This window comes from Streptomyces sp. NK08204, from assembly GCF_020400585.1.
GTDB lineage: Bacteria > Actinomycetota > Actinomycetes > Streptomycetales > Streptomycetaceae > Streptomyces.
Map to the genome: position 1 here is coordinate 1 of NZ_JAINVF010000004.1, position 57,671 is coordinate 57,671.

Here is a 57,671-nt window from a genome sequence, read left to right on the forward strand (position 1 = left end):
CGCATCTTCGGATGCGGGGGCTTTCTGCGTTTAGGGCTCTTTTCGGGGCGGCGGGCCCCCGAGGATCAGAGTCGGCCCGCCGCTTTCAGAGCCAGATACGCATCAGCCACCGCAGGCGCCAGTTTTTCCGGAGTCGCGTCCACCACCGTCACCCCATGACGACGAAGCTGTTCCGCTGTGCGCTCCCGCTCGTTCTCGGCCTGCGCTGCCGCTGCGGCTTCGTACACCGCCTCCGTCGTACCCCGCGCTGCCGCCATGCGGGCGATATGCGGATCGGCCACCGAGGCGACGAGCACGGTGTGGCGCTTGGTCAGCTGCGGCAGCGCAGGAAGCAGGCCCTGCTCCACCGGTGCCGCGTCGAGCGTCGTGAACAGGACGACCAGGGAACGCCGAGGGGCCGTACGCACAGCGGTCGCGGTCAGGCCACGGGCGTCGGTCTCGACGAGTTCCGGTTCGAGGGTGGCCATCGCGTCGACCAGGGACGGCAGAACATCGCCGGCGGAGCGGCCCTGGACCAAGGCGCGGACCCGGCGGTCGTAGGCGAGCAGGGCCACACGGTCCCCCGCGCGAGAGGCAAGAGCAGCGAGAAGCAGGGCCGCGTCCATGGAGGCGTCCAGGCGGGGGGCGTCGCCCACACGGCCCGCCGACGTGCGGCCGGTGTCCAGGACCAGCAGGATGTGCCGGTCGCGTTCGGGGCGCCAGGTGCGGACGGCCACCGCGGAATGGCGGGCGGTGGCACGCCAGTCGATCGAACGCGTGTCGTCGCCGGGAATGTACTCCCGCAGGCTGTCGAACTCCGTCCCCTCACCGCGGATGAGCACACTGGTACGGCCGTCGAGTTCACGCAGTCGAGCGAGTTTCGACGGAAGGTGCTTGCGGCTGGTGAACGGCGGCAGGACCCGTACCGACCAGGGCACTCTGTGGCTGCCTTGCCGGGAGAAGAGGCCGAGCGGGCCGTAGGAGCGGACGGTCACACGGTCGGCCTGCCGGTCGCCGCGGCGGGTGGGGCGCAGCCGCGTCGTCAGGCGCCGCCGCTCGCCCGCAGGCACGGTCACCCGGTGGCGGGAGGCCTCCACCTCGCTGCCGGGCTGCCAGCTGCTGGGCGGCCAGGCGTCCCGCACATCGGCACGCAGAGGGCGCCCCGTCGGATTGGTGATCGTGAGTGTGACGTCGGCGGTCTCGCCCAGACGCGTCGAGGTGTCACCGGAGCGGGACAGCACCAGGCGGCGTACCGGAGCTGCCAGCGCGAAGTCGCAGGCACAGGCCAGGGCCAACGGGCCGTTGACCGCGAGGATGCCGGTCCAGCCGGGATCCAGGATGCCGACCGGGATCGAGCCGAGGGCCGTCAGGAGGGCGGCGCGTCCGGTGAGCGCCATCAGCGAGGGACCGGGACATGGGCGAGGACGGCGTTGATGACGGAGTCCGCCGTCACGCCTTCCATCTCGGCTTCGGGGCGCAGCTGGATGCGGTGGCGCAAGGTGGGCAGAGCGAGGGCCTTCACGTCGTCGGGGGTGACGTAGTCGCGGCCCGTCAGCCACGCCCAGGCGCGTGAGGTGGCCAGGAGGGCGGTGGCGCCGCGAGGGGAGACGCCCAGGGTGAGCGAGGGCGATTCGCGGGTGGCGCGGCAGATGTCCACCACGTAGGCGGTGATCTCGGGCGAGACGGTCGTCCTGGCGACCGCGGCGCGGGCCGCTTCCAGCTCGGCGGGGCCGGCGACGGGGCGTACGCCGGCGGCGTCCAGGTCGCGCGGGTCGAAGCCCTGGGCGTGGCGGGTGAGGACGTCGATCTCGTCCTGCCGGGAGGGCAGCGGGATCGTCAGTTTCAGCAGGAACCGGTCCAGCTGGGCCTCGGGGAGGGGATACGTGCCCTCGTACTCGACCGGGTTCTGGGTTGCCGCGACCAGGAACGGCTCGGGCAGCGGCCGAGGGGTGCCGTCGACCGTGACCTGGCGTTCCTCCATGGCCTCCAGGAGGGAGGACTGCGTCTTGGGTGGGGTGCGGTTGATCTCGTCCGCCAGGAGGAGGTTGGTGAAGACCGGGCCGGGCTGGAAGGAGAACTCGGCGGTGCGGGTGTCGTAGACGAGGGAGCCGGTGACATCGCTCGGCATCAGGTCCGGCGTGAACTGGACCCGCTTCGTGTCGAGTTCGAGCGCGGATGCGAGTGTTCGCACGAGCAGCGTCTTGGCGACCCCGGGCACTCCTTCCAGCAGCACGTGTCCGCGGCACAGAAGGGCGACGACGAGGCCGGTCACGGCGGGGTCCTGGCCGACCACGGCTTTGGCGATCTCGGCGCGCAGGGCTTCCAGGGACGCTCGGGCATCGCCCGCGTTCCCAGAGGGCCCGGCGTTGTCAGTGGTCGGGTCCATCATGAACGGCGTACCTCTCTTTCGAGGGCGTCGAGTTGGTCGGTGAGGGCGATGAGGGCCGCGTCGTCGCCGGGCGGCGGCCCGAAGAGGAGCGCGTGCAGGCTCTGTCCGTCGCCGTGGACGTGGGCGGACAGGGCGGGGACCAGGGCCTCGGGCGTGTGCGCCTGGGCGACGGGCACGCCGGCCAGGGCAGCCAGGCGCGTGCGCGTGGCGGAACGAAGAGCGGCTGCGGCGCGGTCGCGGGCGTTGGCCTTGCGGTAGAGGCGGGCGCGGCCTTCGGCGGTTTCGGAGGCGCGGATCGCGACCGGAAGTTTTTCGGGCACGAGGGGGCCGAACCGGCGTGCCCGCCAGAAGGCGGCGAGGACAGCGGCGATGAAGAGCTGCAGGGCGCCCCAGAGCCAGCCTGAAGGCAGCAGGTCCAGGAAGCTCTTCCGCTCACCCGTGTCCCCGGTCGAGGTGTCCGAGAGCGACGGGAGGTACCAGACCAGATGGGAACGGGAGCCGAGGAGCTGAAGTGCGAGCGAGGCGTTGCCCTGCTTGCCGAGGCGCTTGTTGTACAGGATGTCCGGCGCGCCGAGGAGGACGGTGTCGCCCCCGGAGACCGCCGGAAGGCGCAGCAGGGTGGCGAGGCCCTGGCTGGGGTAGCAGGAGTCGGCGTGAAGCCGGCTGGTGGTGTAGCGGATGCCGCCGGTTTCGGCGCTGCCCGCGCGCCGGGCCTCGGGCAGGGTGCAGCCGGGGTCGAGGGTGGAGCCCGTGGCGGTCGAGGGGGCCGCGGTGACCCCGGGGGCGAGGCGTCCGACGGACCAGCTGCCCGCGGCGACGAGGACCGTGCGTCCGCCCGATGCCGCCGTCGCCCTGCGCAGCCAGTCCTGTTGACGGTGCGTCAACAGGTCCGGTACGGCGACCAGAAGAGTGGTGTCGGGGCCGGCAGCGGCGCGGGCCGCGCCGAGCGTGGTGACCACGCGCGTGGACACGCCCCGATCGGCGAGGAGTTCGGCGACGGCACGGCTGCCGTAGGGATCGGCCGAGCGGGGGTCGAGTTCGCCGTGTCGTTCGGTGGAGTGGACGGTGGCGATGGCCAACGCCGCGGCCAGGATGAGAACGACGGCGAGGGCGATGCCACGCGAACGGCTCCACACGTGCCGGGCGGTGGGCGCGGTCGAAGTGGTGGGCGCGGTGGAAGTGGCGGGCGGGGAAGCCTCGGTGGTCATTCGGCGGCCCCCCGCCGGTCGCGGGCCGTGTCGGCCGTACTGTCGGTGAGGACGGGCCTGGTGCGTTCCAGGTCCCGGTCGAGTTCGGCGACGCGGTGGTACGACTGCTCGCTCGCCCTGCGGCCACCGTAGGTGACGTCGTCGAAGACCCGTGCCGCGGACCGCAGTCGGTCCCTGTGCGCGGGGAGGGAGCGGCCGGCGTCGGCGGCGGCCTCGTCGGCGGTGCGGCCGGGGCGGACGTCGAGCAGGGCCCGCTCCTCCAGGGAGCGGACGATGGCCCGCACACGCTCCTGCACGGCCTGGTTCCAGTGGCCCTGGGCGGCGTGCGCCTCGCTGGCCGCCCGGTGTTCGGCGGCGCTGCGGGGCCGGTCGTCGAACACTGCCGCGGCGGAGGTCGGCGTACGCCGCGGGGTGCCCAGGCGCCACCACAGTGCGGCCAGCACGGCGACGACGAAGAGGACCACGACGACCAGACCGACGGTGCCGCCGGGCGTGGCCGAGGCGGCCGTGTCGAGCAGCCTGCCGAGCCGGTCCCAGAAGGCGTTCAGGGCGCGCTGGAACAGGCTGGGATCGTTCTCGTGGTACATCCGCTTGGACAGCTCCCGCCGGGCCGCCTCCCGAGCGGGATCGCGCGGCGTGGTGACGGGCGGCTCGTCACCGGAGCCGGTGAGCGCCAGGATGCCCGTGTCCGCCGTGCGCAGCAGGCGTCCCAGGCCCCTGCCGGCCGCGCCCGGCAGGGCCGGGGCCGCCGTGAGAACTCCCCCCGTCAGGCTCACCGCATCAGCTCCCCGGGACCGGTCCGGGAGCCGCCGCGCCCCCGACTCCGGCAGCGCGGGCCAGTTCCAGGTCGAGGGCCTCGCGGCGGATGCGCTGGTCGATGTAGAGGAGCACGGTGACGCCCGCGTTGATCGGGAACGTGATCATCGAGCCGATGACCGAGCCGATCCCGCTGAGGATCAGGAAGGTCCAGCCGACGTGTCCGGTGCTGGTGCCGAACAGGCTGGTCATGCCGTCGTCGCTCACGGCGGCCCCGATGAACATGAAGGGGATCGTGACGAGCGAGGTGACGATGTTCGCGATGAGCGCGGCGAGCAGCTGGATGCCGAGGACACGCCACCAGGAGCCGCGGACGAGCTTCGCGGAGCGGCTCATCGACTTCACGATGCCCTGCCGCTCCAGCATCAGCGCGGGCGAGGCCAGCGAGAAGCGGACCACCAGCCACAAGAGGACGCCGGCGGCGGCAAGAAGGCCCAGGACGAGCAGGGCGGCGCCTGTGCCGCCGCTGCCGCCGACAGCGAGGACGACGATGCCGGGCAGCGCGCCGCACAGCAGGACACCGGCCGAGATCAGGCCGAGCAGGAAGAGCAGGCCGAACAGCCTCGGGACCTGCGGGCGGGCGTCACGCCAGGCCTCCCGGGTGCTCACCGGCCTGCCGAGGACCGCTCGGCTGGTGACGGTCGTCAGGAGGGCGGTGGCGACGATGGTGCCGACCACGGAGATCAGCGCGACGACGCCGGCGCCCAGCATGGCCACGCCCAGCGAGCGGAAGGCGTCGCCGAGGCTGGTCTGGTCGTTGAACGAGGCGTCGGTGGCGGTGTCGTCGAGGACGAAGCCCTGCAGGAGGATCACGGCGATCTGCGAGATGACCGCGACGGTCAGCGAGACGCCGAGGACCGTGCGCCAGTACGTGCGCATGGTGGAGACGGCTCCGTCCAGGATCTCGCCGACGCCCAGCGGACGCAGCGGGATCACACCGGGTTTGGCCGCGGGCGGCGGGCCGCCCCAGCCGCCGCCCCACGGGACGTAGCCGGGGGCGCCGTGTCCGCCCGGGCCGCTGCCGGGCGCAGTGCCGTAACCGCCGGAAGGAGCGCCGTGTCCGCCGGGGCCCCCGCTGTGCGGGCCGCCCCAGCCGGTGCCGGGCGCCGGCGGCGGTGGGGCCTGGCCCGGAGCCGGGGCGCCCGTGGGCGCCGACCACTGGCCGGGCGGCGGTTGCTCCTTGGACCACTTCGTGCCTTGGCCCTGCCAATCCGTGCCCGGCTGTGCGGCGGGGTCGGCGGGGCCAGGACGGTCGGCGGCCCCGGCGGGGCCGGACGCGCCGGGCTCCCGCCCGTCGGACGACGGGTCGGATCCGGGCGAGGCCCAGCCCGGAGTGTCGTTCATCGAAGCTCCTTCACGGTGCCCGTCCGCGGACGCGGCGGCAGGTTGGCAGCCATCGTGCCATGGGCTGGTCAACCGTTGACCGGCCGCCGTGGGGGCCGGACACCTTCAATTGTCCGCCGGATACCGGGCAGACTGACGGCATGGCTGATCAGCAGGCGCAGACGGACGGCGACGAACGGCCGGTGGGGATACCGGTGATCCGATGGGAGGAACCACCCGAAGGTCCCGTGCTCGTCCTTCTCGACCAGACGCGGCTCCCGGCCGAGGAGGTCGAGCTGGTGTGCACCGACGCGCCGGCGCTGGTGGAGGCGATCCGCTCGCTGGCCGTGCGCGGGGCACCGCTGCTCGGGATCGCGGGGGCGTACGGGGTCGCGCTCGCCGCCGCGCGGGGATTCGACGTGCTCGAGGCCGCCGCGGCACTGGAAGGCGCCCGCCCGACAGCGGTGAACCTGTCCGTCGGGGTACGCCGAGCCGAGGCCGCCTACCGCACCGCGCTCGCCCGGAGCGGCGACGAGACCGAGGCCGCAGCGGCGGCGCTGGCTGCGGCGCGGGCCCTGCACCGGGAGGACGCCGAGGCCAGCGCCCGGATGGCCGCCCACGGGCTGGCGCTGCTGGACGAGCTGCTGCCCGGCGGCGGGCACCGGATCCTCACCCACTGCAACAGCGGTTCGCTGGTCTCCGGCGGGGAGGGCACGGCGTTCGCGGTGGCCCTCGAGGCGCACCGGGCCGGGCGACTTCGGCGCCTGTGGGTGGACGAAACGCGTCCTTTGCTGCAAGGTGCTCGCCTGACGGCGTACGAGGCGGCCCGCAACGGCATGGCGTACACCTTGCTCACCGACAACGCAGCGGGTTCGCTGTTCGCGGCGGGGGAGGTGGACGCGGTGCTGATCGGGGCGGACCGGATCGCGGCCGACGGTGCGGTGGCGAACAAGGTGGGGAGCTATCCGCTCGCCGTGCTCGCGCGGTACCACCATGTGCCCTTCATCGTCGTGGCGCCCGTGACGACGGTCGATCCGGACACGCCCGACGGGGCGTCCATCGAGGTCGAGCAGCGCCCCGGCTTTGAAGTGACCGAGATCACACCGCCCCAGGTGGCGGTGTCAGGAGCAGGAGGCGGGATTGCGGTGGCACCCCTGGGGACCCAGGCGTACAACCCGGCGTTCGATGTGACGCCGCCCGAGCTGGTGACGGCCATCGTCACCGAGGCGGGAGCCGCCTCACCCGTGACGGCCGGGGCTCTTGCCGAGCTGTGTGCCAGGTCACGACAGGTAACGATTTAGTTAATGGGATGATGTCGTTTATGAAGGGACGAGTCCTTGTCGTCGACGACGACAGCGCACTGGCCGAGATGCTCGGCATCGTGCTGCGTGGTGAAGGTTTTGAGCCGTCTTTCGTAGCCGACGGCGACAAGGCGCTGGCCGCTTTCCGTGAGAGCAAGCCCGATCTGGTGCTGCTCGACCTGATGCTGCCCGGCCGGGACGGCATCGAGGTGTGCCGGCTGATCCGGGCGGAGTCCGGGGTGCCGATCGTGATGCTCACGGCCAAGAGCGACACCGTCGACGTGGTCGTGGGCCTGGAGTCCGGTGCCGACGACTACATCGTCAAGCCGTTCAAACCAAAGGAGCTGGTGGCCCGGATCCGGGCGCGGCTTCGCAGGTCCGAGGAGCCGGCGCCGGAGCAGCTCACCATCGGTGACCTGGTCATCGACGTGGCCGGGCACTCGGTGAAGCGGGACGGTCAGTCGATCGCGCTGACCCCGCTGGAGTTCGACCTGCTGGTCGCGCTCGCGCGCAAGCCGTGGCAGGTGTTCACGCGCGAGGTGCTGCTGGAGCAGGTGTGGGGTTACCGCCACGCGGCTGACACGCGGCTCGTCAACGTGCACGTCCAGCGGCTGCGCTCCAAGGTCGAGAAGGACCCGGAGCGGCCGGAGATCGTGGTGACCGTCCGTGGCGTCGGTTACAAGGCCGGGCCGAGCTGACATGTCCGGGGACAGCGCCGCTTCGGCTCCCGGCCGCTCCGGGGACCGTCCGGGGCGGCCTGTCGGCCCGGGGCCGGCCGGTTCGCGCTGGGGACGGCTCCTGCAGGGCGGTCTGCTGCAGGGCAGGGTCCAGGGCAGCCCGGTCCTTCGGCTGTTGCTGCGCTGGGTGCGGCGCCCGCTGCTGCCGGTGATGCGGCTGTGGCGCCGCAACATCCAGCTCAGGGTCGTCGCCACGACCCTGCTGATGTCGCTCGGAGTCGTCCTGCTGCTCGGCTTCGTCGTCATCGGGCAGGTGCGCAACGGCCTGCTCGACGCGAAGGTGCGGGCATCGCAGAGCCAGGCCACCGGCGGCTTCGCCGTGGCCAAGCAGAAGGCCGACGAGGCGGTCGGCGGATCCGTCACCGTCCCACCTGACGGCACCACCGGCACCGACACACGGCAGTCGCAGAACGTCATCCAGTGGATGAGCGACCTCGTGGAGTCGCTCTCCAGCGGTGGTGCCGGCGCCTTCGACGTGGTCACGCTGCCCGGAGACCACAACGGCGGCGGGCGCAGCCCGCGCGGTTCCGGGTACGTCGACCCGTCCGCCAGCGTGCCCGAGGACCTGCGCGACCGCGTCAACAGCAGTCCGACGGCCGCCCAGAGCTACACGCGCATCATCTACAGCAACGGCAAGGAGCCCCAGCCCGCGCTGGTCATCGGCAAGCAGGTCAACGACCCCAACGGCAACCCCTACGAGCTGTACTACCTCTTCCCGCTCACGCAGGAGGAGAAGTCCCTCAGCCTGGTCAAGGGCACACTCGCGACCGCCGGGCTCTTCGTCGTCGTACTCCTCGGGGCCATCGCCTGGCTCGTGGTGCGGCAGGTCGTCACGCCGGTGCGGATGGCGGCCGGGATCGCCGAGCGCCTGTCCGCCGGGCGGCTGCAGGAGCGGATGAAGGTCACCGGCGAGGACGACATCGCGCGCCTGGGCGAGGCCTTCAACAAGATGGCGCAGAACCTCCAGCTGAAGATCCAGCAGCTGGAGGAGCTGTCGCGGATGCAGCGGCGGTTCGTCTCCGACGTCTCGCACGAGCTGCGCACCCCGCTCACGACGGTCCGCATGGCCGCCGACGTCATCCACGAGGCCCGCGAGGACTTCGACCCGGTGACCGCCCGGTCGGCCGAGCTGCTCGCCGACCAGCTGGACCGCTTCGAGTCGCTGCTCGCGGACCTGCTGGAGATCAGCCGGTTCGACGCGGGAGCGGCGGCCCTGGAGGCCGAGCCGATAGACCTGCGGGAGGTCGTGCGGCGGGTGGTCAGCGGGGCCGAGCCGCTCGCGGAGCGCAAGGGCACACACATACGCGTGGTCGGTGACCAGCAGCCCGTCGTCGCCGAGGCGGACGCCCGGCGGGTGGAGCGCGTGCTGCGCAACCTCGTCGTCAACGCCGTCGAGCACGGTGAGGGCAAGGACGTCGTGGTCAAGCTCGCCGCGGCGGGCGGCGCCGTCGCCATCGCGGTGCGCGACTACGGCGTCGGCCTCAAGCCGGGCGAGGCGACCCGGGTCTTCAGCCGCTTCTGGCGGGCGGACCCGGCACGCGCGCGTACCACCGGCGGTACGGGCCTCGGACTGTCGATCGCCCTGGAGGACGCCCGGCTGCACGGTGGCTGGCTGCAGGCCTGGGGTGAGCCCGGCGGCGGATCGCAGTTCCGGCTGACCCTGCCGAGGACCGCCGACGAGCCGCTGCGGGGCTCGCCGATCCCGCTGGAGCCCAAGGACTCGCGCCGCAAGCGCGGGGTGGGCGACTCCGGCCAGCCCCGCGCGGGCGGGGAGAAGCGGGCGACGCTCCCGGTGCAGCCGGGCGGCGGTCAGATGCCGCCGCTGGCGCCGGGCGCCCCGATGGCGGCACGCCGGACCGCCGTCACGCCCACCGCCGACCCGACCGCCCTGCCCGGCAGCGGCAACGGTGCGCGCGTGGTGCCCCGGCCCGTCGGCGGCGCACGACGCACCGACGACACGCCGCAGCCCGCGGCCGACCAGGACTGCGCCGATCACGCCCAAGAGGCGCACACGGCTCGTCCCGCGCCGGACGCGGACCCGCGACGCCCGGCGGACGACACGCACACGTTCCGGCCGGCACCCGGTGCATGCGCGGGCCGTTCGGAGGCGGGCGAGCCGGAGAACTCGAACGAGCCAGGGGAGGCATTTCGTGGGCGCTGAGCGCGAGGGGGGCGCGCGGCGCCGACCGGGGCGTGCGATGGCGTGTATGGCCTGTGGGGTCGTGCTGCTGGCGGGATGCGCCTCGATGCCCGACAACGGAGACCTGCGGTCGGTCGAGTCCACGCCGCGCCAGGACACCGGGGTGCGCGTGTTCGCCATGCCGCCCGCCGAGGGCGCTCAGCCCGGCGAGATCGTGCAGGGCTTCCTGGAGGCGCTGACCAGCGACGATCCGAACTACGACACGGCCCGCAAGTACCTGAGCGCCGACGCCGCGCGGCACTGGCGCCCGAAGCGGTCGACCGTCGTGCTCGCGAACGGGCCGAGCAGCGTGCAGGCAACCAACACGGGCGGCCGGGAGGGCGGCACCGGCGGTCTGACCTACGTGCTGGCGGGCACCAGGGTGGCCAAGGTCGACGCGCAGCAGGCGTACGCGCCGGCCAGTGGGCCGTACAGCAGGACGGTGCACCTGTCGAAGGACTCCAAGAGCGGGCAGTGGCGCATCGACGAGCTGGACGACGGCGTGGTCATGGGCAAGTCGGACTTCCAGCGCAACTACACGTCGGTCGACAAGTACTACTTCGCCTCCAACACGGCCGTCGGGGCGACCGGGCAGCCGGTGGCGGTCGCCGACCCGGTGTTCGTGCGCAGCAAGGTCGACCCGATGACCCAGATGGTGCGTTCGCTCCTGAAGGGGCCCACCAGATGGCTCCGTCCGGTGGTCAGGTCCAGCTTCCCGACCGGTACGGGCCTGCAGCCGGGGGTGTCGGGGCTGGCGCCGGACGATCAGAACAAGCTGACGGTGCCGCTGAAACTCAAGGCCTCCCGCGTGGCGGCGGGCACGTGCACCGAGATGGCCACCCAGGTGCTGTTCACGCTCCGGAACCTGACGCCGACGCTGCAGTCCGTCGAACTGCAGGGGACCGGCGGCGAACCATTGTGCGAGCTGTCCGAGGAGCGCGCCGAGGCCGAGGCCTGGCACGGATCGGCCAAGCGGCACGAGTACCTGTACTACCTCGACGGCAGGCACCGGCTGGTGCGGCTGCTGTCGGAGGCGAGCGGCACCAGCGCCGTCCCCGTGCCCGGCGTGCTGGGCGAGGGCGCCAGGGCCGTGCAGTCGGTGGCGGTGTCCCGGGACGAGCGCAGCGCCGCCGTCGTCGGCGGGAACGGCAGGCGCCTGTTCGTGACATCGCTGGCGTCGGGCGGGTCGCTCGGGAATCCGGTGCTGACCAGCCAGGGCCTGGCGCCGGCCGACGGGCTGACCACGCCGAGCTGGGACGCCCGCGGTGACCTGTGGGTGGCCGACCGCGCCACTGACCGGCAGCGGTTGTACGTCCTGGAGCCGGGCGTCGCCAAACCGGAAGAGGTCACCGTCCCGGACCTGCCGGGCCGCCTCGTGGACGTACGGGTGGCCGCCGACGGGGTACGGGTCGCGCTGGTCGTGGAGAAGGACGGCAAGCAGTCCCTGCTGATCGGCCGGGTCGAGCGCGGGGACAGGACTGGGCAGGGTCTCGCGGTGGGCGGACTGCGTTCGGCCGCGCCCGATCTGGAGCAGGTCAGCGCCCTGTCGTGGGCCGGCGACAGCCGACTGGTCGTCTTCGGCCGGGAGCAGGGCGGCCTGCAACAGCTGCGGTACGTGCAGATCGACGGCTCCACGCTGGACGGGCCGGCGCCGGGCGCCCTCACAGGCGTCAAGACGCTCGCCGCGTCCGAGGAGGAGAGGCTGCCGCTGGTGGCCTACTCGAAGGAGGACGGGATCGTGCGACTGCTGTCCGGGGCGCAGTGGCAGAAGGTCGACAAGGACGGGCAGGCGCCGGCCTACCCGGGCTGAACACACGGTGCGCACCCGTACGGGTGTACGGCGTCGACGGGCGCCGCCGCTTTTCCACAGGGGTTTTCCACAGGGGTGGCCGCTTGTCGGCGCCCTTGGCACAGTGGTGGCCATGCGGGGGTGGTGGCAGGACCTCACCGACCTGGTGCTGCCGACGGAGTGCGCGGGCTGCGGGGCACCTCGTACGGCCCTCTGTGCGCGGTGCCGGTCCGTGCTGGAACGGGCCGTGCCGCGCCGGGTGCGGCCGGTGCCCGAGCCGTCCGGGCTGCCGGTGGTGCACGCAGTCGCTCCGTACGAGCAGCAGGTACGGCAGCTGCTGCTCGCCCACAAGGAGCGGGGCGCGCTGCCGCTGGCGCGCGTTCTGGGCACGGCTCTGGCGGGGGCCGTACGAGCGGGGCTCGACGCGGACGGTGCGGGCGACGGTGCGGGCCGCACGCCGGGGGCCGGTCCGGTGCTGCTGGTCCCCGTGCCCTCCGCACGCCGGGCGGTGCGGGCGCGGGGGCACGATCCGGTACGGCGGACGGCGCTCGCGGCATCCGGCGCACTGCGGCGCACCGGGACACCGGCGCGGGTGGCATCGGTGCTGCGGCAGCGGCGGGCCGTGGCGGACCAGGCGCGGCTGGACGCCCGGCGGCGGCTGGAGAACGTCTCGGGTGCGCTGGAGGTGACGGCGGGCGGTGCCCGGGTGCTCGCCGGGGGCCAGGTCGTGCTCGTCGACGACCTGATCACCACCGGCGCCACTCTCGCGGAGGCGGCGCGGGCGGTACGCGAGGCCCTCTTCGCCCATGCTGGAGGGGTGGCGGCTGTGTACTCCGCCGGGACTCGGGAAGGTAGGGAGAAACGAAGGACCGGGGCCCGGCCGGAGAGACCGAAGTGGGTGCAGGGTGCACCTGAAAAGGCGCCCGGGAACGCCGTCGTGCACGGCCTCCGCGCGGCCGTGGTCGCCGCGCCGCGGGATTCTTTCGAAATGGACGGGAACTGGCCCTGAACGTGCGTCGTTGCAGCTAGTGAGAGGGTGCATTCACCTGAACGGAGGTACGTCGCGGTAGAGGGTGACGACATCCGGCCGGGCGAGATATGTTCGGTTGTGAGGAAAGGCGCAGGCCACACCTCTTATATCCGAATGCCTTGCTGCGGGTTTTTCCGCAATCACCCGCAGCGGTGGGGTGGAGATCCCGCCCATGGGGGAGGAGGAGGTGGAAGTCACCGAGTCCGAGATTCCGGAGCTGACCGGAATCTGGTGCACAAGGGAGATGCTCCGCCGTCGGAGCGGAGCGATCCGGGAACGGAGTTCTGCGTGGACATCGTCGTCAAGGGCCGCAAGACCGAGGTGCCCGAGCGGTTCCGCAAGCACGTGGCCGAGAAGCTGAACCTGGAAAAGATCCAGAAGCTCGATGGCAAGGTGATGAGCCTGGACGTCGAGGTGTCCAAGGAGCCCAACCCCCGACAGGCGGACCGCTGCGACCGAGTGGAGATCACGCTCCGCTCCCGCGGTCCGGTGATCCGGGCGGAGGCAGCGGCCAGCGATCCGTACGCGGCCCTCGACCTGGCCGCGGAGAAGCTGGACGCCCGGCTGCGCAAGCAGCACGACAAGCGTGTCGTGCGCCGCGGCTCACGACGGATCTCGGCGGCCGAGGTGCCTGACGTCGTCCCGGGTGTGGCGACACTCGACGGCAACGGCGTTCCCGTCCACGACGAGGAGACGGAGGGCGTGCCGACCAAGAGGATCGGCTCGCTGGAGATCAAGGGCGAAGGTCCGCTGGTCGTCCGCGAAAAGACCCACGTCGCTGCCCCGATGAGCCTTGACCAGGCCCTCTACGAGATGGAACTGGTGGGGCACGACTTCTACCTGTTCGTCGACTCGGAGACGAAGGAACCAAGTGTCGTCTATCGACGGCACGCCTACGACTACGGCGTCATCCACCTCAGCACGGACCCGATGGTCGCCGGTACGGAGCCTCCCGCGGCGGGAGGCACGCTGGGCGGCTGACCGACCCGGCCCAGGCTGAGCCGGTGCCCCTGGAGCGCGTGTGCGCCCCCAGGGGCACCAGCGTGCGACCGGTTCGCGCCCTTCTCGGGCCCGTGGTGTCGTCGGGGCATGGAATCATGGCCGCACGGGCCCAACCGGTGGGCCGCTGCCTTGGGTTGGCGAAGGCACAGGACCACACGCCGCAGCCTTCAGGGGGAGGAACGATGGCGGATACCTTCGGACCGATGCGGGACGCGGGCGCCGACGACCATGTCATCGGCAGGGCACCGGGAGCGGGTTCTCCACGGGAGGAACCGATCAGAGTGCTGGTCGTGGACGACCACGCCCTCTTCCGCCGGGGTCTGGAGATCGTGCTCGCCGCAGAGGAGGACATCCAGGTCGTCGGCGAGGCCGGCGACGGGGCGGAGGCCGTCGACAAGGCCGCCGACCTGCTGCCCGACATCGTGCTGATGGACGTACGCATGCCCAAGCGCGGCGGGATCGAGGCCTGCACCTCCATCAAGGAGGTCGCCCCCAGCGCGAAGATCATCATGCTGACGATCAGCGACGAGGAGGCCGACCTCTACGACGCCATCAAGGCGGGCGCGACGGGATACCTCCTGAAGGAGATCTCCACGGACGAGGTCGCCACCGCGATTCGCGCCGTCGCCGACGGACAGTCGCAGATCAGCCCGTCCATGGCGTCGAAACTCCTCACCGAGTTCAAGTCGATGATCCAGCGCACCGACGAGCGCCGGCTGGTGCCCGCGCCCCGGCTGACCGACCGCGAGCTGGAGGTCCTCAAGCTCGTCGCCACGGGCATGAACAACCGGGACATCGCCAAGGAACTGTTCATCTCCGAGAACACCGTGAAGAACCACGTCCGCAACATCCTGGAGAAACTGCAGCTGCACTCCAGGATGGAGGCCGTGGTCTACGCGATGCGGGAGAAGATCCTCGAGATCCGGTAGGACCGACCGGTCCACCGCTCCACCAGTCCAGTGGTCCGGGGGCCCGGCGGTCCTAACCGACGAGGCCGGCGAGTTCCCTGATGAGCGGCTCTCGCAGTCCGGGGGCGTCCACCCGCTCGACGCGGACGTCCGTGCAGTTCACCCAGGTCGCGGCCTCGGCCAGGGCCAGGGCCACCGCCGGGACCGCCCTCGGATCCTCCACGGTGACCTGCTTGGCCACCAGGGTGCGGCCTTCCCGCGCCGGGTCCACCCGGCCCACCAGACGGCCGCCCGCCAGCACCGGCATCGCGAAATAGCCGTACACCCGCTTCGGCTTGGGAACGTACGCCTCCAGGCGGTGGGTGAAGCCGAAGAGCCGTTCCGTGCGTGCCCGCTCCCAGATCAGCGAGTCGAACGGGGACAGCAGCGTCGTGCGGTGTCGGCCGCGCGGAGGTGCGGCCAGCGCCGCCGGGTCGGCCCAGGCAGGCCTGCCCCAGCCCTCGACCTCCACCGGGACCAGTCCCGAGTCCGCGATCACCGCGTCGACCTGCTCGCCCTTGAGGCGGTGGTAGTCGGCGATGTCCGCGCGCGTGCCGACGCCCAGGGACTCGCCAGCCAGCCGGACCAGACGGCGCAGGCATTCGGTGTCGTCCAGTTCGTCGTGCAGCAGTGCGTCCGGGATCGCGCGCTCGGCGAGGTCGTACACCCGCTTCCAGCCGCGCCGCTCCACGCACACCACCTCGCCGTACATGAGCGCGCGCTCCACCGCGACCTTCGTGCCGGACCAGTCCCACCAGTCGTCGGTCTTCTTCGCGCCGCCCAACTCCGTGGCCGTCAGCGGACCTTCGGCGCGCAGCTGCTTGACGACCTGCTCGTAGGTGCCGTCGGGGAGCTGGTGGTTCCAGTGCGGGCGGTCGCGGTAGGCGCGGCGGCGGAAGGCGAAGTGCGGCCACTCCTCCACGGGGAGGAGGCATGCCGCGTGGGACCAGTACTCGAAGGCGTGTGTGTCCTGCCAGTACGCGGCCTCGACGGTCTTGCGGCCGACCGCGCCGAGCCTGGCGTACGGGACCAGCTCGTGGGAGCGGGCGAGCACCGAGATCGTGTCGAGCTGCACCGCGCCGAGGTGGCGCAGTACTCCGCGGACGCCCGCGCGCCGGTCGGGCGCGCCGATGAAGCCCTGGGCGCGCAGGGCGACACGGCGGGCTTCGTCGGCGGAGAGGGTGAGGCTGGGGCGCGGCAGGGTCGTCATGGACCGGACGATAGAGGCCGACACTGACATTGATAGTGGTACGCAGGTTCCGGTGGTCGTGGCTCGGGCACTGACTGACGCCCTGCTGGGTTGTCCTGGCTTTGTTCTGTCCGGCTGCCGGGGCTTGTTCTCATGGCTTCGGCCGGGCGGAACATGACCACGAGCAATAGGAGCATCAACGCGGGACGAGCTGGGGTTCTGCGCGCCGCCTACCCGCCCGCGGGCAGGTACGGTGCCGACGACGGCAGTCCCAGGTCCGAGGGCAGCAGGGAGCCGACCCAGCAGTCCCGTCGTACACCCTTGTTGTTGAGACCGGAGCGCAGGGTGCCCTCCACCGTGAAGCCCGCGCGTTCGGCGACCGCGCGGGAGGGCCGGTTGCCCACCTCGGCGCGCCACTCCAGGCGGTCGACGGACATCCGTGTGAAAGCCCAGCGGGCCGTGGCGAGAACGGCCTCGGTGACATAGCCGCGGCCGCGGTGCTCCTTCGCCGCCCAGAAACCGACCTCGCCCGTGCTCAGCGAGCGCATCGTGATGGCCAGCATGCCCGCGAGATCCCCGTCGGGCAGGAACACGCCGAACGTGAACATCGAACCGTCCGCCCATCCACCGGGGACCATTTCCTCCGTGAAGCCACGCGCGTGCTCCGGCAGATAGGGCGAGGGAATCGTGGTCCAGCGCTGGATGTCCGGGTCCTGGACGGCCTGGTACACCGCCTCGGTGTCGGCCGGGCCGACGGCACGCAGCAGCAGCCGGGCGGTGGTGAGCGTGACGGGTTCCATCGGTCGATTCTGCTCGGACGGCCCGCCCCGGCGCCACCGTTTTCGACTCTGCGTGAGCACGCGATCACATGGCGCGCAATTCCTCGCGCCGGTGCGGCACTATCCACGGGGCCCGTCCGTTGTCCAGGATGAAATGGCCGTCGCGACGCCAGGCCTCCCGGCGCGGCAGGGTCCTCGCATACGATGGCCGTTGCTCAGTAAGTGAAATGGAAAACCGACCGTCCCAGGCCCGACCGGCAAGGAGACCAGCCCCCGTGTCCGTCCTCTCGAAGATCATGCGTGCAGGCGAAGGCAAAATCCTGCGCAAGCTGCACCGCATCGCGGACCAGGTCAACTCCATCGAAGAGGACTTCGTCGACCTCTCCGACGCCGAGCTGCGGGCCCTCACCAACGAGTACAAGCAGCGGTACGCCGACGGTGAGAGCCTGGACGACCTGCTCCCCGAGGCCTTCGCCACCGTCCGCGAGGCCGCCAAGCGCGTCCTCGGCCAGCGCCACTACGACGTGCAGCTGATGGGCGGCGCCGCCCTCCACCTCGGCTACGTGGCCGAGATGAAGACCGGTGAGGGCAAGACCCTCGTCGGCACGCTGCCCGCGTACCTGAACGCCCTGTCCGGGGACGGCGTCCACATCGTCACGGTCAACGACTACCTGGCCGAGCGCGACTCCGAGATGATGGGCCGCGTCCACAAGTTCCTCGGTCTGGACGTGGGCTGCATCCTCGCCAGCATGACCCCGGCGCAGCGCCGCGAACAGTACGCGTGCGACATCACCTACGGCACCAACAACGAGTTCGGCTTCGACTACCTGCGCGACAACATGGCGTGGTCGAAGGACGAGCTGGTGCAGCGCGGCCACAACTTCGCCATCGTCGACGAGGTCGACTCCATCCTCGTCGACGAGGCCCGTACGCCACTGATCATCTCCGGCCCTGCCGACCAGGCCACCAAGTGGTACGGCGACTTCGCCAAGCTGGTCACACGTCTGAAGAAGGGCGAGGCGGGCAACCCGCTCAAGGGCATCGAGGAGTCCGGCGACTACGACGTCGACGAGAAGAAGCGCACGGTCGCCATCCACGAGGCCGGTGTCTCCAAGGTCGAGGACTGGCTGGGCATCGACAACCTCTACGAGTCGGTGAACACCCCGCTCGTGGGCTACCTGAACAACGCCATCAAGGCCAAGGAACTCTTCAAGCGCGACAAGGACTACGTCGTCATCGACGGCGAGGTCATGATCGTCGACGAGCACACCGGCCGTATCCTCGCCGGCCGCCGCTACAACGAGGGCATGCACCAGGCGATCGAGGCGAAGGAAGGGGTGGACATCAAGGACGAGAACCAGACGCTCGCCACGATCACCCTGCAGAACTTCTTCCGCCTCTACAACAAGCTCTCCGGTATGACCGGTACGGCCATGACCGAGGCCGCCGAGTTCCACCAGATCTACAAGCTCGGCGTGGTCCCGATCCCGACCAACCGGCCGATGGTCCGCAAGGACCAGTCGGACCTGATCTACCGCACCGAGGTCGCCAAGTTCGAGGCGGTCGTCGACGACATCGCCGAGAAGCACGAGAAGGGCCAGCCGATCCTCGTCGGCACGACCTCCGTCGAGAAGTCCGAGTACCTTTCCCAGCTGCTCTCCAAGCGCGGCATCCAGCACGAGGTGCTCAACGCAAAGCACCACGAGCGTGAGGCGTCGATCGTTGCCCAGGCCGGGCGCAAGGGCGCCGTGACCGTGGCCACCAACATGGCGGGCCGTGGTACGGACATCAAGCTCGGCGGCAACCCCGAGGACCTCGCCGAGGCGGAGCTGCGCCAGCGCGGCCTCGACCCCGAGGAGCACATCGAGGAGTGGGCGCACGCCCTGCCCGCCGCCCTGGAGAAGGCCGAAGAGGCGGTCAAGGCGGAGAAGGAGGAGGTCGAGTCCCTCGGCGGCCTCTACGTGCTGGGCACCGAGCGGCACGAGTCGCGTCGTATCGACAACCAGCTGCGCGGTCGTTCCGGCCGTCAGGGCGACCCCGGCGAGTCCCGCTTCTACCTCTCCCTCGGCGACGACCTGATGCGCCTGTTCAAGGCCCAGATGGTCGAGCGCGTGATGTCCATGGCCAATGTGCCGGACGACGTGCCGATCGAGAACAAGATGGTCACGCGTGCGATCGCGTCCGCGCAGTCCCAGGTCGAGCAGCAGAACTTCGAGACCCGTAAGAACGTCCTGAAGTACGACGAGGTGCTCAACCGCCAGCGCGAGGTCATCTACGGCGAGCGCCGCCGCGTTCTGGAGGGCGAGGACCTGCAGGAGCAGATCCAGCACTTCATGGACGACACGATCGACGCGTACGTCGCCGCCGAGACCGCAGAGGGCTTCCCCGAGGACTGGGACCTGGACCGGCTGTGGGGTGCCTTCAAGCAGCTCTACCCGGTGAAGATCACCATCGATGAGCTGGAGGAGGCCGCCGGTGACCGGGCCGGTCTGACCGCCGAGTTCATCTCCGAGTCCATCAAGGACGACATCCAGGCGCAGTACCAGGCCCGCGAGGCGCAGCTCGGCTCCGAGATCATGCGCGAGCTGGAGCGCCGGGTCGTGCTGTCGGTCCTCGACCGCAAGTGGCGTGAGCACCTCTACGAGATGGACTACCTCCAGGAGGGCATCGGCCTGCGCGCGATGGCGCAGAAGGACCCGCTGGTCGAGTACCAGCGCGAGGGCTTCGACATGTTCACCGCCATGATGGACGGCATCAAGGAGGAGTCCGTCGGCTACCTGTTCAACCTGGAGGTCCAGGTCGAGCAGCAGGTCGAGGAGGTCCCGGTCGAGGAGGCGGCCGAGCCGGTGGCGGAGGGCGTCGGGGACGCGGTTCCGGCGCAGGCGGGCTCCCGCCCCGAGATCCGCGCCAAGGGGCTCGAGGCGCCGCAGCGGCGGGGCATGCACTTCTCCGCGGCGACCGTGGACGGTGAGGGCGGCCTCGTCGAGCGCGACCTCGACGACGACGAGCCGGTGCGCTCCGAGGCCGACGGCCTCACCCGCGCCGAGCGCCGCCGCCAGGCGAAGGGCGGCCGGCGCCGCAAGAAGTGACGGTTGCCGGCGGCATGTCGGCCGACTGCCCGGTCGGCCGACATGCCGGTTGACCGGCTGACCGAGCGGCGAGTGATCGCAGGAAGGGCCGGGCCTCCAGCAGGGGGCCCGGCCCTTCCTGCGTGTCGTCGTCGGGCTAGTCGTCCTTGCGCCGGGGACGCGGGCCGCCCGCCTCCACCGCTGTGCAGCGCCAGCGGAGGTCGGGGCCCTGTTCCAGCCGGAAGGCCAGTGCGCGCAGCCGGTCGCCGGCGGCGATGCGGGCGAAGACCTCGATGGCGCCGGTACGGGGGATGAAGTAGCCGATGTCGTGGACGACGGGACGGGTGCCGCGGGTGCGCAGGGGGCCGCGGGCGGCGAGGCCGACGAGGTCGTCGTAGGCGCGGCCCGCAGTGTGCCGCAGCATCCAGTGGACGGGGCGCTGACCGCTCAGGACGGCCAGCAGGCGGTCCGCGAAGAGGTCGGTGGGACGTGGCTGCCTCACGGCGGTCGCGGACGCCGTACGAGCCGTCTGCGGCATCGGCGCAGGGCGCGCTGTCACGGGTGCCGGTACCGGCTGCGGCGACGCCACGGGCACGGCCCTGCCCCTGCTCGGAGTGCGGGGCGGGGCGCCGCCGGGACGGCGGGTGTCATGGCGGGTCGGCGGGCGGTGACGGGGGCGGGGCTGGGGTGTGCGGCGCAGGTCGGCCCCGGCACGGCTCTGGACGGCCTCCGCACCGCTCAGCACCTCCCCCGCGCGGTTGCGGACGTCGTCCGCACGGCGTGGGACGTCCCCCGTGCGGCTCCGGACAGCCTCGGCGCCGGGTGGGACGTCCTCCTCCGCGGAGCTCATGCGCGTGTCCCTGCGGCTCGTCGCCCTGTCCGTGCGGCTCATGACCTTGTTCATCGGGTCCCCGTTCGGCGGGCCCGGCGCATACCGGGCGGTAACTTGCGGTGGTGCTCTTGTACGGGGGCGGGTGCGGCGGCGGCAAGGAAGCCGGGGCGGGCCGGGCAGGGCGGAGGTGTTCACCTATCCGGGGGAGGACCGGGGGTGTCTGCCCCCGCGTGGAGCGGCGGGACCGGGTGAGTGGCGGGCCCCGGGGTGGACGTCCGCGGGGGGACGGGCAGGGCCCCGAAAGGGGACGGCCGCACGTATCCTGAAGGCCCTCCGGGAGACGCGCCAGCCGCCCTCCCCGGGGCCTCAGAGCCTTTGACCAGGAAAGAGCGGCCAGCCATGCGCGTCTACGTCCCCCTGACCCTCCCCGGTCTCGCCGAGGCGCACAGGACGGGCGAGCTGGGGACCGGCCCGTTCACCGCCTACGCCGTCACGCCGGCGCTGCGCGAGTGGTACCTGTCGGACGACATCGAGGAACTGGAGTACGCGGCGCTCAGCCGGGCCGCGCTGGCCTCGCTGCGGCTGCTCGCGGCCGACCCCGGCGCGGCGCGACGCCGCGTCGTCGTAGCCGTCGACGTGCCCGACGGTGCCGCCTCGGCCGACCCCGGCCGCGGGCTCGAGCCGTCCGCGCTCGGTGAGGTCACCGTGGCCGGCACGGTGGCGCTGGCGAAGGCGGCGGCGGTGCATGTCGACGCCGACGACGCGGAGGACGACGTGACCGCGGCGGCGCAGGCGCTGGAGGCGGCCGACGGCGGGGACGACGACGCGCAGTTCGTCGTGGACGGGGCGGACGACCATGAGCTGCTGTGGTACGCCACGCAGGAGATCCCGAACCTCGTCACACCGGCCTGAGCTGCGGCGAGGCGCCTCAAGGCCCCACTGTCAGTGGGGGCGGGTACGGTTTTTGGCATGGGGAAGCAGGTAGGCGCGCACATCGTCTGGGACTGGAACGGCACGCTGTTCCACGACAACGACGCGATCATCGGGGCGACGAACGCGGCCTTCGCCGAGCTGGGACTGGCGCCGATCACACTGGAGCAGTACCGGGAGTTGTACTGCGTGCCGGTGCCGAAGTTCTATGAGCGGCTGCTCGGGCGGCTGCCGTCGGACGCCGAGTGGGAGCTGATGGACGTCGTCTTCCACCGGTACTACACCGAGCACCGGGTGCGCTGCGGGCTCACCGCGGGGGCCACGGAACTGCTCGCGGACTGGCGGTCGGCGGGGAACAGCCAGTCGCTGCTGAGCATGTACGTGCACGAGGAGCTGGTGCCGCTCGTGCGGGGATTCGGCATCGAGTCGCATTTCGTGCGCGTCGACGGGCGTACCGGTCGGTCCGGGGGGAGCAAGGCCGAGCACATGGTGCGGCATCTGGAGGCACTCGGGGCCGCCGCCGAGCCCTCGCGGACCGTGGTGATCGGGGACGCGGCGGACGACGCCGTCGCGGCACTGCACGTAGGGGCGCGGGCCGTGCTGTACACCGGCGGGTCGCACAGCCGGGCGAGCCTGGAGGGGGCCGGGGTGCCGGTGGTGGACACATTGGCCGATGCGGTCGCGGAGGCCGGGAGAATGGCCGCCTAGCAGGCGGGACGGGTGAAGGGCCACCGCCCGCCGAGCGCCGCTGCGACCGGCGCACTGCACGGACGCCGGGGCATGGTCTGGCCGAACCGGGGCATGCGCGCCTGTGGCGCCGGCCTCGAGGACCGCCCTGGTCGTCCGAGCGCACGGTGCGTACCGCGGCGTGCGGGCGCGAGCGGACGCCCGCGCCCCCGGGTCCGGATACGTCACCCGCGCCCGCCGTGCCGCTGTGCAGAACGTCAAAGTTCACCCCTCGGTTTTGTACACATACGGCTCATGACGGGCCCGGGGTAAGTGGCGATAGCCTTGTGGCGTGATCAGCGCGATAGTCCGCGGGGGCGCTCTCGTCCCTGCCCTGCGCCCGGTGAGCACGGAACACCTCCGTGACCGGGCGGCGGTCGCTGATCCTCACGGGCGGGATGGGGCCGCAGATGCCCCCAGGACGCCGACGGCAGCCCGGGACACGACGCCGCGACGCGCCGTGCCGCCCCGGCCGGGGCCATCGAAGGGCCTGCCGAGTTTGGCCGAATACCCCCCGTTCATCTCACCTCACGGCATAGCGTCGGATCGGACCGGACATCCCGGCCCGCGGCCTCACGCCGGAGGGGAAGAGACCGTACTTTCTTCTACGTCACGCAACGGCGCGCGACAGGAGCCAGAGGACAATGCAGACCAAGCTGGACGAAGCCAAGGCCGAGCTGCTCGAACGGGCCGCCCGGGTAGCTGAGAACAGCCCGGTCGGGGGGCACCTACCGACTGGGACCGCAGGCGAGGGCACTCCGGACACCACACGGACCCCTGGCCCGGCGGGCAGCGAGTCCGTGCTCGCTTTCCTCCAGCGTTACTACCTGCACACCGCCCCGGAAGACCTCAGCGACCGCGACCCGGTCGACGTCTACGGCGCCGCGGTCTCCCACTACCGTCTCGCCGAGAACCGCCCCCAGGGCACCGCGAACGTCCGGGTCCACACGCCCACCGTCGAGGAGAACGGGTGGACCTCCAGCCACTCCGTGGTCGAGGTCGTCACCGACGACATGCCCTTCCTCGTCGACTCGGTCACCAACGAGCTGACCCGGCAGGGACGCGGCATCCACGTCGTCATCCACCCGCAGTTCGTCGCCCGCCGCGATGTCACCGGCAAGCTGATCGAGGTCCTGCCGACCCCGTCCGGCGGCGACCTGCCGCACGACGCGCACATCGAGTCCTGGATCCACGTCGAGATCGACCGCGAGACCGACCGGGCCGACCTCAAGCAGATCACCGCCGATCTGCTGCGCGTCCTGTCCGACGTCCGCGAGGCCGTCGAGGACTGGGAGAAGATGCGGGACGCGGCGACCCGCCTGTCCGACGGCCTCGAGAGCGAGCCCGTCCCCGGCGACCTGGCCCGGCCCGAGGTCGAGGAGGCCCGCGAGCTGATGCGCTGGCTGGCCGCCGACCACTTCACCTTCCTCGGCTACCGCGAGTACCAGCTGCGCGACGACGACACGCTCGCCGCCGTCCCCGGCACCGGCCTCGGCATACTGCGTTCCGACCCCAAGCACGCCGAGGACGACCAGCACCCGGTCAGCCCCTCCTTCGAGCGGCTCCCGGCCGACGCACGTGCCAAGGCCCGCGAGCACAAGCTCCTCGTGCTGACCAAGGCCAACAGCCGGTCCACCGTGCACCGGCCGTCTTACCTGGACTACATCGGCGTCAAGAAGTTCGACGCCGAGGGGAACGTCGTCGGCGAGCGCCGCTTCCTCGGCCTGTTCTCCTCGGCCGCCTACACCGAGTCCGTGCGCCGCGTCCCCGTCATCCGCCGCAAGGTCGACGAGGTGCTGCAGCGCGCCGGGTTCTCGCCCAACAGCCACGACGGCCGTGACCTGCTCCAGATCCTGGAGACCTACCCGCGCGACGAACTGTTCCAGACGCCGGCCGACGAACTGCAGTCCATCGTCACGTCCGTGCTGTACCTCCAGGAGCGCCGTCGGCTGCGGCTCTACCTGCGCCAGGACGAGTACGGCCGCTACTACTCGGCCCTCGTCTACCTCCCGCGCGACCGCTACACCACCGGCGTCCGGCTGCGGATCATCGACATCCTGAAGGAGGAGCTCGGCGGCATCAGCGTCGACTTCACCGCCTGGAACACCGAGTCGATCCTGTCCCGGCTGCACTTCGTCGTCCGTGTCCCGCCGGGCACCGTACTGCCCGAGCTGTCGGACGCCGACAAGGAGCGCATCGAGGCACGCCTGGTCGAGGCCGCCCGCTCCTGGGCGGACGGGTTCGCGGAGGCGCTGAACGCCGAGTGCGGCGAGGAGCGCGCCGCCGAGCTGCTGCGCCGCTACAACAGCGGCAACTCCTTCCCCGAGGGCTACAAGGCCGACCACACCCCCCGCGCGGCGGTCGCCGACCTGATCCACCTGGAGCGGCTCGGCAAGGAGAAGGGCAGCGACTTCGCGCTCAGCCTGTACGAGCCGGTGGGCGCCGGCCCCGAGGAGCGCCGCTTCAAGATCTACCGCAAGGGCGGGTCGGTCTCGCTCTCCGTGGTCCTGCCGGTCCTCAACCGGCTCGGCGTCGAGGTCGTCGACGAGCGGCCCTACGAGCTGCGCTGCGCCGACCGCAGCACCGCATGGATCTACGACTTCGGGCTGCGCGTGCCCAAGGCGCTGGACGGCGGCAGCGGCGACTACCTGGGCGACGACGGCCGCCAGCGGTTCCAGGACGCCTTCGCCGCGACCTGGACCGGCAAGGCGGAGAACGACGGCTTCAACTCCCTCGTGCTGAGCGCCGGACTGACCTGGCGCCAGGCCATGGTGCTGCGCGCCTACGCCAAGTACCTGCGGCAGGCCGGCTCGACCTTCTCGCAGGACTACATGGAGGACACCCTCCGCGAGAACGTCCACACCACCCGCCTCCTCGTCTCCCTGTTCGAGGCGCGGATGTCCCCGCAGCGGCAGAGGGCCGGGCTCGAGCTGATCGACGCGCTCCTCGAGGAGATCGAGGCGGCCCTGGACCAGGTGGCGAGCCTGGACGAGGACCGCATCCTGCGGTCCTTCCTGACCGTCATCAAGGCGACCCTGCGCACGAACTTCTTCCAGACGGCGGTCGGCGGGCAGCCGCACGACTACGTCTCCATGAAGTTCGACCCGCAGGCCATCCCGGACCTGCCCGCGCCGCGCCCGGCGTACGAGATCTGGGTGTACTCGCCGCGCGTCGAGGGCGTGCACCTGCGCTTCGGCAAGGTCGCGCGCGGTGGCCTGCGCTGGTCCGACCGGCGTGAGGACTTCCGCACCGAGATCCTCGGTCTGGTCAAGGCGCAGATGGTGAAGAACACCGTCATCGTGCCGGTCGGCGCCAAGGGCGGCTTCGTCGCCAAGCAGTTGCCGGACCCGAGCGTGGACCGGGACGCCTGGCTGGCCGAGGGCATCGCCAGCTACAAGACGTTCATCTCGGCGCTGCTCGACATCACCGACAACATGGTCGCCGGCGAGGTCGTCCCGCCGCAGGACGTCGTCCGGCACGACGGCGACGACACCTACCTGGTGGTCGCGGCCGACAAGGGCACGGCGACGTTCTCGGACATCGCCAACGGGGTTGCGGAGCAGTACAACTTCTGGCTCGGCGACGCCTTCGCCTCCGGCGGCTCGGCCGGCTACGACCACAAGGGCATGGGCATCACCGCGCGTGGCGCCTGGGAGTCGGTGAAGCGGCACTTCCGCGAGCTGGGCGTGGACACGCAGAGCGAGGACTTCACGGTCGTCGGCATCGGTGACATGTCCGGTGACGTGTTCGGCAACGGCATGCTCCTGTCCGAGCACATCCGCCTGGTCGCCGCCTTCGACCACCGGCACATCTTCATCGACCCGACCCCGGACGCGGCCACCTCCTACGCCGAGCGCCGGCGCCTGTTCGAGCTGCCCCGCTCCAGCTGGGCCGACTACAACACCGAGCTGCTCTCCGCGGGCGGCGGGGTCTTCCCGCGCAGCGCCAAGTCGGTCCCGATCAACAGCCACATCCGCGAGGCCCTGGGCATCGAGGGCAAGGTCACCAAGATGACCCCGGCCGACCTGATGAAGGCGATCCTCCACTCGCCGGTCGACCTGCTGTGGAACGGCGGCATCGGCACCTACGTGAAGGCGTCTGCGGAGTCGAACGCCGACGTCGGCGACAAGGCCAACGACGCCATCCGCGTCGACGGCAAGGACCTGCGCGTCAAGGTCGTCGGCGAGGGCGGCAACCTGGGCCTGACCCAGCTCGGCCGCATCGAGTTCGCGACGCACGGCGGCAAGATCAACACCGATGCGATCGACAACAGCGCCGGTGTGGACACCTCCGACCACGAGGTGAACATCAAGATCCTGCTCAACGGCCTGGTCGCGGACGGCGACATGACCGTCAAGCAGCGCAACAAGCTGCTGGCCGAGATGACCGACGAGGTCGGCGCGCTGGTCCTGCGCAACAACTACGCGCAGAACACCGCCCTGGCCAACGCGCTCTTCCAGGCCAAGGACATGCTCCACGCCCAGCAGCGGTTCGTCCGCCACCTGGTGCGCGAGGGCCACCTGGACCGGGCGCTGGAGTTCCTGCCCACCGACCGGCAGATCCGCGAGCGCCTGAACCAGGGCCAGGGCCTGACCAGTCCGGAGACGGCCGTCGTCCTGGCGTACACGAAGATCACGGTCGCCGAGGAGCTGCTGCACACCTCGCTGCCCGACGACCCGTACCTGCGCGGTCTGCTGCACGCCTACTTCCCGACGGCGCTGCGCGAGCAGTTCACCGAGCACATCGACAACCACCCGCTGCGCCGCGAGATCACCACGACCGTCCTGGTCAACGACACGGTCAACACGGGCGGTACGACATATCTGCACCGCCTGCGCGAGGAGACCGGGGCCTCCCTGGACGAGATCGTCCGCGCCCAGACCGTGGCCCGCGCGATCTTCCGCTCGGCGCCGGTGTGGGACGCCGTCGAGGAGCTGGACAACAAGGTCGCCGCGGCCGTGCAGACCCGGATCCGGCTGCACTCGCGCCGCCTGGTCGAGCGCGGCACCCGCTGGCTGCTGAACAACCGGCCGCAGCCGCTGCAGCTCGCGGAGACCGTCGAGTTCTTCGGCGAGCGGGTCGAGCACGTCTGGCAGCAGCTGCCGAAGCTGCTGCGCGGTGCGGACCTGGAGTGGTACCAGCACGTGTACGACGAGCTGTCCGCGGCCGGGGTCCCGGACGAACTCGCCACCCGTGTGGCCGGGTTCTCCTCCGCCTTCCCGACGCTCGACATCGTCTCGGTGGCCGACCGCATGGGCAAGGATCCGCTCGCGGTCGCCGAGGTCTACTACGACCTCGCCGACCGGCTCAGCATCACCCAGCTGATGGACCGCATCATCGAGCTGCCCCGCGCCGACCGCTGGCAGTCCATGGCCCGCGCCTCGATCCGCGAGGACCTTTTCGCGGCCCATGCGGCGCTCACCGCGGACGTCCTGGCCGTCGGCAACGGCACCTCGACCCCCGAGCAGCGCTTCACGGCGTGGGAGGAGAAGAACGCGCCGATCCTGAGCCGGGCGCGCACCACCCTGGAGGAGATCCGCAGTTCGGACTCCTTCGACCTCGCCAACCTCTCGGTGGCGATGCGCACGATGCGGACGCTGCTGCGCACCCATTCGTAGCCGTACACAGGGCCGTACGGCACAGCCGTACGACAGCGAGAACGCCCCGGGCCGACGCGATCGGCCCGGGGCGTTCCCTTTCTTGCCGGTTCTTGGCCCAAAAAGATCGGCAAATTTACCGTTTTCTGCTAGTCGGTACCTTTCGGCTAGGGTCTGGGCTGTGACAGTGAGGTGGATGCGCACCGCGCCCAGCACCGCGAGCGCCGGCCGGGCACTGCCGCAGGCAGCCGCCGTGCTCGTCACCGTCCTTCTGCTCCTGGTCATCGTCCGTCTGCCGTGGGCGGGCGATCTGGGCATGCACGCGGCCACCGTGCAGCGGCTGCGGCACAGCCTGCTCCATCCCGGCAATCCGCTGGTGGACGCCGACACCCCGAGCCCGTACTACTCGCCGTGGATGCTGCTGCTCGGCTGTCTCGCCCGGCTCACCGGCCTGTCGGTGTTCGTCGTCCTGCGCCTGGCCGCGCTCGCCGGGCTCGGCCTGCTCGTCACGGGAGTGCGGCGCTACGTCCGCACCCTGAGCCCCCACCGAGCGGCCCCCGCCCTCGCCCTCCTGGCCCTGGTCTTCCTCTGGGGCCCGCTGCTGTTCGACTGGAGCGGCTTTTTCTCCCTCAACTCCCTCGCGCTGACGGTGTCGTACCCGAGCGTGTTCGCCCTCGGCCTCTCCTTCCACTTCTGGGCGTGGCTCACGCAGGCGCTGCGCGACGGCGACCGGGCCGGCCGGGGAGTCTGGCTGGGGCTGGGTGCACTGTGGGCGCTGATCCTGCTGTGCCACCAGTTCACCGGGGTCGTGGCCTCCCTGGGCGCGCTGGCCACGGTGCTCGCCGCGCGCCCGGAACGATCCGTCCTGCCGCGGCTCGGCGCCGGGCTCGCGCTGGGAGCGGTGGTGCTGTGGCTGTGGCCGTACTACGACTTCTTCGCGCTGTTCTCCGCGGGCGCCGATCTGGAGGCCGTCCACCGGCCGCTGTACCAGCACCTGGCCGGGCGGTTCGGACTGGTCCTGCTGGGGGTGCTCGCGCTGGGCTTGCGGCTGCGCCGGGACCGCCGGGATCCGCTGGTGCTCTTCTTCGCGTTCGGCGCGCTCGTGTTCGCCGCGGGCGGGCTGACCGGTCACTACTCGTGGGGCCGCGTCCTGCCCGCCGCGCTGATCCCGGCGCAGCTCGCCGCCGCGCTGGAGACGGTGTCCGCCGGGCAGCGGGCGACGGGGGTCTCCCCTGCTCGAGCGAGGTCGGGACCGTGGGGGAGGGCGGGCTGGGTGTGCGCGCTCGGTGCGGCGCTGGCGGTGGGGGCGTGGGCGCAGGCCGGGACGCTCGGGTACGTGGTCGGGCGGGACGCGCTGCCCGGGGCGGTCGCGGCGAAGTACCGCACGCCGTGGGTGGGGTACCACTGGATCACGCCCTGGGTGAGGTACGGGGACGTGGTCATGGCCCGCACGATGCCGTCCCGTCAGATCCCGGCGTACGGGCCGTACACCGTGGCGCCGGGCTACCCCGACTTCTTCCTGCCGGACGAGGCGCGGCGGGAAGCGGCGGTGACGCGGTACTTCGCGGCGGGGACGCCGGAGGGCGAGCGGCGCGGCATCGTGCGGCGGTACCGGGTGCGGTGGGTCGTGGGCGGCAGGTCGTTGGCGCAACCGGGTTTGCGCAAGGTGGCCGGCGGTCCGGGCGGGCAGGTGCTGTACGAGGTCGTGCGCTGACCACTGCAGCGGCCGGCCGGCCGGGACGGGTGCGGCTGCGGCGCCCCCGGCGGTCTACTTGAGCGCGCTCGCGACCAGCTTCGCCGCGTTCTTCACCTTCGGCTTCGCCAGTCTGTGCACCACCGGGCGGACCACCCGGGCCGTCACGCCCACCGGGCGCCAGCGGACCTGGAGGCGGCCGGGCGTGCGGCCCTCCGGTTCGACGGTGACCTGGTGGGGGGCCGTGCCGGAGCGGTAGTCGATGCGGGCTGTCGCGGCCGGGAAGTCCAGTGGGGCCAGGAGGACGCCCGAGTGGGACAGGCCCTGCTGGGTCAGACGGAGCAGGGGGTGGCGTACGCCTTCGAAGCCATGGAGGGGGATCGGCGCCGCCGTCAGGTCGAGGGTGACGCTGCCCTCGAAGATGCCGGGGCGGACCGGGTCGAGGCGGAAGGGGACCGTCATGCGGCGGCCACCGGGGGTCAGCAGTACGGTGGCTCGCTGGGGGCCCACGGGCAGGCGCAGACCGGGGTCGTAGGTGCGCACGGTCAGGGCGACCGAGGCGCCGCGGCCCAGGGTCAGTTCGGTGATCTCGTGACGGAAGTACGCGCTCGGGAAGGGGCGTGTGTCCAGCTCCAGGTCGGTCACGTCGAGTTCCCGGCGGGCCCGCTCGGACGCGGGGACGCTGTCGCCCCAGTAGGGCACGCCGTCGGTGCCGACGGTGATCTGCCGTGGTGCCACGCCGTGGCCCAGGCCGCGCGCCGCCAGCCGGAGATCGGCCGTGCGACCGTCGCGCAGCAGTTCCAGTACGACCCGTTCCGGGCGCGGCAGCCGGGCGTACGCGCCCGGAGCAAGCGTCTCCAGGTACGGGTTCATGATCTTCGCGAAGGACTCCAGCCACGGTGCGTCCCGGTAGGGCAGGTCGCCCGCGTACATACGGAAGTCGTGCTTGAGGAACTTGTAGTCCTTGTCCTCGCGCAGCCCCGCATGTCCGCTGCTCACCAGGAACTCGTCGATCAGGCGCTGCACATGGACGCGGTCGCGGACGTTGGAGATCTTGTGCCGCTGGTTGGAGATGGACGCGGACGCCTCCGCCGCGAACGGCTCGACGTACCACACGTACACCGGGTCCGGGATGATCGTGAACGCCCTCGCCAGGCAGTACGCCTGCACCGAGAACAGCTGGTCCTCGTAGTGGACGCCCTCGGGGAAGCGGAGCCGGTGGCGGTCCAGGAAGGAACGCGCGTACATCTTGCTGGTGGACAGGTGCTCGAAGAGCAGCCGCGGGTCGGCGCCGATGCCTTCCACCGTGCGGTGCTCCGCGACCAGGTGCGGCATCCAGGTCGAGTGGCGCCCGGTGTCCACCCGTACGCGCTGCACCGCGCCCATGGTGAAGTCCACCTCGCGCTCACGGTGCGCGGCCAGCAGGGACTCGACCGCGCGGGGCGGGAGTTCGTCGTCGCTGTCCAGGAACATCAGGTACGGGGCACGGGCGATCTCGATGGCCCGGTTGCGCGGGGCGCTGCACCCGCCGCTGTTCTCCGGCAGCCGCAGATAGCGGATGCGGTGGTCCTGGGCGGCCAGTTGCCGTGCCACCGAGGGTGTTCCGTCGGTGGAGTGGTCGTCGCTGATGATGATCTCGATGTTCGCGTGGGTCTGCGCGCGCAACGAGGCGACCGCGCGGGGGAGCCGGGCAGCGTCGTTGTAGACGATGACCGTGACCGTGACGTCAGGGGTCGTCATGCCGTGGCCTCCTCGGGGGTCGGGGCGGGGGTGCGCTCCTCGAGCGGGATCACGGGCGGCAGCGACTCCTCGGGCTCGCCGAGGAAGACCCGGCGTACGACCCGCTCGGCGGCGCGCCCGTCGTCGTACTCGCAGAACCGGCGCCGGAACGCGGCCAGGGCCTTGGTCGCGCACTCGTCGCGCCAGGCACCGGAGGTGAAGATCTCCGTCAGCTCCCCCTGGGTGCGGGCGACCCTGCCGGGGGCCTGCGCCGGCAGGTCGAAGTAGACGCCGCGGGTGGTGGAGTACGTCTCCCAGTCGTCGGCGTAGACGACGATCGGGCGGCCCAGGTTGGCGTAGTCGAACATGATGGAGGAGTAGTCCGTGACCAGTGCGTCGGCGGCCAGGCACAGCTCCTCGACGGGGTCGTAGGAGGAGACGTCGACGAGCCGCCCGGAGCGGCGCAGGCCGGTCAGCGAGGAGGCCGCGCCGCCGTAGAAGTAGTGGGCGCGGACCAGCAGGACCGTGTTCTCGCCGAGGCGCTCGGCGAGGGCCGCCAGGTCCAGGCGCGGGGTGAAGCCGGCCTCGTAGTCGCGGTGGGTGGGGGCGTAGAGGACGGCCGTCCTGCCGGGGGCGATGCCGAGGCGTTCGCGGGCGGCGCGGACGTCGGCCGCGGTGGCGGTGTAGAAGACGTCGTTGCGCGGATAGCCGTGGTTCAGCGAGACGAAGCGGGCCGGGTAGGCGCGCTCCCACATGCGGGTGGAGTGGCTGTTGGCGCTGACGCTGTAGTCCCACTTGTCGATGCGGGACAGCAGCGCGGCGAAGTCCAGGCCCTGGGCGGCGGCCGGGTGCTCCATCTGGTCCAGGCCCATGCGCTTGATCGGGGTGCCGTGGTGGGTCTGGAGGTGGATCGCGTCGGGGCGTTTGACCACGTCGTTGGGGAAGTTGACGTTGTTCGTCAGGTACGTGGCGGTGGCCAGCGTCTCCCAGTAGCGGCGGGTGCCGGGGACGACGTGGTCGGTGCCGGGCGGCAGCAGGGCGGCGTTCTCCTTGCCGACCACCCACACCTGGTGGATGTGCGGGGCGAGTTCGGCGAGCTTGGCGGCGATCGCGGCCGGGTTGCAGGAGATCCCGCGGTCCCAGTAGGCGGAGAAGACGGCCAGGCCGGGGTCGGCCGGGTGGCTGAGCGCGCGGCGGTACTGCAGGTCGCGGACCTTCTCGCCGACCTGGCGTCTGCGCTCCCGTACCGTCTTCCTGGCCGTGCGGCGGGTGCGGTTGACGGCCTGCAGCGCGCGGTACTTGGTGTAGGCGCCTTCCTCGAGCAGGGCGTGCCGCATGCCCTCCATGCCGTCCGGCCGCTGATGGCCCTCCGGGCGCCAGCGGACGGCGGCCAGGGAGGCACGGCGGAAGAACTCGCGGGCCACCGGGTCTGGCAGGTTCTCGCGGGCGAAGGTGCGCAGCAGATCGCGGACCATCAGGTCGTACAGGACCGCGCGGGCGGCGCGGCGGTCCCGGACGAGCGGCAGCAGGTTCTCGTAGCGGTCGACGAGCGCGAACCGGTCCTCGGGCGCGAGCGGCGGCAGGCTCTCCGGGCGCAACCTGCGGTCTTCGTAGGCCACTTGGTTCAGGCAGGCGATGCGTCCGGCGAGCAGGAGGGCCGCGTGGGCGGCGTACGGTTCGTCGTCGGTGGCGAGCCGCTCCTCGTGCGCCCGCCAGAACTCGGCGCGCAGCGCACGGTTGCCGAGCAGGGGCGTGAGGCGCAGCAGGTCGGCGGCCTCGGCCAGCGGGAGGTCGGTGCGGCCGGTGGCGGCGAGCCGCCGGCCGTCGCGGGAGGGGCGGGCCGTGGTCTGCCAGGTGCTGGTGACGTGGTCGAAGAGCAGCACGTCGGCCGTGTCGGGCAGTTCTGTGGTCCGCTCGGCGAGCAGCCGGGGCGCGCCGGCGGGCAGGCCGTCCTTGGCGTGGACGAAGTGCAGCCAGTGGCCGCGGGCCTGCCGGGCGCCGGCCGACCGGGCCGCCGTGTCGGTGGTGCCGTCCGGCAGGGGCACGACGGTGATGTCCGGGGCGTGCCCCTCGGCGGTCTCCCGGGCCCAGTCGCCGACCGCGGCGACGATGACCTCGGTGTCCGGGAGCGGGAGCGCCGCCAACGAGTCGAGGAGTTCGGTCAGATGCCCCTGGGTGTTCGGTCCGTACACGATGACGCTCAGTTGGGGCATCGCAGTGGACTCCTTCGGCTCGTCGACTCCGGGCGCGCCTTTCATAACATACTGCTGTTAAGTGGATGAAAGGGATAACCACGCCTGTGGTAAGAGAACGACTCGGGAAGGAAGAGTGCTTCGAGCGCCTGGGGCCCGAGGTCATGACGGGCCTTGACAGCCTTGACGGATTTTGACGGGCCTGGGCAGGGCTTGGCGGGACCTTGGTCAGACCTTGGCGGCGGGCTTCGGCGCCCCCTTCGCCGTCTTGTCGCTCTTGTCGCCGGTGAAGGCCTCGTACTCCTTCATGACGTCCTCGGTGGGCCCGTCCATGCGCAGTTCGCCGCGCTCCAGCCACAGCACGCGTTCACAGGTGTCCCGGATCGACTTGTTGTTGTGGCTGACCAGGAACACCGTGCCCGCCTGCTCGCGCAGTTCGCGGATGCGTTCCTCGGAGCGCTTCTGGAAGGAGCGGTCGCCGGTCGCGAGGGCCTCGTCGATGAGCAGGACGTCGTGGTCCTTGGCGGCGGCGATGGAGAACCGCAGGCGCGCCGCCATGCCGGAGGAGTACGTGCGCATGGGGAGCGTGATGAAGTCGCCCTTGTCGTTGATGCCGGAGAAGTCGACGATGTCCTGGTAGCGCTGCTTGACCTGCTCCCGGGACATGCCCATGGCGAGACCGCCGAGGTGGACGTTGCGCTCGCCGGTGAGGTCGTTCATCAGGGCCGCGTTGACGCCGAGCAGGGAGGGCTGGCCGTGGGTGTAGATGTGGCCGCTCTCCACGGGCAGCAGCCCGGCGACCGCCTTGAGCAGCGTCGACTTGCCGGAACCGTTCGTACCGATGAGGCCGATCGCCTCACCCTTGTAGGCCACGAACGAGACCTTCTTCACCGCGTGCACCCGGCGCACGCCGGCCGCCTTCTCGGCCTGCTCGCGGCGCAGGATGCGGTTGAGGGCGGCGGTCGCGGAACCGCGGCCGGTGCCGGTGCCGTTGACCCGGTAGACGATGTCGACGCTGTCGGCGACGACGGTGGGGATCTTCTTGTCGCGGTCGGTGTGCTCAGCCACGGCCGTACGTCTCCTCAGCCTTCCAGAAGTAGATGAAGCCGCCGACGCCGAAGAGCAGCGCCCAGCCGATCGCCGTCGCCCACACGTGCGGGGGCAGCTGGCGGGCGTGGAAGCTGTCGATCAGCGCGAACCGCATGAGGTCGATGTAGACGGCGGCCGGATTGGTCTCCAGCAGGACCGTGACGATGTGCGGCAGGTGGTCCTTCTTGGTCAGCTTGTCGATGCTCCACATCACGCCGGACACGTACATCCAGGTGCGCAGGATGAACGGCATCAGCTGGGCGATGTCCGGGGTCTTGGCGCCCCATCGCGCCATGATCATCGACACGCCCGCGTTGAAGGTGAACTGCAGGACCAGCGCGGGTACCGCCAGCAGCCAGGAGGCGGTGACGGGCACGCCGAAGCAGAGCAGGATGACGAGCAGCGCGGCCATCGAGAACAGCAGCTGCTGGAGCTGCTGGAGGCAGAAGGAGATCGGGAGTGCGGCCCGCGGGAAGTGCAGGGCGCGCACCAGGCCGAGGTTGCCGGAGATCGCGCGGGTCCCGGCCATGATCGAACTCTGCGTGAACGTCCAGATGAACACGCCGGTGACCAGGAACGGGATGTAGTCCTTCACGCCGTGCTTGGTGCCGAGCAGCACGCCGAAGATGAAGTAGTAGACCGCCGCGTTCAGCAGCGGGGTCATGACCTGCCAGACCTGGCCGAGCTTCGCCTGGCTGTACTGGGCGGTGAGCTTGGCGGTGGCGAAGGCGGTGATGAAGTGGCGCCGGGCCCACAGCTGGCGGACGTACTCCGGCAGGGAGGGGCGGGCGCCGCTGACCGACAGGCCGTGCCGGGCGGCGAGCGCCGCGAGGTCGTCGGCCGGGACCTGGGTCGGAGGCGGTGTGTGGAGGACCTGACTCACATCCGCTGCTTTCGCTCGGGGGGAGAGGGGGTGCCGCGTCCGGCTGCCGCCGAAGCGGGGTGGTCGGTCGTCCCGTGTTTCCTTACGGTTCTCTTCTCGTTCTCTTACGTCGGGACGGGACCGTATCGTCGCAACGCGAGACTAGGCCCAACGGACGTCGGAACGCAACCGTTTCGTCGCAACGGCCTATGCTGTCGGCATGACGACGAACGCCGACGAGCCCGGGACGCGTCCGCGCCGCCGCACTCCCGCCGGGGCCGCTGTCCTGCGGGAGGACGTGACCGAGGCCATCCGGGCGGCCGTTTTCGAGGAACTGGCGGCCGTCGGGTACGCGCGCATGTCCATCGAGGGGATCGCGCGCCGGGCGGGCGTCGGCAAGACGGCGGTGTACCGGCGCTGGAAGTCCAAGCTGCACCTGGTGCTGGACGTCGTCTCGGCGATGGCCGTGCTCGGCCTGCCGGTACCGGACACGGGCACCCTGGAGGGCGATCTGCGCCTGCTCTACGAGGTCTCCTCCCGCGCCCTGCGCCACCCGGTCGCCTCGCAGATCATCCCCGACCTCCAGGCCGAGGCGGCCCGCAACCCCGACATCGCGGAGGCCTTCCAGCGGGCCCTGCGGGACGGCCAGGAAGGCGTGGCCAGCAAGATCCTGGCAGCGGCGGAGGAGCGGGGCGAGATCCGGGCGGGCGTCGACCACGACCTCGCCCTGGATCTGATCTCCGGCCCGCTGTACTGGCGCTCGGTGGTCGTCCGCTCCCCCAAGCCGCCGAAGGGCTACCTGGAGAAGCTGGCCCGGGCCACCGCGGGGGCCTTGAAGGCGCTGTGAGGGCGGCGCCCCGGCGCGCGGCGCCTACGAGCGGGCCGCCTCCGGGTGCAGGCGGGTCCAGCCCTCCCAGGCCGAGGTGATCATGTCGCGCACGTCGTACTTGGCCTGCCGGCCCGGTTCCGTCGCGACGCGGTCGGCCGAGGCCACGATGTGGGCCGGGTCGCCAGGGCGGCGCAAGGCGACGACGGGCGGGCGGTCGTAGCCGGTCACCGCGTTGACGTGGTCGATCATTGCGCGGACCGAGAGGTCAGTGGAGCAGGCGGCGGAGCCCGCCGCGCGTGATCTCCAGGACCGCGCGCAGGCCCGCCGCCGCACGCAGCGCGAGCGCGCCGGAGCGCGTGGCGGACGGCTCGCTCGGCGGCACGCCGTGCCGGGCGCCCGGGACGACGTGCCGGCGCGGACGGTCCGCGCAGGCCAGGGCGCGCGCGGTGACGTCTCCGTGTGCGCCGTCCGAGAAGGAAACGGCCGGCCGCAGGCCCCGGGTTCCCGCCCGGAGTGCCGCAAGCCCCACGGACGCCTCGGCCGGCCAGGCGTCGGCGCCGGCCCCCGGGTGCCCGGTCGACGGGCGCGCGGCCCGGCACAGCCGGACGAAGGACAGCACGGCGGCGCCCGCCAGCAGCCCGTTGCGGGCCAGCATCAGCAGGCAGCCGGTCCAGGTGCCGGTGGTCACCTGCGAGTAGAGCAACGGGTACGCCACCGTGCTCAGCGCGGTCGCCGCCAGGACCAGCACCGCCACCGGGCGCTGGCTGGTGTGCCGGGAGGTCAGGCACACGGAGGCCAGTCCGAGCAGCCAGATCAGGTACTGGGGGCTGATGACCCGGCTGGTGACCGTGAACAGCAGCACCGCGCTCAGCGCGGCGTCGTACGGCGTGGCCGCGTTCCACTGCCGCACCCGCACCCGCCACAGCACCAGCAGCGCGAACGCCGCAGCCGTCAGGGCGAGGGAGGCGGTGGCCACGGCGTGCACGTACGGGCCGACCAGTTCGATGGCGCCGTACCGGTAGCGTGTCCGGCCCGGCCAGCCGGCGTGCCGCGCCAGGTTGAGCACCGTACCGCCGAGCGACTCGATCTGCACGCCCCGGCCGCCCTGCTGCCGCAGGAAGACCAGCGGGTCGCGGAACGACACCGCGAAGAGCACCAGCGACACCGCCCCGGCCGCCGTCGCCCAGGCCCACGCCGTGCGCGTCGCGCGCCCCCGGGGCGTGCCGAGCAGCACCAGCCCCGGCCACACCTTCACCAGCGCGCCCAGCGCCCCTAACACACCGCCGGCGCGCGGGGAACGCGCCGACATGAGCAGGGAGATGACGGCGAACGCCGTGACCTGCACGTCGTACCGCGCGAGCGGCAGGTGCAGCAGCAGCGGCAGTCCGCCCGTCCACACGGCGGCGCCGAGCAGGCTCCGCCCAGGGCGTGTGCCCGCGCGCACCAGTGCCGCCGTGATCAGCGCGTCCGCGGCGAGCGTCAGCGCCACGAACGCCTGAAAGTACGTCAGTCGCGGCACCAGGCCCGGCGCGAGCAGCACCACGCCCGCGCCCGGCGGGTACTGCCACAGCGTGTCGTGCGCCGGGAACGAGCCCTGCGCGAGGACGCCGTACCAGTGGGCGTAGAGCCGCCACACCTCACGGGCCACCGAACCGCCGCCCAGCAGCGGGGCGCTGTTGTGGGCGAGCAGCCACAGCATCAGGGCACGGGTGGCGAGCCAGGCGGCGGTGACGGGGACGCGCGTGACGGGGTCGTGGGGACGGCAGTTCATCACATGCGAGCCTAAGCCGCATGGATGGTATATCCATGCCTATACGCCATCATGACCGTCAAAAATTGGCTAATCAGAAAAGATCGGGCCGTAGTGAACGTCGGGCTACCTGTGAAACCGCAGTCGCACAGGGCGGCTGCAACGACAGATGTCGCACCAGCGGTCGCACGCGCGCGTGCCGCCGGGCGCGTACCGGGCCGTGTCCGGTCGGGGGGCCGGTGGGGTGCCGCCGTGGGCGTGCCCGCGCTGGTGATGCTCGCGCTCGGGCTCTGGGGGCTCGACCGCGGCGGGATGTGGCGCGACGAGGCCGTCACGTTCCAGGTCGCGGGCCGCACGGTGCCGCAGATCTGGCGGCTGCTGCACAGCGTGGACGCGGTGCACGGCCTGTACTACCTCCTCATGTACGCCGTCCTCGCCGTCCACCCCGACGAGGTCGTTCTCAGGCTTCCGTCCGTGTGCGCGGCGGCGGTCACCGCGGGCCTGGTGGCCGCGCTCGGCGCCCGGCTGCTCCGGCCGCGCGCCGGGCTGTGGGCCGGACTGCTGTACGCGGGCTCGCCGATGGCCGGCCACTACGCCCAGGAAGGCCGTTCCTACGCCCTCGTCGCGGCCGGCGCCACCGGGGCGACGCTGCTGTTCGTCCGCGCGGTCGGCAGGGGCGGCCGGGCGTGGTGGGCGTACGGCGCGCTCCTCGGACTCACCTGCTGGCTGCACGAGTTCGCGGTGCTGCTGCTGCTCGCCCACGCCGTGTCGCTGGCGCTCGGGCGGGCGGGGGCGCGGGTGTGGCGGGGCTGGGGGTGCGCGGCGGCAGCGGTGGGGGTGTCGCTGGCGCCCCTGGCCCTCGTGTCGCGGTCCCAGTCGGCGCAGGTGGCGTGGTTGCGTCCGCCGACGGTGGAGACGGCACAGGGTTTGCTGAGGATGTTCCTCGGCCCGACGGACGGGGTGTACTGGGCGTGTCTCGGGCTGGCCGCGGTGGGGCTGCTCGGGGTGGTGGGACGGCGGGGCGAGGTGACCTGTGCCGGGGTCTGCCTGCCGTTGGCCGTGGTGCCGCCGGTCGCGTTGATGCTGGTGTCGCAGTTCTCGCCGCTGTATGTCGACCGGTACGTGCTGTACGCGCTGTCGGGCGCGCCCGTGCTGGTGGCGGCGGGGGCGGAGAAGGTGGCCGGGCTGCTCGGGCGTCTGCGGCCGGCGGCCCCGGCCGGCGTCCGGTTCCTCGTCGGCTCCCCGTTCCTCGCCCTGGCCGGTGTGTTCGCCCTCGTGCTCTCCTTCTTCCACCAGTTGCCCCTCATGGACACGGACCGCGACCCCGCCCGCCGCCCGGACGATCTGGCCGCCGTCTCCCGGGTCGCCGCGCGGGAGTTGAGGCCGGGCGATCCTGTGCTGTTCCTCCCCGCCTACACCCGGAACGTGGCCCTGACGTACCCGGGGGCCTTCCGGGGGGTGCGGGACATCGGGCTGGCGGAGGGGGCCGCGGGGTCCGGGACCCTGTACGGGCGGGAGGTGGATGCCTCGGTGCTCGGGCGGCGGCTGGCGGGGCTCGACCGGGTGTGGGTCGTGGCCGACCGGGATGTGCTCGCCGGCCGCTGGGTCGTACAGAGCCCCGTCACGCGGGCCGCACTCGCCCTGCTGGACACCGAGTTCGCGCCCGTGCGGGAGTCCGTACAGGACGAGGTGGCCGTACGGCTCTACGTCCGTTGGTCCGGCGTCAGTCCTGGGCCTCTTCCAGGGCCGAGTCCAGCGCGGTGGTGAGCCGGTCCAGGCGTTCGCGCAGTTCGGCGATCTCCGCCAGGTCGAAGCCGGTCGCCGCCGCGATGCGGCGCGGCACCTGAAGGGCCTGCTCGCGCAGGGCGGCGCCCTCCTCGGTGAGCCGGACGTGGACCGACCGCTCGTCCTGTGCGCTGCGCTCCCGCCGCACCAGACCGGCCCCTTCCAGCCGCTTGACCAGCGGGGACAGCGTGCCGGAGTCGAGCCGCAGATGTTCGCCGAGTTTCTTGACCGGCAGCTCGCCCCGCTCCCACAGCACCAGCATCATCAGGTACTGCGGGTAGGTGAGCCCGAGGTCCTTCAGGGCCACGCGGTAGACGCCGTTGAAGGCGCGGGTGGCGGCGTGCAGGGAGAAGCAGATCTGGCGGTCCAGGCGCAGCCAGTCCGCCTCGGAGGCGGCATCCAGGGGGGCGGGGGTGGCGGTCATGCGTCCAGGGTAGCTCTGGTGCGCCATTTAGTTGTGCACAATTTAATTGTGTGCTCTACTTGTGGTCGTGCGGCGGCGCGGACAGGGCCGCCGCAACCGCGACCCCACTTCAACAAGGGATGGTCATCCATGGACGCGCTCTACACCGCTGTTGCCACCGCCACCCACGGCCGCGAGGGCCGTGCCGTCTCTTCCGACGGCAGGATCGACCTCGCGCTGGCCATGCCGGTGGAGCTGGGTGGCAACGGCCAGGGCACCAACCCCGAGCAGCTCTTCGCCGCCGGGTATGCCGCCTGCTTCGGCAGCGCCCTCGGCCTCGTCGGCCGGCAGGCCAAGGTGGACGTCAGCGACGCGGCGGTCACCGCCGAGGTCGGCATAGGCAAGCAGGGCGAGGGCTTCGGCCTGAAGGTGACCCTGCGGATCGAGCTGCCCGAGGGCGTGGACGAGGCGACCGGCCGCAAGCTGGTCGAGACCGCCCACCAGGTCTGCCCCTACTCCAACGCCACCCGCGGCAACATCGACGTCGACCTGGTCATCGAGTAGCACCCCAGGGCGCCGCCGACCGGGCACCGGTGTCCGCGGCGCGCCCCGTCGCCTGTCCCGGCAGCCGGGCGCCCGGCGCCTCCGGCATCGACTCGCCCAGCAGCAGCGTGCGGACGACCCGCTCGGCGGCCCCGCCGTCGTCGAACTCGCAGAACCGCGCCCGGAAGTCCGCCCGCCGCCGCGCCGACTCCTCGTCCCGCCACGCCCCGGAGGCGAACAGCCGCGCCAACTCCCGCTGCGAGCGGCAGACATGACCCGGTGCCTCCGCGGTGATGTCGAGGTAGGCGCCGCGGCTCGCCCGGAACGCGGCCCAGTCGTCCGCGTGCACCACGATCGGCCGGTCCAGGTTGGCGTAGTCGAACATCAGGGACGAGTAGTCGGTGACCAGCGCGTCGGCGGCCAGCAGCACCTGCTGCACGTACGGCTCGTCCGTCGCGTCCACCACGATCCCGCGCCGGTCCAGCTCCGCCAGGCCGAAGCCGCGCGCGGGACCGCTCGCGAGCGAGGGGTGCAACCGGACCACCAGGGTGTGGCCCTCGCCCAGCTCGGCCGCGAACCGGGCCAGGTCGATCCGGTCCACGTACCCGCCCCGGCGGTAGTCCCGCCGGGTCGGCGCGTACAGCACCACCGTGTGCTCCTCCGGGATGCCGTACCGCAGCCGGAAGGCACTGCCGTCCTCGTCGCCGGGGCTGACGAGCACGTCGTTGCGCGGGCTGCCGGTGCGCACCGAGGTGAAGTGGCAGGGGTAGGCCCGCTCCCACACCAGCTCGGAATGGCGGTTGGCGACCAGGCTGTAGTCCCAGCGGTCCGCCCGGCGCAGCATCTGCGGCACGTCGAAGCCGTGCCGGGCGCCGGGCTTGTCCAGCAGATCGGCGCCCATGTACTTCAGCGGGGTGCCCTGGTGGGTGTGGATGTGCACGCTGCCGGGGCGTTTGGCCAGTGTGCCGGGCCAGTTGACGTCGTTGACGAAGAACGAGGCCCGCGCGGTGACCTCCAGACAGCGCCGGGAACCAAGGAGCACGTGATCGACACCGGGCGGCAGCTGTTCGGCGGTCTCCGCGTCCCGCACCACCCACACCCCGCGCAGCCGCGGGGCGATCTCCCGCGCCTTGTGGTAGACGGCCGCCGGGTCGCCGAGCACGCCCCGGTGGGAGGAAGCCGAGTACACCACCAGATCCGGGTCCAGCGGTCGCAGCGCCTGGACGGCGGCCCAGCCGCCGCGGGCCCGCCCGCCCACCGCCCGGCGTGCCTGTGCCGCCCGCCGTGCGGCCTCCCGCCCGGCCCGCGCGGCCTGCCGCCGCACCCGGTACGCCGTGTAGGAGCCCTCCAGCGCGGCGACCTCGCCGTCCACCGCCGCGTCCTCCGGTTTGTAGCTGCGGAACATCTGCGCCGTACGCCGGAAGAACTCGGCCTTGTCGGCGGGCGGCAGCCGGTCCGGCTTGGCGAGGATGTCCAGGCAGTGCTCGCCCATCTTGCGGTGCAGGTACGGCCGCCAGCGCCACAGCTCGGCATGCTGGTCGACGAAGGCGAACACCCGCTTGTACTGGTCGTGGATGTCGAAGTGCTTGCGGCTGGTGGTGGACAGGATGTTGCCCTGCCGGCGCTGCCGGTAGTTCAGGCAGATGCGGTCCAGGACGGCGATCTGCGCGGCGCTGAGCATGACCGGGAAGGTCCAGGGGGTGTCCTCGTAGTACCCGGGCGGGAACTCGAAACCGTTCAGGGTGACGAACTCGCGCCGGTAGACCTTGTTCCACACCACCATCAGCAGGTCCAGGATCTCCGGGTGGTCGCCGACCCCGAAGGTGCCCGCCCCGGCGTCGGCGAGCACGTGCGCGAGCGCGTTGCGGCGGGTGCCGCCCCACCAGTAGGTGCGCGCGTAGTCGAACACCAGCACGTCCGGGTCGCCGGCCTCGTCCAGCCGGTCGGCGATGGCACGCAGCGCGCCCGGGGTGAGGGTGTCGTCGCTGTCCAGGAAGAACAGGTAGTCGCCGGACGCGTGCGGCATCCCGGCGTTGCGGGCCCGGCCCAGGCCCACGTTCTCCGGCAGGTGCAGCACCTTCACGCGCGGATCGCGCTCGGCGTACTCGTCGAGGATCGCGCCGCAGCCGTCCGGGGAGCGGTCGTCCACGGCGATCAGTTCCAGGTCGCTGAAGGACTGCAGCAGCACCGAGTCGAGGCACTCGCGCAGAAAGCCCTGCACCTTGAAACAGGGGACGATGACACTGAAGCGGGGCACGGCGGGGTCAGCTCCTCACGAGGGTCGCGGCGGCGGGGGCGGGGACACGCTGCGCGAGCGGGATCACGGGCGGGATCGCCTCGGGCGGCTCGCCGAGCAGCACCCGCCGGACGACCCGCTCGGCGGCCCGGCCGTCGTCGAACTCGCAGAACCGCTCCCGGAACGCGGCCCGCAGCCTGCCGGCCTCGGCGCCCGCGTACGAGCCGTCGCGGAAGACGCGGCCCAGTTCCTCGGGGGTGCGCACGACCAGGCCCGGCGGCTCGGTCGGAAGGTCGAAGTAGACGCCGCGGGTCTCCTGGTAGACGTCCCAGTCGTCGGCGTACACGACGATCGGCCGGTCCAGGTTGGCGTAGTCGAACATGATCGACGAGTAGTCCGTGATCAGCGCGTCCGCGGCCAGGCACACCTCCTCGGAGGAGCGGTGCGCGGTGACGTCGATGATCCGGCCGGTCCGCCCGGAGCCGGGCGGGCGCCCCTGGTCGTAGAAGTAGTGGGCGCGCAGCAGGACGACGACGTCCTCGCCGGCCGCCGCGCAGAACGCCTCCAGGTCCAGGCCGGTCTCGAAACCGGTGTGGTGGTCACGGTGGGTCGGCGCGTAGAGCACGGCCGTCCTGCCCTCGGGGACGCCCAGTTCCCGCCGGATGCGGGCCACGTCCTCGGCGCTCGCCGTGCAGTAGACGTCGTTGCGCGGATAGCCGTACTCCAACTGCTCGTACGAGCCGGGGAAGGCGCGCTCCCACATCTGTGTGGAGTGCCGGTTGGACGACAGGTTGAAGTCCCAGCGGTCGACCCGGCCCAGCAGCTTGGTGAAGCTGCCGGACTGCGCGGCCACCACCGGGTACGTCGACTGGTCCACGCCCATCGTCTTCAGCGGGGTGCCGTGCTGGGTCTGCAGGTGCACGCTGCCGGGGCGTTTGACGACACCTTCGGCGAAGTTGGCGTTGTTGACGAGGTACTTCGCGCGGGCCAGCACCTCCCAGTACCGGCGCGAGCCGATCACCGCGTACTCGACGCCCTCCGGCATCGCGTCCACCTGGTCGGCCTCGACCAGGAACACCGAGCGGACGTGCGGGGCGAGTTCGCGGGCCTTGGCGTGGATGGCGGCCGGGTTGCAGGCGTAGCCGCGGCCCCAGTAGGAGCAGAAGACGGCCAGGTCCGGATCGAGCGGCCGGCGCAGCTCGCGGGCGTAGCGCAGCCGGGTGCGCAGCATGTGCGGGCGCGGCACGGCCTCCGCCGCCCTCGTGGCCGTCTGGTTGAGCCCGCGCAGCGTCCGGAACGCCGAGTAGGCACCCGCCGCCAGCAGCCGGTGCTGCATCCCGAGGCTGCCGCCCGGCGCCCGATAGCCGTCCGGGCGGTGGCGCCGGTAGAGGCGGCCGGCCCGGCGGAAGAACGTCCGGCGTCCGGAGGGCAGCCGCTCGGGCCGGGACGCCGTCTTCAGTACCTGCGCGAACAGCTGCTCGAACAGCGCCCGGGTCCGCTCGGCGGGCAGCCCGCGCTCGGCGGCACGGGTCAGCACCAGCTCGGCCTGGTCCAGAACGGCGTACTGGTGCGGACCCGGAAGGTTGAGCCGGCTGCCCTGCCGGCGCAGCCGGTGCCGTACGACGACCCGGCGCAGCACCGCGATGCGCCCGGCGGCGATCGTGGTCAGCCCACCCCAGCCGAGGTCGGTGAAGTGACCGTCGGGGAAGAGGAGTTCCTGCTCGGTGATGAAGGTGCGGCGGTAGACCGCGCTCCACGCCGGGAACCGCACCCCGGTGAGGCCGGGCAGGTCACCGGGGGCGAAGGCACCCTTCGGGGCCTTCGCGAGCAGGGCCGCGGCCGGGTTCGTCGGCTCGCCTTCCCACCAGGGGACGCGCTCGTGCTCGACGTACAGCACGTCGACGCCCGCGGTCTCCGTCAGCCGGGCGTCCAGCGCGTCCAGCGCGCCCGGCAGCAGCAGGTCGTCGCCGTCGAGGAACAGCAGATACGCGCCTGCCGCCGCCCGCATCCCGGCGTTGCGCGCCCCGCTCAGACCGGCGGACGGCGGTGAGTTGACCGGGGTCACCCGGGAGTCCCGCCCGGCGTACTCGGCGGCCACCGCGCCGGCCGGGGAGTCGGAGGCGTCGCAGACCGGGATCAGCTCCAGGTCGCCGAAGGACTGCGCGAGGACCGAGTCCAGCGCCTGGGACAACCGGCCGGCGACCCCATGGGACGGGACGATGATGCTGAAGCGGGGCATTCTGTTCTTTCTGTTGTCATGCGGACACGGCCCGGCACGCGTCCGGGCCGTCCCGCCGGACGCCAGGTGGACGGCCGGCTCGGGGTGGGCCGCGTCGAGCCGAGGGGCACGGGAACTCCCGCGATGCCCAACGGTGTTCACCGCCTCTCGGTGACGGGGAAGGAGCCGGAAGGTTGTGGGCCGCTGGTGAGCGGGGGGTGCCCGCAGGCCGCCGACGGCACCGGACGGCGCTCGCCGAGCGGCACGAACGGCGGCAGCCCCTCCGTCTCGCCCAGCACCACCCGCCGGACGACCCGCTCGGCGGCGTGCCCGTCGTCGTACGGGCAGAACCGCTCCCGGAACGCCGCCCGCAGCTGCGCGGAGCGCGAGCCGCACCAGTGACCGGTGGTGAAGATGCCGATCAGCTCGTCCTCGCTGCGGGCGACCGCACCCGGCGGGAAGGCGCGCAGGTCGAAGTAGGTGCCCCGGGTGGCCTCGTACGCGTCCCAGTCCTCGGTGTGCACGACGATCGGCCGGTCCAGGTTGGCGTAGTCGAACATGAGGGACGAGTAGTCCGTGAGCAGGGCGTCCGAGGCCAGGCAGAGCGACTCCACGCTCGGGTGGCCGGAGACATCGATGATCCGGCCGCCGCCCTCGGCCGCGGCGTCCTGCGCCGGGTTGTCCCCCGCCCAGGGCCCCTCGTGCCAGTAGTGGGCGCGGGCCAGGATCACGAAGCGCGGGCCCAGGCGGCGCAGGACGCGCTCCAGGTCCAGCACGGGGCGCCGGCCGGCGCGGTAGTCGCGGTGAGTGGGGGCGTACAGGACGGCGACCGCGCCCTCCGGGATGCCGAGCGAGGCACGCAGCCGCGTCACCTCGTCCGACGTCGCCCGCTGGAAGACGTCGTTGCGCGGATAGCCGTACTCCAGTGTGGTGTAGGTGCCGGGGTAGACCCGCTCCCAGGTCAGGGTGGTGTGCCGGTTGGCGGACAGCACGTAGTCCCACTTGTCGACGCCCCGCAGCAGCTCCTCGAAGTCCATGCCCCGGGCCGCCGCGGGGTGCTCCAGAAGGTCGAGGCCCATGTGCTTGAGCGGGGTGCCGTGCTGGGTCTGCACGAAGACCTGGCCGGGACGCTTCTTCAGCCTGCGGTCGAAGTTGACGTTGTTGACCAGGTACGTGGAGCGGGCCAGCGCCGTCCAGTAGGCGGCCGTGCCGGGCCGCAGCAGGCGCGGGCCCGGCGGGACGGCCCGCTGGTGCCCGGGGCCGGCGATCCAGGCGGTGCGGATGTGCGGCGCGTACGCGCGGAACGCGGCCTCCAGCGCGCCCGGGTTGCAGCCGTATCCGCGCCCCCAGTAGGCGGCGAAGACCGCGTGGTCGGTGCGCAGCGGGAGGCACAGCTGGATCCGGTAGTGCAGCTGGAGGGCGGCTGCCCGCAGGACCCGGGCCGGCCCGGCGGCGCAGGTGCGCATGCGCCGGCGGACGGACATCGCCAGCTGCAGGCAGCGGTAGGTGCGGTGCATGCCGAACCGGACCAGGGTGTGACGCAGCCGGGTGCGCGAAGGGAGCGCCGCGCCCGGGGTGCGGTAGCGGCGGCAGTGGGCGCGGGCCCGGCGCAGGAACTCGGCCCGGGTGCCGCGCGGCAGCCGGTCGGGCTTGGTGAACACCGTCGAGAAGTGGTCGACCATCCGGCCGTACAGCACCGGCCGCCACCGCTCGAGTGCGGGCCGCTCGGCGACGAACGCGAACACCCGGTCGTACTGCTCGAAGATGTCGAAGTGCCTGCGGCTGGTGGTGGACAGGATGTTGCCCCGCCGGCGCTGCCGGTAGTGCACGCACACCCGGTCCAGCGTGGCGATCGACTCGGCGGCCATCAGGACCGGGTACGTCCAGGGGGTGTCCTCGTAGTACCCCGGGGGGAACCGGAACCCCTCGGCCTCGACGAACTCCCGTCGGCACGCCTTGTTCCAGGCCACCATCAGCACGCGCAGCAGCCCCGGGCGGTCCGTCAGGCGGAAGGGCGCCGGGCCCTGCTGGGTGAGCGGGGCCACGACCTGGTTGCGGACCGCCTCGCCGTTCCAGAAGGTGCGGGCGAAGTCGTACACGAGGACGTCCGGGTCGCGGGTCTCCTTGAGCCGGTCGGCGATCGCCTGCAAGGCGTTCGGGGTGAGCGTGTCGTCGCTGTCCAGGAAGACCAGATAGTCGCCCGTCGCCTCGGCCATGCCCGCGTTCCGGGTCCCGCCCAGCCCCCGGTTCTCCGTCAGGTGCACCGGCTTCACGCGTGGGTCCCGAGCCGCGTACTCGTCGATCAGCGCACCGCAGGCGTCCGGCGAGCAGTCGTCCACGGCGATCAGTTCGAGATCCGAGTACGACTGCGAGAGCACCGAGTCCAGGCACTCGGAAAGGTACGCCTGGACCTGGTACACGGGAACGATGACACTGAACCTGGGCAAGGGACATCCAAGGGCGGTCGACGCGGGCGTTCTGCCCGGGAACGGCCGTTGGAGTGACTTGGTTACGGCGTGTACGGCATGTGGGGGACGCCGGGCGAACGGGAAAGGGGCGGGCTGTCCGGGCCCCGCCGCTGGAAGGACGTGCGGCTCCCGGAAGACGTCCCGCGCGTCGGCTACTTGACGGCGCCAGCCATCACCCCGGACACGAACTGCCGCTGGAACACGAAGAACACGGCCAGCGGGATCACCATGGAGATGAACGCGCCCGGGGCCAGCACGTCGATGTTGTTGCCGAACTGCCGTACCTGTGTCTGCAGGGCGACCGTGATCGGCTGCGTGCCCGACTTGGTGAACACCAGCGCGACCAGCATGTCGTTCCACACCCACAGGAACTGGAAGATGCCGAGGCTTGCGATCGCGGGGCCGCCGAGCGGCATCACCACCCGTGTGAACAGGCGCAGTTCACCGGCGCCGTCCAGGCGGGCCGCCTCCAGCAGCTCGCGCGGGATCTGTGCGAAGAAGTTCCGCAGCAGGAACACCGCGAACGGCAGCCCGAACCCGGTGTGGAACAGGATCACCCCGAAGACCGTCCCGAACAGGCCGATGTTCCCGAACAGTTCGGCGATCGGGATCAGCGCCACCTGCACGGGCACCACCAGCAGACCCACCACGCCGAGGAACCACCAGTCCCGGCCGGGGAAATCCATCCATGCGAACGCGTAACCGGCGAGCGAGCCGATCACGACGACCAGGGCGGTCGCCGGGACCGTGATCAGCACGGTGTTCACCAGGGAGTGGGTGATGTCGCTGTTCTCCAGCAGCTTCCGGTAGCTGTCGAAGGTGAGCTGGGAGGGCTGGTCGAAGACCTTCCACCAGCCGCTCGCGCTCATGTCCTCGGGCGCGCGCAGCGAGGAGATCAGCAGACCGATGGTGGGCACCAGCCAGAACAGGCCGACGAGGACGAGGAGGACCTGGACCAGTGCGCCGCCCAGAGCCTCGGAGACGCGCGCGGCCAGGGACCGCCGGGCCCCCGCCGTCCGGACCGGGGCGACCTTGCCGGTCGTGTGCGTCATCGCCGCACCTCCCGCCGCAGCCTGCGTACGTTGAACAACATCACCGGGATCACCAGCAGCAGCAGGAACACCGCGATCGCGCTCGCGATGCCCGGCTGGCCCTCCGCGAAGCCCTTGCGGTACAGCTCCAGGGCCAGCACGTTCGCGTCGTCCTGGGAGGAGCCCGGCGAGATGATGTAGACGAGGTCGAACACCTTCAGCACGTTGATCATCAGCGTGACGGTGACGACCGCGAGGACCGGCGCGAGCAGCGGCACGGTGATCCGGCGGAACACCTGCCACTCGCTCGCCCCGTCGACCCGCGCCGCCTCCAGCAGCTCACGGGGCACGCCCGCGAGCCCGGCGGCGATCAGCACCATCGCGAAACCGGCCCACATCCACACGTACGATCCGATGATCGCCGGGGTGACGAGGGACGGGCCGAGCCAGTCGACGCCGTTGTACGGCTCCTTGAAGTTGCCCGCCGGGAGCCTGAGCCGGGCTCCGTCGGCCGTGGCGGGCAGCGTGAAGGTGCCGTCGGCGGCGGCCTTCGCCGTGGCCACCACCCTGCCGTCCTTCACCGCCTCGATCTTCATCCCGGAGTAGCCCCGCTCGGCCGGGTCGGGGGCGCCGAGCCTGCCGACGCCCTTGCCGCGTGTGAAGTCCTGCCAGGTGGTGCCGGTGACCTTCCCCGGTTCCGGCTTCGCGGCCACGGCCCTCTTCGCGCCGTCGGGCATCTGGTCGGGCGCCACCCCGACCAGCGGGAGCATGACGCTCTTGCCGGTGTGCACCGTGCCCGTGGTGATGAACCCGCCCCGGTCCGACGTGAGGGGCGAGTGGCGGCCCGGATGCGCCTTCGGGAACGCCGACGACTGCGCGAAGGTGTCGTGCACCCCCACCCACACCGCGTTGGCGACGCCCTTGGCCGGGTCCTGGTCGTACACCAGGCGGAAGATGATCCCGGCGGCGAGCATGGAGATCGCCATCGGCATGAAGACGACCAGCTTGAACGCCGTCCCCCAGCGCACCCGCTCGGTCAGCACCGCGAAGATCAGACCGAGGGCGGTGGAGACGGCGGGCGCGAACACCACCCAGACGACGTTGTTCTTCAGGGCCGTGCGGATGCCGTCGTCGGTGAACAGGGCCCTGTAGTTGTCGACCCCGGCGAAGCCGTCGCCGGAGGCGTTGCAGAAGCTGCGGACGATCGAGTACCCGATCGGGTAGACCACGAGCGCGCCGAGCAGCACCAGGGTCGGCAGCAGGAACAGCGCTGCCACCGCCCGGCGGGTGCCGGTCACGCTCTTGCGGTTCCTGGGTGCGGCGGGGCCCGGTGCGGCCCCGGCCGCCGCTGCCGACGTCATGACCGGATCAGCCCGCGTTCCCGTACGCCGCCGCGTCCTTCTCCAGCTTCGCCTGGGTGCCCGCGACGTCCCCCGGGTTCTTCAGGAAGTCCTGGAGGTCCTTCCACTCGCCCTTGCCGGGGGTGCCGCCGAATGCCTGCGGCGCCTGGTCGGACATGTCGAAGCGGAAGCTGTCACCGGACGCGATCAGCGCCTTGGCGATCATGCGCTGCACCTGGTTCGGGTAGGCCGATTCCGGCACGTTCTTGTTCGGGGACAGATAGCCGCCGAGCCCGGCCTGGAGGGTCGCCGAGTCCGGGGAGGCCAGAAACGTGGCCAGCGCCTGGGCCGCCCGGGAGTCCTTCAGGACGACCGCCGCGTCACCGCCGGAGACCACCGGCGCGGTGGAGCCGGCCGCCGGGAACGGGAACACCTTCGCGTCCGTGCCCACCTTCGCCTTGGTGTCCCCGATGTCGACCTGCGCGAAGTCGCCCTCGTAGACCATCGCCGCCTTCGGCTGGTCGCCTCCGGTGAAGGTCTGGGTGACCGAGGCCGGGAACTCGGTCTGCAGCGCCCCGTCCGCGCCGCCCGCCACGTAGTCCTTCTTGCCCCAGATCTGGGCGAGGGTGGTCAGGGCTTGCTTCACCGACGGGTCGGTCCACTTGATCCTGTGCTGGGCGAGCCGGTCGTACTTCTCCGGGCCCGCCTGGGACAGATAGACGTTCTCGAACCAGTCCGTCAGCGTCCAGCCGTCGGCGCCGCCCACCGAGAAGGGGGTGACCCCGGAGTCGTACACCGCCTGCGCCGCCGTCAGCAGGCCCTGCCAGGTCTTGGGCTCCTTGGCGCCCGCATTCTCGAACGCCTTGGCGTTGTACCAGATCAGCGACTTGTTGGCGGCCTTGTAGTAGATGCCGTACTGCTTGCCGTCCACCTTGCCGATGTCCTGCCAGCCCTGCGCGTAGTTCCGCCGGAGTTCCCTGAGCGCGTCCGGGCCGAGCGGCTTGGCCCACCCGTTCCGCACGGCCTGCTTGATCGCGCCCGGCTGCGGCAGCAGCGCGATGTCCGGCGGCCGACCGCCGGCGATCTTCGAACCGAGGAAGTTGATGATCGGGTCCTGCGCGGGCACGAACGTCACCTTCGCGCCGGTGCGCTTCTCGAACTCGGCGAGGACCTTCTTGAAGTTCGCCTGCTCGGTGCCGGTCCAGACGGCGGCCACCTCCAGGTGCGCGCCGTTCAGTTTCGGCAGGGTGACGGTGGAGACGGGCGTGGAGGTCCCGCTGCTCCTGCTGCCGGTGTCGTCCTTCCTGTCGTCGCTGCCGGAGCAGGCGGTGAGCGCGAGCGCCCCCGTGAGCAACGCGGCGAGTGTCGTGAGGGCCCTGTGGGTTCGGATGGCGTTGCCCGTGCTCCTGCTGCGCATCACTTCACCGTTCTTCGTTCTCCGTCGAACGTCCGAGAACTGTCCGTTCGGTCCGGTTTACGCCGGGTTGCTCGACAGGGGCAAGAACGTCCACGGGGCCGGACGGGTGATCGTGACCGGCTCGTGGCAGAGCGTGTACGCGTCCTCGTCCCGCGCTCTGGGGTTGCGCGGGAGCGCGGCAGGGTGTGCGGGTCAGAGCAGGGACGGCACTTCCGCCGCCGAGACCTCCCGGGCCGCCCGCTCCACCGCGCTCGCCAGCAGGGCCAGGTCGGTGGGGCCGTTGCCCAGTTCGCGCACGGGCCGACGGGTCGGGGGATCGCCCATGCGCTGCCAGTCCAGTGCGACGACGGTGGGCCGCTGGGTCGCGGTGCGTGGGATGCGACCTGTCACCCGGCCGCCCTGGAACGGCACATTCCGCTCGTCCGCGTACGTCAACCGTCCCCGCCCCGGCGCCGGTTCGCCCCCGGCCTCCTGGCCCGCCGCGGACAACGCGGCACCCGCACGGCCGGACGCGGGGGCGTCCAGCGTGATGCGCAGTGCGGCCCTGCGCGCCGGTTCCGTCTCCGCGGTACGGCCGCCCGTCCCGGCCGCCGCCACCAGGTGCACGCCGAGCCGCTCCCCCTCCCGGGCCACCGCCTCCAGCGCCCGCATCACCGACCCGGCGGCGGGCCGTCCCGGCGAGCCGAGGGCGGGCGACACCAGTGCGTCCAGATCGTCGACGACCACCACCAGGCGGGGCAACGGCGGTGCCGCCTCGGTCCGTTGCCCCGCGGCGGCACCGGGCCGCAGCCGCAGCGTGGAGCTGGGCGGCGCCTCTATCTCCCCGGTGCCGGACGCGCCCGACCGGTGGACGCGCTGCGCGACGACACGGCCCGACCCCTCGCGCCCCGCGTGCCACTGGGCGAAGTCCGTGCGGCCCAGCAGCTCCGCGCGCCGCTTCAGCTCCGCGCTCAGCGACTGTGCGAACTCCCGCATGCGCACGGGGTCGTTGGCGATGAGGTGGGTGGTGACATGGGGTATGTCCGTGCACACCCGCAGGCCGTCGCCGTGCCCGGCGCCCAGGCCGACGCCGTCCCGGCCGTCGATCAGCACCATGCCCAGCCGGTCGGGCCGCTCGGCGGCGGCCAGCGAGGCCACGACGGCCCGCAGCAGTTCGGTACGGCCGCTGCCGGCCGGGCCCTCGATGAGGAGATGCGGCCCGTCGGCGACCAGGTCGGCGCTGAGCGGCCCGCGCGGCCCGGCACCGAGGACGGCCCGCGCCCGCCCGCCCGGCGCCTGCCTGTCGTCGGCCGCGTCCGCCCAGCGGGCCATCAGTGAGGCAGGGGTGGCGCGGGCGAGCCCCAGCTCGTCCAGCAGCCGCGCCGACAGCGGCAGCGGCGTCGCCATCCGCGCGTGCCGGTCACCGACGGGGCCGTCCGGGCGCAGCGGCGCCAGCGCCCGGGCGAAGCGTTCCGCCCAGGCGGCGGAGACGGCGTCGACCGCGGCGAGGGTCCCGGGCCCGACGGGACCGGACGGCGCGACACGCATCAGACGCAGCGCGGTGGCGACGTCCCCGCTGAGCAGCGCTATGGCGCCGCAGTGCCGGAAGGTGGGCGTCACCGCACACGCGGCCTCGTAGGTCCGGTCGACCGGCGAGGCGGGGGAGGCGGGCTCCGTCTCCGCGAGACACACGACATGGATGCCGGCCCGCGGCCCGGCCACGGCCAGCCGTGCGAGCGCGTCCCGCAGGGCGCTGCCACCGGGGTCACCGTCCACGACGACGACCGTGTAGGGCCCCGGGAAGCCGCCCGGCCCGTCCAGGTCGGCCTCGTCCTTCGCCCAGGAGGGGCGGCGCGCGGCGCCGGGAGACCCGAGCGGGGCCTGGGGGCGCCGGTCCTGGTGCGGGTGCCCGTGCGAAGGGGCCGGGGCGCCCGGTATGAGGGGCGCGGGGACGGCAGACGTGCCGGCGTAGGGATCGGCAGACGTGCCGGCGTAGGGATGCGCGGCCGTGGGCGCGCCCGGGCTCCCGGCGGCCGGGGTGCCCGGTGCCGGGACGCGGGCCGGTGCCGGGTGGGCCGCCGTCCTGCCCGTGGCCGCGTGGTCCTCCACCCGGCGCAGGAGTTCCTCCGTGCGGGCCGCCGCCTGTTCGCGGTCGTAGGCCAGCAGCAGGCGGCAGTCCTGGCCGTGGCCGGGACGGACGTGCGGGAGCCAGCCCAGCCAGGACCACTCGGCCGTCCGCTCCTCGACGGGGCGGGCCCGGTCGGCGCTGATCAGCACGATCTCCAGCAGGTCGGGGGAGTGCAGCGCGGCGAGCTGGGCCAGCACCGCCCGGGCCAGCCCGGACAGCCGGGGGCGTGGACCGGCCAGGCCCAGCGCGCCCGCCTCGCGCAGCGCCGCGGTCACCGGCACGGCGGGCAGCAGGCCCGAGCCGTCGGGTGCACTGCGGTCGGCCGTGCCGAGCCGCACGGTGAGCACCTCCGGGTGGCCCGGCCCCCGCTCCCACAGCCGGGGCCCGGGGCCCAGCGCGGTCAGCAGCAGCGTCGCCGGGTCCGGCCAGGTGTCCGGCTGCCGGGGGACGCCGACCGCCGGGGCCTGGTTCACGCCGGTCGCGGGGGTGCCGTAGCTCTCCGGGTCGGCCGCCGGCTGCTCCGCGCGCCCGCCGGCCAGCCGCCGCGCCCACGAGCCGAGCCCGCCGCGCCGGCGGACGCCCTGGGAGGCGTCGGTGCCCTGGGCCGGCGCGCTCCTGCGGCCGTCGGGGCCGTGAGCGTGTGCTGGCGCGCCGTACGCGGTCTCCTGGGCGTACGCGCTCCCGTACGGCCCGGCGATGCCGAAGCGCCCGCCGTGCGTGTCGCCGCCGGACGCGGTGCCGTACGCCTCCGGGGCCCGTCCGCCCCGGCGCTCCATGTCGGGTGCTCCGCCCTGTCCCGGCACGACCGGTTCCGCGCGCGTGTGCTGCCCAGCGGCGCCCACAACGCCGTCCGCCGTGCTGTACGCGTGCGGACCGGCCCCGGCGTCCCGCCAGGCAGCGGCCGACGGCGCCCGGTCCCCAGGACCTCCGGCATCCGACGGCGTACCCGCACCGGCGTCCCCGCCCCGCGGAGCGACCCGCACGCACCCTTCTCCGTCCGGCACCGTCCGCACCCGCGCCCCGGGCCCCCCGGCCGGAGCGATACGCAACGTGGACTCACCCACCCGCAGCAGCGCCTCCACAGGGAACCGCACCGGCCGGTCGCCGACGCGGCTGCCGTCGAGCGCGGTGCCGTTCGTGGAGCCGAGGTCGGCCACCGAGACGCGGCCGTCGGCGACGACCGTGACGGCGCAGTGCAGCCGGGAGACGTCGGGGTCGTCCAGCGGGACGTCCGCGTCGGCGGAACGGCCCACGGTTATCCGGCCGCCGTGCAGCAGGTGGACCCCGCCCGCGTCCGGACCCGCGACCACGTGCAGCTGCGTCGGGGCGTCGGCCGGCTCGGGATGCGGCTCGGGGGCCGCCGGGGCGCCCAGGGACAGCACGGCGCCGTCGACGAGCGGAGGCTCGCCGAGGGTGCTGCGGCGGGCGTCCAGCCGCTCGGTGCCGGCGTACAGCACGACCGGCGCGCCGCCGGGCTCGCGGCCGGCGCCGCCCTCCCCGATGACCGCCGCGGCCAGCGCCGATGCCACCGCGGCCAGGTCCGTGCCCGCGGGCGCCGTCACCAGCACGTCGCGGCTCGCGGCGCGGCCCCGCTGCGTGGGCGGGCCCAGCGGGTCTACGACGGTCAGCCGGATCTGCATCGCCGTCAGCGGTCCCTTCTGCGCGGGTGAGCGCGGGCGGACTTCCCCCCACCCCGCACGAGCACGTCGGCCAGTACTGGGGCATCCTCGCACCTGCCGCCGACGACGCGCCCGGGACCCGGTGACAAGTGATCTTGATTGGTCGGCTCTGCCCCTAAAAATGCCTGACCAGGACAGCATCGGCGATCACTTGAGATCGGTCACGTTTGCCCTTGGCAACCTGTGGACCGGGTCGAGCGTCTTTCCTTCGAACCTGTTCCGAACCTGTTCGGGAAGGCGTACGTGCGTCCCGAAGGGCGGCACTACAGTGGGTCGGAACAGTCGGAACACCGAATTGCAGGCAAGCAAGCGGCAAGCAGCTAGGGAGCGCGTGACGTGCGGCCAGTCGGCAGCAAGTACCTGCTTGAGGAGCCGCTCGGACGCGGCGCCACAGGCACCGTCTGGCGTGCCCGCATGGGGGTCCCCCCTGGCGTGCAGCCTGTCGGAGCCCCCGGGGGGAGCGATACCGGGGACGCGGCCGTCCCCGGCCGGCCCGGCGAGACGGTCGCGATCAAGGTCCTCAAGGAGGAGCTGGCGAGCGACCCGGACATCGTGATGCGCTTCCTGCGCGAGCGTTCCGTCCTGCTGCGCCTCACCCACCCGAACATCGTCCGGGTCCGCGACCTGGTCGTCGAGGGCGACCTGCTGGCCCTGGTCATGGACCTCGTCGACGGCCCCGACCTGCACCGCTACCTGCGCGAGAACGGCCCCTTCACCCCGGTCGCCGCCGCGCTGCTGACCGCGCAGATCGCCGACGCGCTCGCCGCGAGCCACGCCGACGGCGTCGTCCACCGCGACCTGAAGCCCGCCAACGTCCTGCTCGCGCAGAACGACGGCCGGATGCACCCGCTGCTGACCGACTTCGGCATCGCCCGCCTCGCCGACTCCCCGGGCCTGACCCGTACCCAGGAGTTCGTCGGCACGCCCGCGTACGTCGCGCCGGAGTCCGCCGAGGGGCGCCCGCAGACCTCCGCCGTCGACATCTACGGCGCCGGCATCCTGCTGTACGAGCTGGTCACCGGCCACCCGCCGTTCGCCGGCAGCACCGCCCTCGAGGTCCTGCACCAGCACCTGAGTGCCGAACCGCGCCGCCCCTCCACCGTCCCGGACCCGCTGTGGACGGTGATAGAGCGCTGCCTGCGCAAGAACCCCGAGGAACGGCCCAGCGCCGAGAACCTCGCGCGCGGCCTGCGGGTCGTCGCCGAGGGCGTCGGCGTGCACGCGAACGCCGCCCAGATCGCCGCCGCCGAGGGCGTGGGCGCCCTGCTGGCGCCCGACCCGGCCCCGACCGCCGTCCCAGGCGTGCCCGGCGCCGCCGACCCCACCCAGGTGCTGCCGACCAGCGGGCCCCAGGGGGCGTACGACCCGAACGCCGCGACCAGCGTGCTGCCGCACACCGGCGGCCCGGCCGGCGCCGCCGACCCCACCGCCGTCCTGCCCCACACCGGTGCGGCGGACCCGACGGCCGTCCTGCCGCCGACGCCCCCGGGGCAGCCCGGTCAGCGGGGGCCGGGACAGCCGGGACAGCAGCCCGAGCAGCCGCACCCCTGGCAGACCCAGCTGCGCGCCGCCCGGGACCGTAACGAGCAGACGCAGATCCAGTACCTCGACCCGGACGAGGACCCGCTGCGCCGCCGCCCCCAGCGGCAGGTCGCCCGTCCCCAGCAGCAGCCCCGCCAGGCCCCGCAGCCGCGCCCCCAGCGTCCGCAGCCGCGCGGGCAGCAGCACCCGCCGGCCGGCTACGGCTACCCGCAGCAGCAGCCCCAGCAGTACGCCCCGCCCCGTCAGCCGCAGCAGCCGCAGCAGCCGCAGCAGCCGCAGCGGCCCGCGCGTGAGCCGCGCGAGCCGCGGCAGCGCAGTGCCAACCCGATGAAGATCCCCGGACTCGGCTGCCTCAAGGGCTGCCTGTTCACGATCGTCATCCTGGTCGTGGCGAGCTGGCTGGTCTGGGAGCTGACCCCGCTGCACACGTGGGTCGGCCAGGGCAGGAGCTACTGGCACGAGGTGACCCACTTCGCCGGGCAGGTCGGCGGCTGGCTCAAGGGCCTCGGCAGCATCGGCAGCGGCAGCTGACGCCGGTTTGGAGACTTGTCGACATCCGGCGGGTGATTTCCGTCCCCGCGGTGAAGACCGGCTCGCCGGACGCGTAGTTTTAGCGGCAACACGCGTCTGGTAGGAGCAGTCTTGGCACGGAATATCGGCAGCCGGTACACCGCGAACCAGATCCTCGGCCGGGGGAGCGCCGGCACGGTCTGGCTGGGCGAGGGACCGGACGGCCCCGTCGCCATCAAGCTGCTGCGCGAGGACCTGGCCTCCGACCAGGAGCTGGTGGGGCGCTTCGTGCAGGAGCGCACCGCGCTGCTCGGCCTGGAGCACCCGAACATCGTGTCGGTGCGCGACCTGGTGGTCGACGGCAACGACCTTGCCCTGGTCATGGACCTGGTGCGCGGAACAGACCTGCGCACCCGCCTCGAACGCGAGCGGCGGCT

At 72.2% G+C, this 57,671-nt stretch carries 37 protein-coding genes and 2 pseudogenes (1 of these 39 running past the window's edge); 17 read left to right on the plus strand and 22 right to left on the minus strand.

Annotated elements, in window-relative coordinates; genetic code table 11:
* Positions 1-65: 65 nt before the first annotated feature.
* The 5 genes from K7G59_RS07830 to K7G59_RS07850 are packed head-to-tail and all read right to left on the minus strand — an operon-like array spanning position 66 to position 5,736.
* Positions 66-1,376: a DUF58 domain-containing protein gene (locus K7G59_RS07830; protein WP_225831543.1), complete on the minus strand. Its 1,311-nt coding sequence runs from the start codon at positions 1,374-1,376 to the stop codon at positions 66-68.
* On the minus strand, positions 1,376-2,365 hold the full coding sequence (locus tag K7G59_RS07835; protein WP_225831546.1) for a MoxR family ATPase: 990 nt from the start codon (positions 2,363-2,365) through the stop codon (positions 1,376-1,378). The genes K7G59_RS07830 and K7G59_RS07835 overlap by 1 nt, the downstream gene beginning before the upstream one ends.
* The gene (locus K7G59_RS07840; RefSeq protein ID WP_225831548.1) at positions 2,365-3,576 is read right to left on the minus strand and encodes a DUF4350 domain-containing protein; all 1,212 of its coding nucleotides are present in this window, start codon (positions 3,574-3,576) and stop codon (positions 2,365-2,367) included. Before K7G59_RS07840 ends, K7G59_RS07835 begins: the two co-directional genes overlap by 1 nt.
* On the minus strand, positions 3,573-4,352 hold the full coding sequence (locus tag K7G59_RS07845; RefSeq protein ID WP_225831550.1) for a DUF4129 domain-containing protein: 780 nt from the start codon (positions 4,350-4,352) through the stop codon (positions 3,573-3,575). Before K7G59_RS07845 ends, K7G59_RS07840 begins: the two co-directional genes overlap by 4 nt.
* Positions 4,353-4,356: 4 nt before the next feature.
* Positions 4,357-5,736, minus strand: coding sequence for a hypothetical protein (locus K7G59_RS07850; RefSeq protein WP_225831552.1), 1,380 nt, complete (start codon positions 5,734-5,736; stop codon positions 4,357-4,359).
* 140 nt (positions 5,737-5,876) lie between these two features.
* Between K7G59_RS07850 and mtnA the strand changes: the two genes are divergently transcribed.
* From mtnA to K7G59_RS07885, 7 genes are all read left to right on the plus strand, one after another.
* On the plus strand, positions 5,877-7,016 hold the full coding sequence (mtnA, locus tag K7G59_RS07855) for an S-methyl-5-thioribose-1-phosphate isomerase (RefSeq protein ID WP_225831553.1): 1,140 nt from the start codon (positions 5,877-5,879) through the stop codon (positions 7,014-7,016).
* A gap of 8 nt (positions 7,017-7,024) precedes the next feature.
* Positions 7,025-7,714 (plus strand): two-component system response regulator MtrA, encoded by a 690-nt coding sequence (gene mtrA / locus K7G59_RS07860; RefSeq protein WP_202485207.1) that lies wholly within the window; start codon positions 7,025-7,027, stop codon positions 7,712-7,714.
* A 1-nt stretch (position 7,715) separates the two neighbouring features.
* Positions 7,716-9,914, plus strand: a complete 2,199-nt coding sequence (gene mtrB, locus K7G59_RS07865; RefSeq protein WP_225831555.1) for an MtrAB system histidine kinase MtrB — start codon at positions 7,716-7,718, stop codon at positions 9,912-9,914.
* Positions 9,904-11,742 carry an LpqB family beta-propeller domain-containing protein gene (locus K7G59_RS07870; protein WP_225831556.1) on the plus strand — a complete coding sequence of 613 codons (1,839 nt, stop codon included), beginning with the start codon at positions 9,904-9,906 and terminating at the stop codon, positions 11,740-11,742. The genes mtrB and K7G59_RS07870 overlap by 11 nt, the downstream gene beginning before the upstream one ends.
* A 112-nt stretch (positions 11,743-11,854) precedes the next feature.
* A complete protein-coding gene (locus K7G59_RS07875; RefSeq protein WP_225831558.1) occupies positions 11,855-12,730 on the plus strand; it encodes a ComF family protein in 876 nt (291 codons plus the stop codon).
* Positions 12,731-13,039: 309 nt separating this feature from the next.
* A complete protein-coding gene (gene hpf, locus K7G59_RS07880; RefSeq protein WP_225831560.1) occupies positions 13,040-13,732 on the plus strand; it encodes a ribosome hibernation-promoting factor, HPF/YfiA family in 693 nt (230 codons plus the stop codon).
* Between the two features lie 203 nt (positions 13,733-13,935).
* A complete protein-coding gene (locus K7G59_RS07885) occupies positions 13,936-14,682 on the plus strand; it encodes a response regulator transcription factor (protein WP_225831562.1) in 747 nt (248 codons plus the stop codon).
* Between the two features lie 52 nt (positions 14,683-14,734).
* Here K7G59_RS07885 and K7G59_RS07890 read toward each other — a convergent pair whose 3' ends face one another.
* Positions 14,735-15,910 carry a winged helix-turn-helix domain-containing protein gene (locus K7G59_RS07890; protein WP_225831564.1) on the minus strand — a complete coding sequence of 392 codons (1,176 nt, stop codon included), beginning with the start codon at positions 15,908-15,910 and terminating at the stop codon, positions 14,735-14,737.
* 209 nt (positions 15,911-16,119) lie between these two features.
* Entirely contained in the window at positions 16,120-16,689 is a 570-nt protein-coding gene (locus K7G59_RS07895; RefSeq protein WP_225831567.1) for a GNAT family N-acetyltransferase, read from the minus strand.
* Between the two features lie 254 nt (positions 16,690-16,943).
* On the opposite strand from K7G59_RS07895, the gene secA reads away from it, so the two are divergent.
* The gene (gene secA, locus K7G59_RS07900; RefSeq protein WP_225831569.1) at positions 16,944-19,757 is read left to right on the plus strand and encodes a preprotein translocase subunit SecA; all 2,814 of its coding nucleotides are present in this window, start codon (positions 16,944-16,946) and stop codon (positions 19,755-19,757) included.
* A 136-nt stretch (positions 19,758-19,893) separates the two neighbouring features.
* Here the strand turns inward: secA and K7G59_RS07905 are convergent, their stop codons facing one another.
* Positions 19,894-20,274, minus strand: a complete 381-nt coding sequence (locus K7G59_RS07905) for an Rv3235 family protein (RefSeq protein ID WP_308295003.1) — start codon at positions 20,272-20,274, stop codon at positions 19,894-19,896.
* A 693-nt stretch (positions 20,275-20,967) separates the two neighbouring features.
* Here K7G59_RS07905 and K7G59_RS07910 point away from each other — a divergent pair.
* The 4 genes from K7G59_RS07910 (at position 20,968) to K7G59_RS07925 (ending at position 29,535) form a co-directional block, all read left to right on the plus strand.
* Positions 20,968-21,480: a hypothetical protein gene (locus K7G59_RS07910; protein ID WP_225831571.1), complete on the plus strand. Its 513-nt coding sequence runs from the start codon at positions 20,968-20,970 to the stop codon at positions 21,478-21,480.
* Positions 21,481-21,537: 57 nt separating this feature from the next.
* Positions 21,538-22,206, plus strand: coding sequence for an HAD family hydrolase (locus K7G59_RS07915; RefSeq protein WP_225831573.1), 669 nt, complete (start codon positions 21,538-21,540; stop codon positions 22,204-22,206).
* 662 nt (positions 22,207-22,868) lie between these two features.
* Positions 22,869-27,842 (plus strand): NAD-glutamate dehydrogenase, encoded by a 4,974-nt coding sequence (locus K7G59_RS07920; RefSeq protein ID WP_225831575.1) that lies wholly within the window; start codon positions 22,869-22,871, stop codon positions 27,840-27,842.
* A 175-nt stretch (positions 27,843-28,017) separates the two neighbouring features.
* Complete coding sequence (locus tag K7G59_RS07925) at positions 28,018-29,535, plus strand: hypothetical protein (RefSeq protein WP_225831576.1); 1,518 nt, start codon at positions 28,018-28,020, stop codon at positions 29,533-29,535.
* 54 nt (positions 29,536-29,589) lie between these two features.
* On the opposite strand, the gene K7G59_RS07930 is transcribed toward K7G59_RS07925, so the two are convergent.
* The 4 genes from K7G59_RS07930 to K7G59_RS07945 all read right to left on the minus strand — a co-directional run bounded on the left by K7G59_RS07930 (position 29,590) and on the right by K7G59_RS07945 (position 35,397).
* On the minus strand, positions 29,590-31,254 hold the full coding sequence (locus K7G59_RS07930; protein WP_225831578.1) for a glycosyltransferase family 2 protein: 1,665 nt from the start codon (positions 31,252-31,254) through the stop codon (positions 29,590-29,592).
* Positions 31,251-33,446: a CDP-glycerol:glycerophosphate glycerophosphotransferase gene (locus K7G59_RS07935; protein WP_225831580.1), complete on the minus strand. Its 2,196-nt coding sequence runs from the start codon at positions 33,444-33,446 to the stop codon at positions 31,251-31,253. Before K7G59_RS07935 ends, K7G59_RS07930 begins: the two co-directional genes overlap by 4 nt.
* A gap of 207 nt (positions 33,447-33,653) precedes the next feature.
* On the minus strand, positions 33,654-34,493 hold the full coding sequence (locus K7G59_RS07940) for an ABC transporter ATP-binding protein (RefSeq protein ID WP_225831582.1): 840 nt from the start codon (positions 34,491-34,493) through the stop codon (positions 33,654-33,656).
* A complete protein-coding gene (locus K7G59_RS07945; RefSeq protein WP_225831584.1) occupies positions 34,486-35,397 on the minus strand; it encodes an ABC transporter permease in 912 nt (303 codons plus the stop codon). Before K7G59_RS07945 ends, K7G59_RS07940 begins: the two co-directional genes overlap by 8 nt.
* A 199-nt stretch (positions 35,398-35,596) precedes the next feature.
* On the opposite strand from K7G59_RS07945, the gene K7G59_RS07950 reads away from it, so the two are divergent.
* A complete protein-coding gene (locus K7G59_RS07950) occupies positions 35,597-36,223 on the plus strand; it encodes a TetR/AcrR family transcriptional regulator (protein ID WP_225831585.1) in 627 nt (208 codons plus the stop codon).
* 24 nt (positions 36,224-36,247) lie between these two features.
* Here the strand turns inward: K7G59_RS07950 and K7G59_RS07955 are convergent.
* Both K7G59_RS07955 and K7G59_RS07960 read right to left on the minus strand, forming a co-directional pair.
* Positions 36,248-36,469, minus strand: a pseudogene (locus K7G59_RS07955) (UDP-glucose 4-epimerase GalE); the annotation flags it as partial.
* A gap of 277 nt (positions 36,470-36,746) precedes the next feature.
* A pseudogene (locus tag K7G59_RS07960) lies at positions 36,747-37,976 on the minus strand (glycosyltransferase 87 family protein); the annotation flags it as partial.
* Positions 37,977-38,207: 231 nt separating this feature from the next.
* On the opposite strand from K7G59_RS07960, the gene K7G59_RS07965 reads away from it, so the two are divergent.
* Positions 38,208-39,722, plus strand: a complete 1,515-nt coding sequence (locus K7G59_RS07965; protein WP_308295004.1) for a glycosyltransferase family 39 protein — start codon at positions 38,208-38,210, stop codon at positions 39,720-39,722.
* Here K7G59_RS07965 and K7G59_RS07970 read toward each other — a convergent pair.
* Positions 39,679-40,164 (minus strand): MarR family winged helix-turn-helix transcriptional regulator, encoded by a 486-nt coding sequence (locus K7G59_RS07970; RefSeq protein WP_225831587.1) that lies wholly within the window; start codon positions 40,162-40,164, stop codon positions 39,679-39,681. The two genes, K7G59_RS07965 and K7G59_RS07970, sit on opposite strands and share 44 nt — an antisense overlap.
* 129 nt (positions 40,165-40,293) lie before the next feature.
* Between K7G59_RS07970 and K7G59_RS07975 the strand changes: the two genes are divergently transcribed.
* Complete coding sequence (locus K7G59_RS07975) at positions 40,294-40,707, plus strand: organic hydroperoxide resistance protein (protein ID WP_225831589.1); 414 nt, start codon at positions 40,294-40,296, stop codon at positions 40,705-40,707.
* Here the strand turns inward: K7G59_RS07975 and K7G59_RS07980 are convergent.
* The 7 genes from K7G59_RS07980 to K7G59_RS08010 form a co-directional block, all read right to left on the minus strand.
* Positions 40,697-42,943 carry a bifunctional glycosyltransferase/CDP-glycerol:glycerophosphate glycerophosphotransferase gene (locus K7G59_RS07980; protein WP_225831591.1) on the minus strand — a complete coding sequence of 749 codons (2,247 nt, stop codon included), beginning with the start codon at positions 42,941-42,943 and terminating at the stop codon, positions 40,697-40,699. The genes K7G59_RS07975 and K7G59_RS07980 overlap by 11 nt on opposite strands.
* A gap of 7 nt (positions 42,944-42,950) precedes the next feature.
* Positions 42,951-45,161, minus strand: a complete 2,211-nt coding sequence (locus K7G59_RS07985) for a bifunctional glycosyltransferase/CDP-glycerol:glycerophosphate glycerophosphotransferase (protein WP_225831593.1) — start codon at positions 45,159-45,161, stop codon at positions 42,951-42,953.
* 137 nt (positions 45,162-45,298) lie between these two features.
* Entirely contained in the window at positions 45,299-47,587 is a 2,289-nt protein-coding gene (locus K7G59_RS07990; RefSeq protein WP_225831595.1) for a bifunctional glycosyltransferase family 2 protein/CDP-glycerol:glycerophosphate glycerophosphotransferase, read from the minus strand.
* Between the two features lie 173 nt (positions 47,588-47,760).
* Positions 47,761-48,660 (minus strand): carbohydrate ABC transporter permease, encoded by a 900-nt coding sequence (locus tag K7G59_RS07995; protein ID WP_225831597.1) that lies wholly within the window; start codon positions 48,658-48,660, stop codon positions 47,761-47,763.
* Positions 48,657-50,000: a carbohydrate ABC transporter permease gene (locus K7G59_RS08000; RefSeq protein WP_225831599.1), complete on the minus strand. Its 1,344-nt coding sequence runs from the start codon at positions 49,998-50,000 to the stop codon at positions 48,657-48,659. Before K7G59_RS08000 ends, K7G59_RS07995 begins: the two co-directional genes overlap by 4 nt.
* A gap of 7 nt (positions 50,001-50,007) precedes the next feature.
* Positions 50,008-51,396: an ABC transporter substrate-binding protein gene (locus tag K7G59_RS08005; RefSeq protein ID WP_225831601.1), complete on the minus strand. Its 1,389-nt coding sequence runs from the start codon at positions 51,394-51,396 to the stop codon at positions 50,008-50,010.
* A 192-nt stretch (positions 51,397-51,588) separates the two neighbouring features.
* On the minus strand, positions 51,589-55,143 hold the full coding sequence (locus K7G59_RS08010) for an FtsK/SpoIIIE domain-containing protein (RefSeq protein ID WP_225831603.1): 3,555 nt from the start codon (positions 55,141-55,143) through the stop codon (positions 51,589-51,591).
* Positions 55,144-55,518: 375 nt separating this feature from the next.
* Here K7G59_RS08010 and K7G59_RS08015 point away from each other — a divergent pair, with 375 nt between their 5' ends.
* Positions 55,519-57,255, plus strand: a complete 1,737-nt coding sequence (locus K7G59_RS08015) for a serine/threonine-protein kinase (RefSeq protein ID WP_225831605.1) — start codon at positions 55,519-55,521, stop codon at positions 57,253-57,255.
* Between the two features lie 111 nt (positions 57,256-57,366).
* Positions 57,367-57,671, plus strand: the beginning of a protein-coding gene (locus K7G59_RS08020) for a serine/threonine-protein kinase (RefSeq protein ID WP_225831607.1). Its footprint extends 931 nt past the window's final position; only the first 305 of its 1,236 coding nucleotides appear in the window; it begins with the start codon at positions 57,367-57,369; the stop codon falls past the right edge of the window.

Excerpts from the sequence above, each read along its gene's own strand:
- mtnA (WP_225831553.1), top strand. The coding sequence starts at position 5,877 with ATGGCTGATCAGCAGGCGCAGACGGACGGCGACGAACGGCCGGTGGGG.
- K7G59_RS07885 (WP_225831562.1), top strand. The coding sequence starts at position 13,936 with ATGGCGGATACCTTCGGACCGATGCGGGACGCGGGCGCCGACGACCAT.
- K7G59_RS07835 (WP_225831546.1), bottom strand. The coding sequence starts at position 2,365 with ATGGACCCGACCACTGACAACGCCGGGCCCTCTGGGAACGCGGGCGAT.
- K7G59_RS08000 (WP_225831599.1), bottom strand. The coding sequence starts at position 50,000 with ATGACGTCGGCAGCGGCGGCCGGGGCCGCACCGGGCCCCGCCGCACCC.
- K7G59_RS07920 (WP_225831575.1), top strand. The coding sequence starts at position 22,869 with ATGCAGACCAAGCTGGACGAAGCCAAGGCCGAGCTGCTCGAACGGGCC.
- K7G59_RS07975 (WP_225831589.1), top strand. The coding sequence starts at position 40,294 with ATGGACGCGCTCTACACCGCTGTTGCCACCGCCACCCACGGCCGCGAG.
- K7G59_RS07850 (WP_225831552.1), bottom strand. The coding sequence starts at position 5,736 with ATGAACGACACTCCGGGCTGGGCCTCGCCCGGATCCGACCCGTCGTCC.
- K7G59_RS07910 (WP_225831571.1), top strand. The coding sequence starts at position 20,968 with ATGCGCGTCTACGTCCCCCTGACCCTCCCCGGTCTCGCCGAGGCGCAC.
- K7G59_RS07950 (WP_225831585.1), top strand. The coding sequence starts at position 35,597 with ATGACGACGAACGCCGACGAGCCCGGGACGCGTCCGCGCCGCCGCACT.
- K7G59_RS07935 (WP_225831580.1), bottom strand. The coding sequence starts at position 33,446 with ATGCCCCAACTGAGCGTCATCGTGTACGGACCGAACACCCAGGGGCAT.
- K7G59_RS07985 (WP_225831593.1), bottom strand. The coding sequence starts at position 45,161 with ATGCCCCGCTTCAGCATCATCGTCCCGTCCCATGGGGTCGCCGGCCGG.
- K7G59_RS07875 (WP_225831558.1), top strand. The coding sequence starts at position 11,855 with ATGCGGGGGTGGTGGCAGGACCTCACCGACCTGGTGCTGCCGACGGAG.
- K7G59_RS07895 (WP_225831567.1), bottom strand. The coding sequence starts at position 16,689 with ATGGAACCCGTCACGCTCACCACCGCCCGGCTGCTGCTGCGTGCCGTC.
- K7G59_RS07905 (WP_308295003.1), bottom strand. The coding sequence starts at position 20,274 with ATGCCGCAGACGGCTCGTACGGCGTCCGCGACCGCCGTGAGGCAGCCA.
- mtrA (WP_202485207.1), top strand. The coding sequence starts at position 7,025 with ATGATGTCGTTTATGAAGGGACGAGTCCTTGTCGTCGACGACGACAGC.
- K7G59_RS07930 (WP_225831578.1), bottom strand. The coding sequence starts at position 31,254 with ATGACGACCCCTGACGTCACGGTCACGGTCATCGTCTACAACGACGCT.
- K7G59_RS08005 (WP_225831601.1), bottom strand. The coding sequence starts at position 51,396 with ATGCGCAGCAGGAGCACGGGCAACGCCATCCGAACCCACAGGGCCCTC.
- K7G59_RS07840 (WP_225831548.1), bottom strand. The coding sequence starts at position 3,576 with ATGACCACCGAGGCTTCCCCGCCCGCCACTTCCACCGCGCCCACCACT.
- K7G59_RS07970 (WP_225831587.1), bottom strand. The coding sequence starts at position 40,164 with ATGACCGCCACCCCCGCCCCCCTGGATGCCGCCTCCGAGGCGGACTGG.
- K7G59_RS07925 (WP_225831576.1), top strand. The coding sequence starts at position 28,018 with ATGCGCACCGCGCCCAGCACCGCGAGCGCCGGCCGGGCACTGCCGCAG.
- K7G59_RS07830 (WP_225831543.1), bottom strand. The coding sequence starts at position 1,376 with ATGGCGCTCACCGGACGCGCCGCCCTCCTGACGGCCCTCGGCTCGATC.
- K7G59_RS07995 (WP_225831597.1), bottom strand. The coding sequence starts at position 48,660 with ATGACGCACACGACCGGCAAGGTCGCCCCGGTCCGGACGGCGGGGGCC.
- K7G59_RS08010 (WP_225831603.1), bottom strand. The coding sequence starts at position 55,143 with ATGCAGATCCGGCTGACCGTCGTAGACCCGCTGGGCCCGCCCACGCAG.
- K7G59_RS07890 (WP_225831564.1), bottom strand. The coding sequence starts at position 15,910 with ATGACGACCCTGCCGCGCCCCAGCCTCACCCTCTCCGCCGACGAAGCC.
- mtrB (WP_225831555.1), top strand. The coding sequence starts at position 7,716 with ATGTCCGGGGACAGCGCCGCTTCGGCTCCCGGCCGCTCCGGGGACCGT.
- K7G59_RS07915 (WP_225831573.1), top strand. The coding sequence starts at position 21,538 with ATGGGGAAGCAGGTAGGCGCGCACATCGTCTGGGACTGGAACGGCACG.